General features: G+C 67.3%; 50 protein-coding genes and 2 riboswitches (2 of these 52 only partly in view). Of the genes, 30 read left to right on the top strand and 20 right to left on the bottom strand.

Annotated features, from left to right (window positions below):
• A protein-coding gene (gene glpX / locus ACYVDN_RS07190) for a class II fructose-bisphosphatase (protein ID WP_460572279.1) crosses the window boundary here: on the top strand, window positions 1–187 show its 3' portion. The gene continues 770 nt to the left of window position 1, outside the view; only the last 187 of its 957 coding nucleotides appear in the window; its start codon lies off the left edge, out of view; the stop codon is at window positions 185–187.
• Window positions 188–273: 86 nt separating this feature from the next.
• Here the strand turns inward: glpX and ACYVDN_RS07185 are convergent, their stop codons facing one another.
• Window positions 274–1683 carry a DNA recombination protein RmuC gene (locus ACYVDN_RS07185; RefSeq protein WP_460569855.1) on the bottom strand — a complete coding sequence of 470 codons (1410 nt, stop codon included), beginning with the start codon at window positions 1681–1683 and terminating at the stop codon, window positions 274–276.
• A gap of 94 nt (window positions 1684–1777) precedes the next feature.
• Window positions 1778–2362 carry an exonuclease domain-containing protein gene (locus tag ACYVDN_RS07180; protein WP_460569853.1) on the bottom strand — a complete coding sequence of 195 codons (585 nt, stop codon included), beginning with the start codon at window positions 2360–2362 and terminating at the stop codon, window positions 1778–1780.
• Window positions 2363–2459: 97 nt separating this feature from the next.
• Between ACYVDN_RS07180 and ACYVDN_RS07175 the strand changes: the two genes are divergently transcribed.
• From ACYVDN_RS07175 to ACYVDN_RS07135, 9 genes are all read left to right on the top strand, one after another.
• The gene (locus ACYVDN_RS07175; protein WP_460569851.1) at window positions 2460–3221 is read left to right on the top strand and encodes a class I SAM-dependent methyltransferase; all 762 of its coding nucleotides are present in this window, start codon (window positions 2460–2462) and stop codon (window positions 3219–3221) included.
• A gap of 184 nt (window positions 3222–3405) precedes the next feature.
• The gene (locus tag ACYVDN_RS07170; RefSeq protein WP_460569849.1) at window positions 3406–5139 is read left to right on the top strand and encodes an ABC transporter ATP-binding protein; all 1734 of its coding nucleotides are present in this window, start codon (window positions 3406–3408) and stop codon (window positions 5137–5139) included.
• 92 nt (window positions 5140–5231) lie between these two features.
• Window positions 5232–7259 (top strand): ABC transporter ATP-binding protein, encoded by a 2028-nt coding sequence (locus tag ACYVDN_RS07165; RefSeq protein WP_460572277.1) that lies wholly within the window; start codon window positions 5232–5234, stop codon window positions 7257–7259.
• A 145-nt stretch (window positions 7260–7404) separates the two neighbouring features.
• A complete protein-coding gene (locus ACYVDN_RS07160; RefSeq protein WP_460569847.1) occupies window positions 7405–7761 on the top strand; it encodes a VOC family protein in 357 nt (118 codons plus the stop codon).
• A 93-nt stretch (window positions 7762–7854) separates the two neighbouring features.
• Entirely contained in the window at window positions 7855–8928 is a 1074-nt protein-coding gene (gene ychF, locus ACYVDN_RS07155; RefSeq protein WP_460569845.1) for a redox-regulated ATPase YchF, read from the top strand.
• A 29-nt stretch (window positions 8929–8957) separates the two neighbouring features.
• Window positions 8958–9707, top strand: a complete 750-nt coding sequence (locus ACYVDN_RS07150) for a class I SAM-dependent DNA methyltransferase (RefSeq protein ID WP_460569843.1) — start codon at window positions 8958–8960, stop codon at window positions 9705–9707.
• Between the two features lie 191 nt (window positions 9708–9898).
• Window positions 9899–10756, top strand: coding sequence for an Fpg/Nei family DNA glycosylase (locus ACYVDN_RS07145; protein ID WP_460569841.1), 858 nt, complete (start codon window positions 9899–9901; stop codon window positions 10754–10756).
• On the top strand, window positions 10753–11256 hold the full coding sequence (locus ACYVDN_RS07140) for a hypothetical protein (protein WP_460569839.1): 504 nt from the start codon (window positions 10753–10755) through the stop codon (window positions 11254–11256). Before ACYVDN_RS07145 ends, ACYVDN_RS07140 begins: the two co-directional genes overlap by 4 nt.
• Before the next feature lie 58 nt (window positions 11257–11314).
• Window positions 11315–12037 (top strand): class I SAM-dependent methyltransferase, encoded by a 723-nt coding sequence (locus tag ACYVDN_RS07135; protein WP_460569837.1) that lies wholly within the window; start codon window positions 11315–11317, stop codon window positions 12035–12037.
• Between the two features lie 60 nt (window positions 12038–12097).
• Here the strand turns inward: ACYVDN_RS07135 and ACYVDN_RS07130 are convergent, their stop codons facing one another.
• The 6 genes from ACYVDN_RS07130 to ACYVDN_RS07105 all read right to left on the bottom strand — a co-directional run bounded on the left by ACYVDN_RS07130 (window position 12098) and on the right by ACYVDN_RS07105 (window position 18408).
• Window positions 12098–12496, bottom strand: a complete 399-nt coding sequence (locus ACYVDN_RS07130) for a PPOX class F420-dependent oxidoreductase (protein ID WP_460569835.1) — start codon at window positions 12494–12496, stop codon at window positions 12098–12100.
• Window positions 12497–12552: 56 nt separating this feature from the next.
• The gene (locus tag ACYVDN_RS07125) at window positions 12553–13746 is read right to left on the bottom strand and encodes a cysteine desulfurase family protein (protein WP_460572275.1); all 1194 of its coding nucleotides are present in this window, start codon (window positions 13744–13746) and stop codon (window positions 12553–12555) included.
• Between the two features lie 11 nt (window positions 13747–13757).
• Complete coding sequence (gene nadC / locus ACYVDN_RS07120; protein WP_460569833.1) at window positions 13758–14609, bottom strand: nicotinate-nucleotide diphosphorylase; 852 nt, start codon at window positions 14607–14609, stop codon at window positions 13758–13760.
• Window positions 14603–16225 carry an L-aspartate oxidase gene (locus tag ACYVDN_RS07115; protein ID WP_460569831.1) on the bottom strand — a complete coding sequence of 541 codons (1623 nt, stop codon included), beginning with the start codon at window positions 16223–16225 and terminating at the stop codon, window positions 14603–14605. Before ACYVDN_RS07115 ends, nadC begins: the two co-directional genes overlap by 7 nt.
• A 34-nt stretch (window positions 16226–16259) precedes the next feature.
• Window positions 16260–17573, bottom strand: a complete 1314-nt coding sequence (gene nadA / locus ACYVDN_RS07110; protein WP_460569829.1) for a quinolinate synthase NadA — start codon at window positions 17571–17573, stop codon at window positions 16260–16262.
• Window positions 17574–17667: 94 nt separating this feature from the next.
• Window positions 17668–18408, bottom strand: coding sequence for an NUDIX hydrolase (locus ACYVDN_RS07105; RefSeq protein WP_460569827.1), 741 nt, complete (start codon window positions 18406–18408; stop codon window positions 17668–17670).
• 137 nt (window positions 18409–18545) lie between these two features.
• A riboswitch (glycine riboswitch) is annotated at window positions 18546–18643 on the top strand.
• Between the two features lies 1 nt (window position 18644).
• A riboswitch (glycine riboswitch) is annotated at window positions 18645–18748 on the top strand.
• Window positions 18749–18840: 92 nt separating this feature from the next.
• Between ACYVDN_RS07105 and gcvT the strand changes: the two genes are divergently transcribed.
• The 3 genes from gcvT (at window position 18841) to gcvP (ending at window position 23352) form a co-directional block, all read left to right on the top strand.
• The gene (gene gcvT / locus ACYVDN_RS07100) at window positions 18841–20001 is read left to right on the top strand and encodes a glycine cleavage system aminomethyltransferase GcvT (RefSeq protein ID WP_460569825.1); all 1161 of its coding nucleotides are present in this window, start codon (window positions 18841–18843) and stop codon (window positions 19999–20001) included.
• A 1-nt stretch (window position 20002) separates the two neighbouring features.
• On the top strand, window positions 20003–20389 hold the full coding sequence (gene gcvH / locus ACYVDN_RS07095) for a glycine cleavage system protein H (RefSeq protein ID WP_460569823.1): 387 nt from the start codon (window positions 20003–20005) through the stop codon (window positions 20387–20389).
• 146 nt (window positions 20390–20535) lie between these two features.
• On the top strand, window positions 20536–23352 hold the full coding sequence (gene gcvP / locus ACYVDN_RS07090; RefSeq protein ID WP_460572273.1) for an aminomethyl-transferring glycine dehydrogenase: 2817 nt from the start codon (window positions 20536–20538) through the stop codon (window positions 23350–23352).
• A 94-nt stretch (window positions 23353–23446) separates the two neighbouring features.
• Here the strand turns inward: gcvP and ACYVDN_RS07085 are convergent, their stop codons facing one another.
• Window positions 23447–24277 carry a CPBP family intramembrane glutamic endopeptidase gene (locus ACYVDN_RS07085; protein WP_460569820.1) on the bottom strand — a complete coding sequence of 277 codons (831 nt, stop codon included), beginning with the start codon at window positions 24275–24277 and terminating at the stop codon, window positions 23447–23449.
• A gap of 311 nt (window positions 24278–24588) precedes the next feature.
• Between ACYVDN_RS07085 and ACYVDN_RS07080 the strand changes: the two genes are divergently transcribed.
• The 3 genes from ACYVDN_RS07080 (at window position 24589) to ACYVDN_RS07070 (ending at window position 29203) form a co-directional block, all read left to right on the top strand.
• A complete protein-coding gene (locus ACYVDN_RS07080; protein WP_460569818.1) occupies window positions 24589–26355 on the top strand; it encodes an ABC transporter family substrate-binding protein in 1767 nt (588 codons plus the stop codon).
• Window positions 26356–26532: 177 nt separating this feature from the next.
• Window positions 26533–28065: an ABC transporter permease gene (locus ACYVDN_RS07075; RefSeq protein WP_460569816.1), complete on the top strand. Its 1533-nt coding sequence runs from the start codon at window positions 26533–26535 to the stop codon at window positions 28063–28065.
• A 43-nt stretch (window positions 28066–28108) separates the two neighbouring features.
• Window positions 28109–29203, top strand: a complete 1095-nt coding sequence (locus ACYVDN_RS07070; protein WP_460569814.1) for an ABC transporter permease — start codon at window positions 28109–28111, stop codon at window positions 29201–29203.
• 27 nt (window positions 29204–29230) lie between these two features.
• Here ACYVDN_RS07070 and ACYVDN_RS07065 read toward each other — a convergent pair whose 3' ends face one another.
• Window positions 29231–29860, bottom strand: coding sequence for a PH domain-containing protein (locus ACYVDN_RS07065; protein WP_460569812.1), 630 nt, complete (start codon window positions 29858–29860; stop codon window positions 29231–29233).
• 83 nt (window positions 29861–29943) lie between these two features.
• On the opposite strand from ACYVDN_RS07065, the gene ACYVDN_RS07060 reads away from it, so the two are divergent.
• The 3 genes from ACYVDN_RS07060 to ACYVDN_RS07050 all read left to right on the top strand — a co-directional run bounded on the left by ACYVDN_RS07060 (window position 29944) and on the right by ACYVDN_RS07050 (window position 34580).
• Window positions 29944–31857, top strand: a complete 1914-nt coding sequence (locus ACYVDN_RS07060; RefSeq protein ID WP_460569810.1) for an ABC transporter ATP-binding protein — start codon at window positions 29944–29946, stop codon at window positions 31855–31857.
• A gap of 175 nt (window positions 31858–32032) precedes the next feature.
• A complete protein-coding gene (typA, locus tag ACYVDN_RS07055) occupies window positions 32033–33955 on the top strand; it encodes a GTP-binding protein TypA/BipA (RefSeq protein ID WP_460572271.1) in 1923 nt (640 codons plus the stop codon).
• Window positions 33956–34136: 181 nt separating this feature from the next.
• Window positions 34137–34580, top strand: coding sequence for a hypothetical protein (locus ACYVDN_RS07050; protein ID WP_460569808.1), 444 nt, complete (start codon window positions 34137–34139; stop codon window positions 34578–34580).
• Between the two features lie 5 nt (window positions 34581–34585).
• Here the strand turns inward: ACYVDN_RS07050 and efeB are convergent, their stop codons facing one another.
• Genes efeB through efeU form a run of 3 tightly spaced genes read right to left on the bottom strand, consistent with a single transcriptional unit; the run spans window position 34586 to window position 38686 of the window.
• Window positions 34586–35869: a Dyp-type peroxidase gene (gene efeB / locus ACYVDN_RS07045; protein ID WP_460569806.1), complete on the bottom strand. Its 1284-nt coding sequence runs from the start codon at window positions 35867–35869 to the stop codon at window positions 34586–34588.
• Window positions 35866–37089 carry an EfeM/EfeO family lipoprotein gene (efeO, locus tag ACYVDN_RS07040; protein WP_460569804.1) on the bottom strand — a complete coding sequence of 408 codons (1224 nt, stop codon included), beginning with the start codon at window positions 37087–37089 and terminating at the stop codon, window positions 35866–35868. Before efeO ends, efeB begins: the two co-directional genes overlap by 4 nt.
• The gene (gene efeU / locus ACYVDN_RS07035) at window positions 37076–38686 is read right to left on the bottom strand and encodes an iron uptake transporter permease EfeU (protein ID WP_460569802.1); all 1611 of its coding nucleotides are present in this window, start codon (window positions 38684–38686) and stop codon (window positions 37076–37078) included. Before efeU ends, efeO begins: the two co-directional genes overlap by 14 nt.
• 145 nt (window positions 38687–38831) lie before the next feature.
• Here efeU and ACYVDN_RS07030 point away from each other — a divergent pair, with 145 nt between their 5' ends.
• The 4 genes from ACYVDN_RS07030 to ACYVDN_RS07015 all read left to right on the top strand — a co-directional run bounded on the left by ACYVDN_RS07030 (window position 38832) and on the right by ACYVDN_RS07015 (window position 42107).
• A complete protein-coding gene (locus tag ACYVDN_RS07030; protein ID WP_460569800.1) occupies window positions 38832–39188 on the top strand; it encodes a hypothetical protein in 357 nt (118 codons plus the stop codon).
• Between the two features lie 38 nt (window positions 39189–39226).
• Window positions 39227–39547: an indolepyruvate ferredoxin oxidoreductase subunit alpha gene (fdxA, locus tag ACYVDN_RS07025; protein WP_460569798.1), complete on the top strand. Its 321-nt coding sequence runs from the start codon at window positions 39227–39229 to the stop codon at window positions 39545–39547.
• Window positions 39548–39557: 10 nt separating this feature from the next.
• A complete protein-coding gene (gene dapC, locus ACYVDN_RS07020) occupies window positions 39558–40664 on the top strand; it encodes a pyridoxal phosphate-dependent aminotransferase (RefSeq protein WP_460569796.1) in 1107 nt (368 codons plus the stop codon).
• A gap of 117 nt (window positions 40665–40781) precedes the next feature.
• Window positions 40782–42107: a citrate synthase gene (locus ACYVDN_RS07015; RefSeq protein ID WP_460569794.1), complete on the top strand. Its 1326-nt coding sequence runs from the start codon at window positions 40782–40784 to the stop codon at window positions 42105–42107.
• 59 nt (window positions 42108–42166) lie between these two features.
• Here ACYVDN_RS07015 and ACYVDN_RS07010 read toward each other — a convergent pair whose 3' ends face one another.
• Together ACYVDN_RS07010 and dapD are read right to left on the bottom strand one after the other, a co-directional pair.
• Window positions 42167–44737, bottom strand: a complete 2571-nt coding sequence (locus ACYVDN_RS07010; protein ID WP_460569792.1) for a penicillin acylase family protein — start codon at window positions 44735–44737, stop codon at window positions 42167–42169.
• A gap of 81 nt (window positions 44738–44818) precedes the next feature.
• Window positions 44819–45802 carry a 2,3,4,5-tetrahydropyridine-2,6-dicarboxylate N-succinyltransferase gene (gene dapD, locus ACYVDN_RS07005; protein WP_460569790.1) on the bottom strand — a complete coding sequence of 328 codons (984 nt, stop codon included), beginning with the start codon at window positions 45800–45802 and terminating at the stop codon, window positions 44819–44821.
• 17 nt (window positions 45803–45819) lie between these two features.
• Here dapD and dapE point away from each other — a divergent pair, with 17 nt between their 5' ends.
• From dapE to ACYVDN_RS06990, 3 genes are all read left to right on the top strand, one after another.
• The gene (gene dapE, locus ACYVDN_RS07000; protein ID WP_460569788.1) at window positions 45820–46893 is read left to right on the top strand and encodes a succinyl-diaminopimelate desuccinylase; all 1074 of its coding nucleotides are present in this window, start codon (window positions 45820–45822) and stop codon (window positions 46891–46893) included.
• Window positions 46875–48170: a hypothetical protein gene (locus tag ACYVDN_RS06995; protein ID WP_460569786.1), complete on the top strand. Its 1296-nt coding sequence runs from the start codon at window positions 46875–46877 to the stop codon at window positions 48168–48170. Before dapE ends, ACYVDN_RS06995 begins: the two co-directional genes overlap by 19 nt.
• A 94-nt stretch (window positions 48171–48264) precedes the next feature.
• The gene (locus ACYVDN_RS06990; protein ID WP_460569784.1) at window positions 48265–48438 is read left to right on the top strand and encodes a DUF3117 domain-containing protein; all 174 of its coding nucleotides are present in this window, start codon (window positions 48265–48267) and stop codon (window positions 48436–48438) included.
• A 79-nt stretch (window positions 48439–48517) separates the two neighbouring features.
• Here ACYVDN_RS06990 and ACYVDN_RS06985 read toward each other — a convergent pair whose 3' ends face one another.
• Window positions 48518–49150 carry an O-methyltransferase gene (locus ACYVDN_RS06985; RefSeq protein WP_460569782.1) on the bottom strand — a complete coding sequence of 211 codons (633 nt, stop codon included), beginning with the start codon at window positions 49148–49150 and terminating at the stop codon, window positions 48518–48520.
• A 75-nt stretch (window positions 49151–49225) separates the two neighbouring features.
• Here ACYVDN_RS06985 and ACYVDN_RS06980 point away from each other — a divergent pair, with 75 nt between their 5' ends.
• Genes ACYVDN_RS06980 through ACYVDN_RS06970 form a run of 3 tightly spaced genes read left to right on the top strand, consistent with a single transcriptional unit; the run spans window position 49226 to window position 52456 of the window.
• Entirely contained in the window at window positions 49226–49564 is a 339-nt protein-coding gene (locus ACYVDN_RS06980; RefSeq protein ID WP_460569780.1) for a Sec-independent protein translocase family protein, read from the top strand.
• A 47-nt stretch (window positions 49565–49611) separates the two neighbouring features.
• Window positions 49612–50976, top strand: coding sequence for an MFS transporter (locus tag ACYVDN_RS06975; RefSeq protein ID WP_460569778.1), 1365 nt, complete (start codon window positions 49612–49614; stop codon window positions 50974–50976).
• Window positions 50969–52456 carry a pyridoxal phosphate-dependent decarboxylase family protein gene (locus ACYVDN_RS06970; RefSeq protein ID WP_460569776.1) on the top strand — a complete coding sequence of 496 codons (1488 nt, stop codon included), beginning with the start codon at window positions 50969–50971 and terminating at the stop codon, window positions 52454–52456. Before ACYVDN_RS06975 ends, ACYVDN_RS06970 begins: the two co-directional genes overlap by 8 nt.
• A gap of 93 nt (window positions 52457–52549) precedes the next feature.
• Here the strand turns inward: ACYVDN_RS06970 and ACYVDN_RS06965 are convergent, their stop codons facing one another.
• From ACYVDN_RS06965 to ACYVDN_RS06955, 3 genes are read right to left on the bottom strand one after another with little or no spacing between them, the layout of a single operon-like run.
• Window positions 52550–53731, bottom strand: a complete 1182-nt coding sequence (locus ACYVDN_RS06965; RefSeq protein WP_460569774.1) for an Mrp/NBP35 family ATP-binding protein — start codon at window positions 53729–53731, stop codon at window positions 52550–52552.
• Window positions 53724–54266 carry a DUF1003 domain-containing protein gene (locus ACYVDN_RS06960; RefSeq protein WP_460569772.1) on the bottom strand — a complete coding sequence of 181 codons (543 nt, stop codon included), beginning with the start codon at window positions 54264–54266 and terminating at the stop codon, window positions 53724–53726. Before ACYVDN_RS06960 ends, ACYVDN_RS06965 begins: the two co-directional genes overlap by 8 nt.
• On the bottom strand, window positions 54253–55575 hold the full coding sequence (locus tag ACYVDN_RS06955; protein WP_460569771.1) for a magnesium transporter: 1323 nt from the start codon (window positions 55573–55575) through the stop codon (window positions 54253–54255). Before ACYVDN_RS06955 ends, ACYVDN_RS06960 begins: the two co-directional genes overlap by 14 nt.
• A gap of 98 nt (window positions 55576–55673) precedes the next feature.
• Between ACYVDN_RS06955 and ACYVDN_RS06950 the strand changes: the two genes are divergently transcribed.
• On the top strand, window positions 55674–56399 hold the full coding sequence (locus ACYVDN_RS06950) for a YflT domain-containing protein (protein ID WP_460569769.1): 726 nt from the start codon (window positions 55674–55676) through the stop codon (window positions 56397–56399).
• Between the two features lie 27 nt (window positions 56400–56426).
• Here ACYVDN_RS06950 and ACYVDN_RS06945 read toward each other — a convergent pair whose 3' ends face one another.
• Window positions 56427–57671, bottom strand: partial view of an aminopeptidase P family protein gene (locus ACYVDN_RS06945; RefSeq protein ID WP_460569767.1) — the 3' portion only. 306 nt of this gene lie beyond the right edge of the window; the window shows 1245 of its 1551 coding nt (coding positions 307–1551); its start codon lies off the right edge, out of view; it ends in the stop codon at window positions 56427–56429.

Below are 57671 nucleotides of genomic sequence, written 5' to 3'. Positions count from 1 at the left end.
CGAGCTCGACGATCTCGTGGCAGGGGACAACACGCTGTTCGTCGCCACGGGTGTCACCGACGGCGGACTCGTCGACGGTGTGCGCCGTGACGGCCCGATCATCCGCACCAGCAGCATCGTGCTGAGGTCGAAGTCGGGCACGGTCCGTCGCCTGTCGGCCGAGCACTTGGTGTCTAAGTGGTGGTGAGTCTGCCACCGCGCACCGGAGCGGAGACCGGCACGTTGCGGTAGACCGGGGCCTGCGTCACGTTGCATGGACCGGTCCGGCGCAGGTCAGGCGGAGAGCTCGGCGTGGGTCTTCTCGACGGCGAGCAACGTGCCGGACTCGAGTTCGAGCGCGGTGAGCTTGCGCGGGCTGGTGTGGATGGGCTCGGGCTCCGCAATGATCTTCGTCTCGTCGATTCCGGGGAACTGACGTGCGGTGACGAGCACGCGCGATTCCAGCGATGCCGCGAACTTGTTATAACTGTCGACCGTGCGTTCGATCGCGCGGCGCAGGCTTTCGGCGTGCCCGGCGAGAGCTCCGAGTCGCTGATACAGCGTGTTGCCCAGATCGAAGAGGTGCTTCGCCTCATCGCTGACGGCCTGCTGCTGCCAGGTGAAGGCGACCGTCTTGAGCACCGCCCAGAGGTTCACCGGTGAGGCGAGGGCGACGTGCTTGCCGAACGAGTAGTCGAGAATCGCGGGATCGGCCTCTAGCGCTGCCGACAGCAGCGACTCGCTCGGCACGAACGCCACCACGAATTCGGGGCTCGCGTCGAGGCCTTCCCAGTAGGTCTTCTTCGCGAGTGCGTCGATGTGCCCCCGCATCGCCTTGACGTGACGGTCAAGCAGCTGCTTGCGCCGCGCTCCCTCTTCGCCGACGGCGGTCACCGGGATCTGGCTGGCCTCGAGGTATGCGTCGAACGGCACCTTCGCGTCGACGGCGATGGACTTGGAACCGGGAAGCTGGATCACCATGTCGGGCCGGCCGGCGCCGGCGTCCGATGAGATGCTCTTCTGGGTCTCGAAGTCCACGTGCTGGGTGAGCCCGGCCGCCTCGACGACGCGGCGCAGCTGCGTCTCACCCCAAACCCCTCGCACGTTGTTGGAACGCAGAGCGCTGGCAAGCGACTCGGTGGTCGCGCGGAGCGCCTCGTCGGAGAGCTGAGCCTGCTTGAGCTGCTCGGAGAGCGAACCGTACTGCAGGCCGCGCTGCTGTTCGATCTCGGTCACCTTGCGCTGCATGGAATCGAGGGTCTCCCGCACCGGAGCGAGCGCCTGAAGCACCTGCTGCTCGCGCCTCTCTCGCTCAGCGCGCTCGGCCTGGTCGATGCGCTGCTGCTCCGCGGTCGCGCGCTGATGCGCCTGCAGCGCATCGATGCGGTCGCGGTACTGCGCGTCGATGGCGGCGGCCTGTTCGCGCAGGCTCGTCACAGTGGCGCTGGAGGCCGCGAGCTCTGCCTGCGCGCGCCAGAGCTCCGCAGCACCCTCCGCTCGCACTCGCTCGATCTCCGCCGTGCCTTCCGCACGCAGACGCTCGATCTCCAAGGCGTGTCGTGCTGCCGCGACCTCCAGAGACTCCACGACCTCGTCAGACGTCGTGGGATCCTCCGCGGCACGCCTGCGTGCCAGGGCGAGACCGCCCAGCACGCCAGCGACGGCGCCGACCACGAGACCGATGATGAGGAGCAGAACATCCATGGCTTCATGCTCGCAGCGGCCACCGACATCGGGCGGATGCCTCGCCAGCGTCATCCCAGACCGCCGCGAAAGCGGTCTGCCCACGCAGGGTCGGTCAGGCCGCGCGCGCCACGTCTCCGAGGTGCCCGAGCCGCACGGGGACCGCAGCCGCGAGCTCCGCGATGGAGCCGGCGCCGTGCCGCTTCGCCGCGTGCACCACGATCGCCGCACACGCCTCGGCGTCAGCCAGCGCCTCGTGGTGATTGAAACCCTCGAAACCGGCAGCCATGGCCGCGACCGGCAGACGATAGGAGTCGAGCGTGTACGTCTTGCGCGCCACTTGCAGGCTGCACAGATAGTCGTAGGAAGGGCAGCGGATACCCGTCGCAGCACACGCCCCGCGGATGACACCCATGTCGAATCCCGCGTTGTGAGCGACCAGCGCGTCGTCGCCGGCGAAGTCCACGAGGTCGCCGATCTGCTCCACCCACCCTGCGGCGCCGACGACATCGCGTGCGCGGATGCCGTGGATGCGGATGTTCCATTCCAGGAACTCGTCGTGCCCGTGCGGCGGCCTGATCAGCCATCCCGCTGTGTCGACGACGCGCCCGTTTCGCACCTTCACCAGGCCGACCGAGCACGCCGACGCACTGCTGGAGTTCGCGGTCTCGAAGTCGATTGCGGTGAAGTCCAGTGGCACGTGGCTCATGGTGGCACGCACCGACGACGCCGCAGGGAGGTGCTCCGGCGTGGCTCAGAGGTCGCCTGTCAGCCCGTCGATCTCCTAACGTTGAGACATGCAGTCTCGCAGTGAGAAGCTCGACCACGCGCTCTCGTTCGGCGGCGTCGCCGACGTGTACGAGGCATCCCGCCCCGGCTATCCGATGGATGCCGTCGCCTGGTTGGTGCGACAGGAGGAGTCGCGCGTGATCGACGTGGGAGCCGGAACCGGCAAGCTCACGCGAGCGCTGACATCCGCCGGTCATGAGGTGATCGCAGTCGACCCTTCTCCCGAGATGCTGGAGGTGCTGCGCAACACCGTGCCGGGAGTCGAGACGCTGGTGGGCACGGGCGAGCGCATGCCACTGCCCGACGAGTCGGCGGACGCGGTCACCTTCGCCCAGGCCTGGCACTGGGTCGACGCGCCGATCGCCTCCGCGGAGGTCGCCCGGGTACTCAAGCCGGGCGGACACCTCGGACTGATCTGGAACTTCCGCGACGATCGCGTCGACTGGGTGCGCGAGCTCAGCGTCGCCATGCACGCCGATGGCGACCAGTACACGGACGGCATGGATGACCCGCACGTGCACACCCCGTTCGGCGAGCCGCCGTTCGAGGAGCCCGAGCGGGCGCAGTTCGAGTGGTCGCAGCCTTACACGCTGGAAGGCATGCTCGACCTGGTGAGATCGCGCAGCTACTACGCCGTGATGAATGCGGAGCAGAAGCGCGAGACGCTCGACTCGGTACGCATACTTCTCGAGAAGCAGCAGCAGGAGTCGGGAGACGAGACGATCTCGCTGCCGTACGTCACGATGGCGTTCCGCTACCGCAAGCCCTGACCGTCGTCGCCCACCCTCGAAAGGTGCTCAGGCGAGCACGCTCCATGAGGGGTCTTGCTCATCGCGCAGACGCGATATATCGTGATACGGCCGAAGCGTTCATCCCGTTGCCACAGCTCTGTCGGTGGTGCGCGCAAGAATGCTCACCATCCCACCGGCACCTCACACTCAACCGGAGTTTCCCGTGCTGCTCAAACTGCTCATCCGCTATCTCAAGCCATACGGCTGGCTGCTGACCGGAGTCCTTGTCTTCCAGTTCGCGTCCGCCCTGGCCAGTCTCTTCCTGCCCAGCCTCAACGCCGACATCATCGACAACGGCGTCTCAAAGGGAGACACCGCATACATCTGGCAGACCGGCGCCATCATGCTGCTGATCTCATTCGGACAGATCGTCGCGTCGATCATCGCGACCTACTTCGCCGCGAAAGCGGCGATGCAGCTCGGTCGCGACATCCGTGACGACGTCTTCGAGCGCGTGTCCGGGTTCTCCGAGCGTGAGGTCACCTCGTTCGGGGCGGGATCACTGATCACCCGCAACACCAACGACGTGCAGCAGGTGCAGATGCTCGCCATGATGGCGGCGACCTTCTTGGTCTCGGCGCCGTTGCTGGCGATCGGTGGCGTCATCCTCGCCGTCCGTCAGGCCCCGAGCCTGTCCTGGCTGATCGCCGTCTCCGTCCCTGTGCTTCTCATCGTCGCCGCGCTCATCATCGGGCGCATGGTGCCGCTGTTCCGCACCTTCCAGCAGAAGCTCGACGGAGTGAACCGGGTGATGCGGGAGCAGCTCACGGGCATCCGCGTGATCCGCGCCTTCGTGCGGGAGCCCATCGAAGAAGAGCGATTCCGCGACGCGAACACCGGCATCATGGTCATCGGCCGACGCGTCGGCTCGCTCTTCGTTCTGCTGTTCCCGATCGTCATGCTCATCCTGAATGTGACGGTCATCGGTGTCATCTGGTTCGGCGGTCAGCAGATCAACTCGGGCGACGTGCAGATCGGCACGCTGTTCGCCTTCATGCAGTACGTCATGATCATCCTCTCCGGCGTCTTGATGGCCAGCTTCATGACGATGATGATCCCAAGGGCATCCGTCTCGGCGGAGCGCATCGGCGAGGTGCTCGCGGCTGAGGCCTCGCTGACGCGCGCCGACGAGCCCGTGACCGGATTCGGCTCGAAGGGCACCGTCGAGTTCTCGAACGCCACGTTCACCTACCCGGGTGCAGAGCACCCGGTACTCTCCGGCATCAGCTTCTCTGCAGCTGCGGGCGAGACCGTCGCGATCGTCGGCTCGACCGGCGCTGGCAAGACCACCCTGGTCTCGCTCATCCCACGCCTCTTCGACGTCACGGGAGGCTCCGTGCGTGTCGGCGGTGTCGATGTTCGCGAGGCGGATCTCGAGGCGCTCTGGCGCACGATCGGCCTGGTGCCGCAGCGGCCCTTCCTCTTCACCGGAACCGTCGCGTCCAACCTGCGGTTCGGGCGTGAAGATGCCACCGACGCCGAGCTGTGGAAAGCGCTCGAGATCGCACAGGGCAGCGACTTCGTCGCGCAGATGGATGGCGGCCTCGACGCGCGCATCGCGCAGGGCGGCACCAACGTGTCGGGCGGGCAGCGCCAGCGGCTCGCGATCGCGAGGGCGATTGTGCACCGGCCTCAGGTTCTCGTCTTCGACGACTCCTTCTCGGCGCTCGACCTTTCGACGGATGCCCGGCTCAGACAGGCGCTGTGGCGCGAGCTTCCCGAGGTGACGAAGATCGTGGTCGCACAGCGAGTGTCGACCATCACCGATGCCGACCGCATCGTGGTGCTCGACGACGGCAAAGTCGTCGGCCTCGGCAGGCACGAGGAGCTGCTGGAGTCGAACGAGACCTACCGCGAGATCGTTGAATCACAGCTCGGAGTGGAGGCGGCCCGATGAGCGGCGAGAAGGCCCGCGGCGAGAAGACCCGCGGCAGGAAGCGCGCGATCACGAGCGTCGAGCTCAGCGCGGAGGAGAAGCTCGAGGCCGAGATGGCCGAGCAGGCGAGGCTCTCCGCCGACGACTGGAGCGGTGGCGTCGCGCCGGGCAAGGCGGCGAACTTCGGCCCGTCGTTCCGGAGGCTGATCGGGCTGCTCAAGCCGAACGCGCTGTCGTTCGTGTTCGTCTCGATCCTCGGCGCCATCGGTGTCGTGCTCGCGGTCATCGCGCCGAAGGTGCTCGGTGAGGCGACGAACATCCTGTTCGAGGGCGTGGTGTCGAAGGCAGTTCCCGCCGGCATGACGCAGCAGCAGGTGGTCGACCAGCTGAACAAGAGCGGTCAGCACGACCAGGCGAACATCATCTCGGCGATGCACGATTTCGTTCCCGGGCAGGGCATCGACTTCACCGCGCTAGGAGGGGTGCTGCTGATCGTGCTCGCCCTCTACGTCGGATCGTCGGTGCTCACGTGGATCCAGGGCTACGTCATCAACGTGATCATGGTCCGCACCATGTGGCGTCTTCGTGAGCAGGTGGAGGCGAAGATCAACCGTCTACCGCTCAGCTACTTCGATCGGGTTCAGCGGGGCGAGCTCATCTCGCGGGTGACGAACGACATCGACAACATCACGCAGATGATGCAGCAGTCCCTGTCACAGGCGCTGGCGAGCGTGCTCACCGTGGTCGGCGTGCTGATCATGATGCTGTCGATCTCGTGGCAGCTCACGCTCGTCGCCCTCGTCACCCTGCCGCTGATGGCCGTCGTCTTCGGCGTCATCGGACCGCGGTCGCAGAAGGCGTTCGGCATCCAGTGGCGCAAGGTCGGGCGCCTCAACGCCCGAGTCGAGGAGTCGTTCTCAGGCCACGCACTGGTGAAGGTCTTCGGTCGCGAGAAGAGTTCGCGCGAAGCGTTCCGCGAGGAGAATCAGGAGCTTTACCAGGCGTCCTTCAAGGCGCAGTTCCTCTCCAACACGATGATGCCGGCGATGATGTTCATCGGAAATCTCGCCTATGTCGGCATCGCCGTGCTCGGCGGGCTCATGGTGGCGAGCGGCCAGCTGCGACTTGGTGACGTTCAGGCGTTCATCCAGTACTCGCAGCAGTTCACGCAACCGCTGTCGCAGCTCGGTGGGATGGCAGCGGTCGTCCAGTCCGGAACCGCCTCGGCCGAGCGTGTCTTCGAGTTGCTCGATCAGGACGAGCAGGAACCGGATGCGATCGACTCGCCGGCGCCCGTGGACGGCGATGGCACGATCGAGTTCGAGCACGTGTCGTTCTCGTACACGCCGGACCGTCCGCTCATCACCGACCTGTCGTTCCGCGTCGAGCCCGGCCAGACCGTGGCCATCGTCGGACCGACCGGCGCGGGCAAGACGACACTGGTCAACCTGATCATGAGGTTCTACGAGCTGAACGGCGGGCGCATCCTGCTGAACGGCCAGAACATCGCCGATCTCACCCGCCGTGACGTCCGGGCGAAGACCGGAATGGTGTTGCAGGACCCATGGCTGTTCGCGGGCACCATCCGCGAGAACATCAGGTACGGCAACGCGGATGCCTCAGACGAGCAGATCCTCGAAGCGGCGAAGGCCACGTACGTCGATCGGTTCGTTCACTCGCTTCCCGACGGATACGACACCGTGCTCGACGAGGACGCCTCGAACATCTCTGCCGGCGAGAAGCAGCTCATCACCATCGCAAGGGCATTCGTCGCGAGGCCGTCGGTGCTCATCCTCGACGAGGCGACCAGCTCGGTCGACACCCGCACCGAGCTCCTCCTTCAGCACGCCATGGCCGCGCTTCGAGAGGGGCGCACCTCGTTCGTCATCGCCCACCGGCTCTCGACGATTCGCGACGCGCACCTCATTCTCGTGATGGAGCACGGCGACATCGTGGAGAAGGGAACGCACGACGAGCTCATCGCCGCCAAGGGTGCGTACTTCCGGCTGTACAACGCGCAGTTCGAGCAGGCGGCAACCGATCTCGATGAGGAGTTCGCCGCGGTGCGCGACGACGAGCTCGCCAGAGAGGCCGAAGCGATCGCGGAGAGCGACGAGCCCGACGCCGCAGTGGTCGACTGATCTGTTGCGAGGTGGCGGGGTGCGGGCTCATGCCCGCGCTCCGCCACCCTTGCGATGTCGGTGCTCGCTGTCCCGGGAACCGGCCTTGCCAGCGTCTTGGGGGAGGGTGACACTAGAAGCGTTCCGTCCCACAAGGAGGCGCATCATGGCGCACGGAGACATCACCCACGTCGAGATCCCGGTCACGGACTTCCCGCGAGCGACCGAGTTCTACTCGAAGCTTTTCGGATGGCAGATCGCCGAATCGCCGGGATACGAGGGGTATCCGATGTGGCGGGCACCCAACCAGATCTCTGGGGGCGCGCTCACCGGACGCGAGGGCGACTTCACGCAACCCCGTTCGTATGTCGAGGTCGACTCGATCGATGACACCGTCGCAGCTGTGGCTGATGTGGGCGGCGCTGTGGTCGTCGGAAAGACCGAGATCACGCCGACGAGCTGGTGGGCGCTGGTCACGGATCCCGACGGCAACGCGATCGGCCTCTACGAAGGCTCGATGTAGCGGTGAGCTTCTGTCCTGGTCTTCTTGACCGGGGCGCGGCAGGAGGCTGATCCGCTTCGATAGCCTCGCTGTCGCCGGATACGATGGATGCCCGTGGCTCTCACTATCGGAATCGTCGGCCTGCCCAACGTCGGCAAGTCCACCCTTTTCAACGCCCTGACCAAGAACCAGGTGCTCGCGGCGAACTATCCGTTCGCGACGATCGAGCCCAACGTCGGTGTGGTGAACCTGCCGGATCCGCGACTCAGCACGCTCTCCGACCTGTTCCACTCGGAGCGCATCGTTCCCGCCACCGTGAGCTTCGTGGACATCGCTGGCATCGTGCGCGGCGCATCAACGGGTGAGGGGCTCGGTAACCAGTTCCTGGCGAACATCCGTGAGGCGGATGCCATCGCCCAGGTCGTGCGTGGGTTCGCCGACTCCGACGTCGTACACGTCGAGGGCGAGGTCAACCCCGCGAACGACCTCGAGACGATCGGCGCCGAACTGATGCTCGCCGACCTTCAGACGCTCGAGAAGGCGATCACGCGCTACGAGAAGGAGGTGCGCGGGCGCAAGCTCGACGGTGCCGTGCTCGAGGCTGCGAACGCCGCGAAGGAGTCACTGGAGCGGGGTGTGCTGTTGTCGGCATCCGGCGTCGACCTCGAGCCGATCAAGGAGCTCGGCCTGCTGACCGCCAAGCCGTTCATCTTCGTGTTCAACGTCGACGAGTCCGTGCTGACGGATGCCGCACGCAAAGCCGAACTCGCCGCGTTGGTCGCGCCCGCCCAGGCCGTCTTCCTCGACGCCAAGATCGAGTCGGAGCTGATCGACCTCGACCCCGAGGACGCCGCGGAGCTTCTCGCCTCGACCGGCCAGGACGAGAGCGGGCTCGACCAGCTCGCTCGAATCGGATTCGACACGCTCGGCCTGCAGACGTTCCTCACCGCGGGTCCGAAGGAATCTCGCGCGTGGACCATCCACAAGGGCTGGAAGGCGCCGCAGGCCGCCGGCGTGATCCACACCGACTTCGAGAAGGGCTTCATCAAGGCGGAGGTCATCTCGTTCGACGACCTCGTCGAGCTCGGCTCGGTGCACGAGGCGCGCGCACACGGCAAGGCGCGTCTCGAGGGCAAGGACTACGCCATGCAGGACGGCGACGTTGTGGAGTTCCGCTTCAACAACTGAGCCTGTCCACGGCGGGCTAGAGTGCTCGGATGACCGACGACGGTGTTCCCAGCGACCTGTGGACCGATGTGCAGGCGGAGCACTACGACGACGCTTCCGATGATCCGTTCGCGGCGGAGACTCTTGAGGCGACGAGCGCATTCCTCGCCGACCTGGCAGGCTCCGGGCCCGCCCTGGAATTCGCCATCGGCACGGGGCGGGTCGCGATCCCGTTGCACGCCCTCGGTGTCGAAGTGCGCGGCATCGAGTACTCCGAGGCGATGGCCGGGCGGCTGATGCGCAAGACCCGGGACATCCCCGTCGTCATCGGCGACATGGCGACGACCCGCATCGACGGCGAGTTCTCGCTCGTCTACCTCGTCTTCAACACCATCGGCAACCTGTACACGCAGGATGCCCAGGTCGAGTGCTTCCGCAACGCGGCACGTCACCTCGCTCCTGGGGGGCGATTCGTGGTCGAGGTCGGGGTGCCGTCATTGCGATCCCTTCCGCCAGGACAGATCGCGGTGCCGTTCGACGTGGGCGAGAGTCACGTCGGCTTCGACACCTTCGATCTGGTGAGCCAGCGGGCCATCTCCCACCACTACACACGCAGGGAGGACGGCTCTTTCGACTACGTGCCGCACAACTACCGCTACGTGTGGCCGGCCGAGCTCGACCTGATGGCGCGGCTCGCGGGACTCGAGTTCGAAGCGCGATACGCCGACTGGGACAGGTCTCCGTTCACCGCGGAGAGCACCTCGCACGTCTCGGTGTGGAGGATGCCCAGCGCGGCCTGACCATGCCAGAGCGGCCCGAGGCACGAACGATGTTTCCGAAGGTCGATGGGGATCTGGATCCCGCCACATCGCGGCGGTGACCGCCCTTCAGCACGAGTACATCGCTCCCTCGCATACGTCCTCATCGCATCGGCATGGATGCACCGCGTGCAGCCTCGCACCATGTCGGCCGCGCATGCCATGATCGCTTCATGCCCGAATCTCCCGAGGTGCAGGCGCTTGTCGAGTTCGTCGGCGAGCGCGTGGTCGGCGATGGCATCAGCAGCTTCGAGATTCTCGACTACCCGGAGTACAAGACGCGAGCCGTCGCGCCCTCGACCGTCCTTGGCCTGCCCGTCGCCGCGGTCCGCAGGTTCGGCAAGTACGTCGACCTCGACGTCGGCGACCACCATCTGGTGATCAGCTTCGGCCGTGGCGGCTGGTTCGTGTGGCGGGATGACAACGATGCGGGCCATGCAACGGGCGATGACCAGGTTCCCGACGACGGCGTGGCGGTCGAGGTGCCAACTGTCGCACGGCTGAGCTTCGCGGACGGCAAGGGCTTCGACGTGATCAACGCCGGCGGCTATCGCAGCGGCGGAATCTGGATCGTGGATGCCCCGACCGAGGTTCCCGCGATCGCGAAGCTCGGCCCCGATCCTGTCGACCCGTCGTTCTCACGCGAGTTGTTCGACCGGCCGATCGTCGGCCGCCGCAAGCAGCTGAAGGCGATCCTGCAGGAGCAGACCTCGTTCGCGGGCATCGGGAACGCCTACTCCGACGAGATCCTCTTCGTCGCGCGGCTCTCACCCGTCATCCACGCGTCCGAGCTGTCGACCGACGACCTGGACCGCCTCTACGACGCGATCCGCACCGTGCTTCGCGACGCGATCGATGCACGACGAGGCATCCCTTTGGACGGACTCAAGCAGGCGAAGGTCGACGCCATGCTGGTGCACGGCCGCGGCGGCGAGCCCTGCCCGGGAGGCGGAACTGTGCGTGACTTCATGTTCGGGGGGACATCCGCCCAGTACTGCCCGGAGTGCCAGACCGACGGCGCGATCCTGTGAAGCAGTGGGACCGGGCGTCCAACATGCGTCGGGTCGCCCTGTCTGAGGAGGCGATCTATGGGCTCATCCTCGTCACGGGCATGATCGTTGTGAGCAACTCGCTGACCGGATCATCCGCCGATGCTCTCATCACGGTCGTGGTGACTGTCGTGGTGTTCTTCGCAGCCCACGTCTACGCCGGAACGATCGCGCACCTCGGAACGACCCACGGCCACGGCGACTTCCGCATCAGCATCCTGTCCGCCATGCAGCACTCGCTCGGCATGCTCGCCGCATCGGTCATCCCCATCGTGATCCTGCTGCTCGGCGTCGTTCACCTGCTGAACGATCAGGTTGCGATCTGGGCGGCGCTCCTCGTTGACACACTGCTGCTCGGAATCCTCGGTTGGTTCGCGGTGTCCAGGTGGTCGCCGAGCTTCTGGGTGCGACTCGCTAGCGCGCTGACCACCGCGGCCTTCGGTGGCGTGCTCTCGTTGCTGAAGGCCGTCATCCACCACTGAGCCGCGCGTCCGAACGCCTGCCGTTGCGGGTCCATGCAGGCCCTGCCACGCTTGACGGGTGCCCGACGCGCTGTTCGACGACCCACGCTTCGCCAGGCTCTACGACCCGCTCGATCCGGATCGCAGCGACCTGGATGCCTACCTCGCCATCGCCGCGGAGTTCGGCGCGCACACGGTGCTCGATGTCGGATGCGGCACCGGTGCGTTCGCCTGCCTCCTCGCCGAACACGGTTACTCGGTGACGGGGGTGGACCCCGCCGGGGCGTCCCTGGACGTTGCGCGCGGCAAGCCCCACGCCGAGAAGGTGAGATGGCTGGGCGGCGATGCGACGACCTTGCCCGCGCTCGCCGCTGACATCGCATTCATGACGGGGAACGTCGCCCAGGTCTTTCTCACCGACGAGGACTGGGCGGCGACACTCGCGGGCATCCGCAATGCGCTTCGAGATGGCGGTCGGTTCGTCTTCGAGACGCGTGACCAGCAGAAGGAGGCGTGGCGCGACTGGGGAAGGGACTCGACCTACGTCGACACGGAGATCGACGGCGTCGGCCGGGTGCGCACATGGACCGATGTCACCGAGGTCGCGCCGCCCTTCGTCACGTTCGAGAACACGCTGATCCTGCCGGACGGGGACATCCTGTACTCGACCTCGACGCTGCGGTTCCGCAACCGCGAGGAGGTCGAGGCGTCACTGGCTCGAACCGGATTCGTGGTCGACGACGTACGCGACGCCCCTGACCGGCCTGGCAAGGAGTTCGTGTTCGTCGCTCGCAAGGCGTGATGGTGGGGTCTCGATACGCGGGCCGCTACGCGGCGCGCTACTCGACCAGCGGGGGCGGGGCTAGTTCGTGCCGGCGTGCTCCACGCTCATCACGAGGATGACCCGGTCTGCCTTGTCCGCCGGCACCTGCACGTCGGCGTCGCCGTACCGCCTGCCCAGTCGCACGTAGAACTCGCCCTCCGGGTCAGGGATGACGTCGACCAGACGACCACGCAGCTCGAGGTAGCGGTAGAAGTCGGCATCGCGCACCACAGCGAGGCTCATCGCGGGGTTGCGCTGCAGGTTGCGGAACTTCTGCCGCTTCGTGGTGTGCGTGAATCGAATGTTCTCGCCGTCGAACTCGAACCACATCGGGTTCACCTGCACCGTGTCATCCGGGCGGACCGTGCCGAGAAAGCCGAAGTTCGGCTCGGTCAGCATGGGAAGGAGGTGGGCGGGGATGATCTCGGATGCCGTCATCCCACCATCCTGCCGGAGTGACGCCGGGCCCGCGTTCCGACCTCTAGGGCTCGGGCTCAGAGCGAGCGCACGACGGCGACGGACTCGGCCAACGCCTCCGCGGCGCGTTCGAGATCGGATGCCGAAGCATCGGTCCAGCTGAACCGGACGGCTGTGGTCGCGAGCTCGTCGGGCAGCCCGATCGCGGTGAGAACGTGGGACGGGTCGCTCCGGCCGGCCGCGCACGCCGACCCGCTCGAGGCGATCACGCCGCGTCTCTCCAGCTCGAGCAGCACGGTCTCGCCGTTCACGCCGTCGATCACGAATGACGCGTGGCCGGGAATGCGCTCGGTCGGATGCCCGGTGAACCGCGCACCAGGCACCGTGGTCAGCACCCGAGACGCGAACCCGTCGCGCACCTGGTCTGCTGGTACACCGGTGTGAGGTGTTGCCCCGGTATCCCCATCGCAGGCATCCCCATCGGCGGCATTCCCGTCGGCTGCCGTCGCGGAGGCGTATGCAGCGCCCAGCGCGCTCGCCAGCGCAACCGCGAACGCGACGTTCTCGGTGCCGGAGCGCCGGCCGCGCTCCTGGCCGCCGCCGCTCAGCAGTGGCTCGACGGGCATCCCGCCGCGCAGGAAGAGGGCGCCGGATCCCTTCGGTGCTCCCACCTTGTGACCCGAGAACGACAGCGCGTCGACCCCGAGCTCCCGCACGTTCAGCGAGAGCCGGCCGGCGGCCTGCACAGCATCGGAGTGGAACCGCGCGCCGACGTCGTGAGCAGCCGATGCCAGCGCGGCGACGGGCTGCACCGTGCCGATCTCGTTGTTCGCGTACGCGATGCTGACCAGTGTGGTGTCCGGCCGCAGCACAGAGCGCAACGCGTCGACGGTGACCCGTCCGAACTCGTCGAGGGGCACGAGGCTCACGTCGAACCCGTGCACCCGTCGAAGGTGATCGACGGATTCGAGCACCGCCTCATGTTCTGTCGCAGCGGTCACAATGTGCCTGCCACGAGGCGCCCCGAGCGCGATGCCCTTGATCGCGAGGTTGTCGCCCTCGGTCCCGCCCGACGTGAACACGACCTCGGAGGCGCGACAGCTCAGTACCCGCGCGACCTCGGCACGGGCATCAGTCAACGCGACGGCGGCCCGTCGTCCGAGCTCGTGCGTGCTCGACGGGTTGCCGAAATCGCCGGAGAGATACGGCCACGCCGCCTCCAGCGCTTCGCGACGCACCGGCGTGGTGGCCGCAGCGTCGAGGTAGAGCACGGGATTCGTGGTCATCCGATCGTGACGTCGAGCCCGATGTCGAGGGAGCGCACGCTGTGCGTGATCGCGCCGACCGAGATGACATCGACTCCCGTACCGGCGATCGCCGCGACCGTGTCGAGGTTGACGTTTCCGCTCGCCTCGATGATCGCGCGCCCGGCGACCAGGGCGACGCCTTCGCGCAGCTCGTCGATCGTGAAGTTGTCGAGCATGATCGTGTCGACTCCGCCAGCCAGCACGGGCTCGATCTGGTCGATGCGGTCGACCTCGACCTCGATGTGGGTGGTGTGGCCGAGCCTGCCGCGTACGGAGCGGATCGCGTCGGTCAGCGACATACCGCCTGCGGTGAGCACCGCGAGGTGGTTGTCCTTCGCCATCACCGCGTCGGAGAGGGAGTTGCGGTGGTTGCGACCGCCTCCGCAGACCACGGCGTGACGTTCGAGAGCGCGCAGGCCCGGCGTGGTCTTGCGGGTGTCGACGATGCGGGCATCCGTTCCGGTGGTCAAGGCCACGTACTTCGACGTCAGCGTCGCGATGCCGCTCATGCGCTGCACGAGGTTGAGGGCGACCCGTTCGGCGCGCAGGATGCCCCGTGCCGACCCCTTCACGCGTCCGAGGGTCTGTCCCTTCTCAAACGCATCCCCGTCCGCCACGAGCAGCTCCACGACGAGCGAAGAATCGACCGCGTGCATGGTGCGCTCCACCACTTGGCCGCCGGCGAACACTCCGGGCTCGCGAGCGACGAGCTCGGCCGACGCCGTCGCCTCGGCTGGGATGAACAGCTCGCTCGTGACGTCGCCCCACGGCGCGTCCTCGTCGAGTGCGGTCTGCACGACGCGGTCGATGATCTGTGTGGTCAGCACGCGGCGACCGCCTTTCCGGCAATGCCCTCCCGGGCGAAGATGAGCTCATCGGCGTCGCCGATGATGACGGTGTCGCGGATGACGAGGCTGTGTTCTGCGACCTCGGCGGTGTCGGGGAAATCGCTACGGTAGTGGGCACCGCGCGACTCCTCGCGGGCGAGAGCCGCACGCGCGATCAGCGTGCCGAGCGTCAGCAGGTTGCGGTCCTCGTGCTGCGGCACAGTGAGCGGGGCGGATGACCGTGCTGCAAGCTCCTCGAGTCGCTCGACCGCTGCCTCGAGTCCCTCGCCGTCGCGCTCGACGCCGACGTTGTGCCACATGACGTCTCGCACCTGGTCCCCGAGGCTCCTGTCGGCACGATGTCCGGCGGCCGACTGCTCGGAACCGCCGAACCGGCTCGCGACGCCAGGGACCCGCTCCGTCGTCTGCTCAGTGCGGGACAGTGGAAGGTCGTCCGCCCCGATGGCGTCCACCGCACGTGCGGCGAAGACGAGGCCTTCGAGAAGGGAGTTGGACGCCAGTCGGTTCGCACCCTGCGCACCCGTGCACGCGACCTCCCCGACGGCGAAAAGTCCGGGCAGGCTCGTGCGCGCCCAGGCATCCGTCTTCACGCCGCCCATCCAGTAGTGCGCCGCAGGCGTGACGGGGATCGGCTCGTGCGCCCAGTCGAACCCGGCCGCACGAGTCGCAGCCTGGATCGTCGGGAACCGCGTGGCAAGGAAGTCGCGGCCGAGGGCCGTCGCGTCCAGCAGCACGGGCACCCCGCCCTGCGCGGTCATCGTCGCAGCGATGGCCCTTGCGACGACGTCGCGCGGTGCCAGCTCGGCGTCGGGATGCACCCGCGTCATGAACCGTTCGCCACGGGCATCCAGCAGCACGGCACCCTCGCCTCGCACGGCCTCGGAGACCAACGTTCCACCGGGGATCGCCAGCGCCGTCGGGTGGAACTGGTAGAACTCCAGGTCGGCGAGCTCGGCACCCGCCCGCCACGCGGCAGCGATGCCATCGCCGGTCGCTACCGCGGGATTGGTGGTGTGCGCATAGAGCCTGCCAGCGCCGCCGGTCGCCAGGATGACCGCCTCGGCGGGCAGCGTCGTGGTTACTCGGCCGTCGAAGGTTCGCACCCCCGTCACCCGACCGCCGTCGAGCACGAGGTCGGTGAGCACGGCGTTCTCCACCACGCGCACGCCGGATGCCGCCAGCAGCGCGAACAGCGACAGCTCGATCGCCCGGCCTGTCGCGTCTCCGCCCGCGTGCAGCACCCGTGCCCGCGAGTGCGCCGCCTCCAGCCCACGTGCAAGGGCATCGCCGTCGCGGTCGAACGGCACACCGAAGCGGATCAGCTCGCGCACGAGCCCTGGGCCCTCCGTGCAGAGGATGCGCACGGCATCCTCATCGTTCAGGCCCGCTCCGGCGCGCAACGTGTCTGCGATGTGCAGCTCGGCGCTGTCGTCGTCGAAAAGTGCAGCGGCGATGCCGCCCTGGGCATAGAGCGTGTTGCTCTCCGTCGCCGCAGACTTGGTGACGACAGTCACCTCAGCGAAGGCGCTCGCGCGCAGTGCCGCGGTGAGCCCGGCGATGCCGCTGCCCGCCACGATCACGCGAGGTCGGTTCATACGGGTCGCACTGCTTACTATCCCCCCGGCCACGTCATGCCGCCATCGTCGTGTCGGGGCGCGCGGCGAGCATCCGCTCGAGCGCGACCCTGGCGTCGGCCGCAACCTCGGCCGAGACGCTCACCTGGTTGACGACCTCGCCGGCCACGAGCGACTCGAGCACCCACGCGACGTAACCGGGGTGGATGCGGTACATCGTCGAGCACGGGCACACCACCGAGTCGAGGCAGAAGATCGTGTGCTGCGGATATTCGGCGGCCAAGCGCTGCACCAGGTTGATCTCGGTGCCGATCGCGAACGTCGAGCCCGCGGGCGCTGCCTGGATGGCTTTCACGATGTAATCCGTCGAGCCGTACTCGTCGGCCGCGTCGACGACCTCCATCGAGCACTCGGGGTGCACGATCACGCGCACGCCGGGGTGATCAGCCCTCGCCTGCTCGATCTGCGACACCGAGAACCTCTTGTGCACGGAGCAGAAGCCCTGCCAGAGGATGACCTTCGCCGCGTTCAGCGACTCGACATCGTTGCCGCCGAGGCTCTTGCGCGGGTTCCACATCGGCATCAGCTCCACGGGGATGCCCATGGCCTTCGCGGTGTTGCGGCCCAGGTGCTGGTCGGGGAAGAAGAGCACGCGCTTGCCGCGCTCGAACGCCCACCGCAGCACGGTCGAGGCGTTCGACGAGGTGCACACGATGCCGCCGTGGCGGCCGCAGAATGCCTTGAGCGCGGCGGACGAGTTCATGTAGGTGACGGGAATGACGGATGCCGTTCCCTCGGCATCCATCTCGCCGCCGCTCTGCTCGTCGGCATACACCTCCATCAGCTGCTCCCACGCCTCCTCGACGGAGTCGATGTCGGCCATGTCGGCCATCGAGCACCCGGCCGCCAGGTTCGGCAGGATCACGCTCTGCTCTGCCGACGTGAGGATGTCGGCCGTCTCGGCCATGAAGTGCACGCCGCAGAAGACGATCGCCTCTGCCTCGGGGTGGGCCTTGGCGGCGTTCGCGAGCTGGAAGGAGTCGCCGACGAAGTCCGCGTACTGCACCACCTCGTCGCGCTGGTAGAAGTGGCCGAGAACCATCACGCGGTCGCCGAGCCGCTCCTTGGCCACGCGGATGCGATCCGCCAGCTCGGCGGCCGAGGCGTCGCGGTAGAGCTGCGGCAGTTCGCCTTGTCGCGGGCTGTCGGCGGGGATGGGGTCGTCCATGGATGCGCCGGGCCCATACCCGGGCATCCCGAGGTCGAAGGTCCATGGTGCTTCGACAAGATCGGGCGTGCAGGTCTCACCGGACTCCTCACCCGTCTCGATGAGACGGATGGTGCGGTCGACCGAAGCGACGAGCGTCATGTTCGATGCCTTCTTTCGTGTGGTTCGGGGGAGCTCGGATGCCCGAGCGGAGTGAGTGGTTCCGCTCCCTGAGCGAGTGGAGCGAGTCGAAGGGTCATGGGTGCGGCAGCGGTCCGTTGTCGGCGAGGTCGACCGATGCGTCGTAGCGGTAGAGCTTCGGAGGACGATGCCGTGCGCCCGTCACGCGCTCGCCGGTGTCGACGAGGGCGTCGGAGGTCTCCATCGCCCTGCGGAAGTTCGCCGGGTCGAGGCGCTTGCCGAGCACGGCCTCGTGCACCTCGCGCAGCTGTGAGAGCGTGAACGTCTCGCCGAGCAGGGCGTGGGCAATGCGCGAGTACTCCATCTTCGTGCGCAGCCGCCAGAGGGCGTAGTCCACGATGAGATTGTGGTCGAATGCCAGCGTCGGCAGCTCGTCGGCGGCGAACCACCGCACGTTCTGGCCCACCGTGGCGCGGGCGGCCTCGTCCGATCCGACGAGCGCCCAGTACACGACGGAGACCACCCGAGCGGCGGGGGAGCGGTCTACGTCCCCGAACGCGTACAGCTGCTCGAGGTAGCGCGGCGCGAGGCCGGTTGTCTCGCCGAGCGTGCGACGAGCGGAATCCGCGAGACCCTCGCCCGCAGCCAGCGGCCCGCCAGGAAGCGCCCACTTGCCGTCGAACGGATCACGGATGCGCCGCACGAGAGGGAGCCAGAGTGTCGGGCGTGCGCCCTGAGCGCCGAACCGGTCATCGGTTCGAAGCGTGAAGATGACCGTCGAGACGGCGAGACTGATCGCTGCGGCGCTCGTCGAGCCGTCGCGTTGTGAGTCGCTGAGTGCTGTGTCGTCTGCCATCAGAGTAAAGGTTTGTTTGACCTGAACTCATAATACACCTTTGTGTCGCATCGACCAGAACCGAGACCTTCACAGCGGGACTCGGTTCTGTGCGAAGAGTGCCGATAGGCTGAGCGCACAACCGAAGATCGGGCCACACGGTCGATGCGGGAGAGTCTGCGCGAAGCATCAGCGCAGACACCGAAGGAGCAATCCTCCCCGACAATCTCTCAGGTATCCCTACCGCGTCGAACTGGCCACTCTGGAGAGCAGATCGCGGCATCCCGCCACGGTCTCGCCCAAGGTGAAAGCGCGGGCGCCCGCCCGCGCGAATCTCTCAGGCCTTCATGACAGAGGGGGAGTTCCCACGCACACCGACGTGTGCGGCCTCTCGACCGGCCTGTGGTCTCCTCCGGGAGTCCCGAGGGCTGCGAAGCAGATCGGAGAACTCCCATGGCTCAGCTCTCGCCGCTGAACGACGCACACGTTGCGGCAGGCGCAAGCTTTACCGACTTCGCCGGCTGGCAGATGCCGGTTCGGTACTCGAGCGATCTCGCCGAGCACCATGCCGTTCGCACCGCCGCCGGACTCTTCGACCTCTCCCACATGGGCGAGATCGTCGTGCTCGGGCCGCAGGCCGCCGACGCCCTGGACCGTGCGCTCGCCGGCCGCCTCTCGGCTCTCGAGCAGGGACAGGCGAAGTACACGCTTCTTCTGAACGAGGCGGGCGGCATCCTCGACGACCTCGTGGTGTACCGCACCGGCGCGGATCGATTCGTCGTCGTGGCGAACGCTGCGAACCGGCAGACGGTCGCCGACGAGATCACGCGGCGTGCGGCATCCTTCGACGCCGGCGTCTACGACGAGTCGGGCGACATCGCCCTGATCGCGATCCAGGGCCCGCGCGCGCTCGAGATACTGCAGAACGTCGAGGAGCTCGGGCTCGAAGCGGGCGACGACCGACCGGAGGATCGTGAGGATCCCGACATCGAGAGCGCCCTGGCGGCACTGAAGTACTACCGGTCGCTGTCCGGCACATTCCAGGACCATCCCGTGCTCATCGCCCGCACGGGCTACACCGGCGAGGACGGCTTCGAGCTCTACGTCGCACCCGACAACGCGCCGGCGCTGTGGGATGCGCTGCTGGAGACGGGGGCGGGAGCCGGCCTCGTTCCCGCCGGGCTCGCCAGCCGCGACACGTTGCGACTCGAAGCAGGCATGCCGCTGTACGGGCACGAGCTCACCGACCGCACTCAACCCTCGCAAGCCGGACTGGGGCGGGTCGTCGCTCTCGACAAGCCCGGCGACTTCGTCGGGCGAGCTGCGATCGAGGAGGGCGCCCCTGAGGATGCCCGGGTGCTCGTCGGCCTCGCCGGCTCAGGAAAGCGCGCGGCCCGTGCCGACTACCTCGTCTTCGCCCGTGGGGGCGACGGCGAACCCGTCGGCCGAGTGACCTCCGGCGCATTATCGCCGACGCTCGGTCATCCGATCGCGATGGCCTATGTCGATTCCGAGCACAGCGCCCCCGGAACCGATCTCGACGTCGACGTGCGCGGAACCCGCGTCTTGTTCACCGTGACCGATCTCCCGTTCTACCGCAGAAAGAAGAACTGACATGGCACTGCCAGCAGACCGCCGCTACACGGCAGAGCACGAGTGGGTGCTCGTCGATGGCGACATCGCGACCGTCGGCATCACGGAGTACGCGGCCGACAAACTGGGCGACGTCGTGTTCGTCGACCTTCCCGCGGCCGGAAGCGACGCCGCCGAAGGCGCAGTCGTCGGCGAGATCGAGTCCACCAAGTCGGTCGGCGAGCTGTTCGCCCCGGTCAGCGGCGAGGTCGTCGCGATCAACGACGCCGTCGTCGACGCGCCCGAGCTGGTCAACTCCGACCCGTTCGGCGAAGGCTGGCTCGTGAAGGTGCGCGTCGCCGATGTCGCCCGCATCGAAGACCTGCTGGATGCCGCAGCCTACGCGGCCCTCACCGGCGCCGAAGCGTGAGCGCGGCATCGGATGAGCAGGGTGGCGTGACCGGCGAAGTAAGCGTCGAACCTGGCGGAGTCGAGAGCGGCGACCTCGTCGTCGGAGCCCTCCGCGGCTCGTTCGTCGACCGGCACATCGGTCCGGACGACGACGCGACGACGCGCATGCTGGCGACCCTCGGCTTCGACTCCGTCGACGAGCTCGTGCGCGTGGCCGTGCCAGAGGGCATCCAACTGCCCGCCGATGTCGATCTTCCCGGGCGCACGCTTCCCCGAGAGGGAGTGAGCGAACGTGAGGCGCTGCGCGAACTGCGGCGGCTGGCATCCAGGAACACGGTCAACACGTCTTTCCTGGGACAGGGCTACTACGGCACCATCACGCCGGCGGTCATCCAGCGGAACGTGCTCGAGAACCCGAGCTGGTACACGGCGTACACGCCCTATCAGCCGGAGATCTCGCAGGGGCGTCTCGAGGCCCTGATCAACTTCCAGCAGATGGTGTGCGACCTCACCGGGCTCGACATCGCGAACGCGTCGATGCTCGACGAGGGAACGGCCGTCGCGGAAGGGATGCTCCTCGCACGTCGGGCGTCCCGTGCGAAGTCCAACGTCTTCCTCGTCGACACGGACGCTTTTCCGCAGACGCTCGCGATCCTCCGCGGCCGCGCGGCCGCGGTCGGAATCGAGCTGGTCGAGCTCGACCTCGCCTCGGCCGATCCTGCCGAGCTGCCCGAGGCGTTCGGCGCGTTCGTGCAGTACCCGGCGGCGTCGGGACGGGTGTGGGACCCGACCGGGGTCATCACCGCCGTGCACAGCGCGGGAGGTCTCGCGGTCGTCGCGGCCGACTTGCTGGCGCTCGCCCTGCTCAAGGAGCCGGGTGCGCTCGGCGCCGACATCGCCGTCGGCACGACCCAGCGTTTCGGCGTGCCGATGGGATTCGGCGGACCGCACGCCGGCTATATGGCGGTGCGAAGCGGACTGGAGCGGCAGCTTCCCGGTCGTCTCGTCGGCGTCAGCCAGGATGCTGCCGGCAAGCCCGCCTACCGCCTCACCCTGCAGACGCGCGAGCAGCATATCCGCCGCGAGAAGGCCACCAGCAACATCTGCACTGCACAGGTGCTGCTGGCCGTGATGGCGTCGATGTACGCGGTCTATCACGGACCACGGGGCATCCGCGCGATCGCGCAGAGCGTTCACAACACGGCGTCGGCAGCGGCGCATCGGCTGACGCAAGCGGGCGTCGAACTCGTCCACGACGCCTTCTTCGACACCATCGCCGTGCGGGTCGCCGGTCGTGCCGGCGAGCTGGCGGCCGCCGCTCATGATGCCGGGCTCCTCGTCGCTGCCGCGGATGCTGACACCGTGACGGTGGCATTCGACGAGGTGACCGCATCGGACGGCGCCGAGGTCGAGCGGCTCCTCGTGCGGGTGTTCGGCCTGGAAGCCGCAGACGTCACGGCCGCAGGAGCGCCATCGGTCATCCCCGGGACGCTGGTGCGCACGAGCGACTACCTCGCGCATCCCGTCTTCGCGTCGTACCACTCGGAGACGGCGATGATGCGGTACCTCAAGCTGCTCGCCGACCGAGACTACGCGCTCGATCGAGGCATGATCCCGCTCGGCTCGTGCACCATGAAGCTCAACGCGGCGACCGAGATGGCGGCCGTGACCTGGCCCGAATTCGCGCAGCTGCACCCGTTCGCGCCGTCGTCCGACTCCGCCGGCTACCTCGATCTGATCGCCGAGCTGGAGACCTGGCTCGCCGAGCTCACCGGTTACGACACCGTCTCGCTGCAGCCGAACGCAGGCAGCCAGGGCGAGTTGGCCGGATTGCTCGCCATCCGCGGCTATCACAACGCGAACGGCGACACCCACCGCACGGTCTGCCTCATTCCGCAGTCCGCACACGGCACCAACGCCGCCTCTGCTGTGCTCGCCGGCATGCGCGTGGTCGTGGTCGCGACGGATGCCTCGGGCAACGTCGATCTCGACGACCTGCGCGCCAAGGTGGCCGAGCACGCAGTCGAGCTGGCCGCGCTGATGATCACCTACCCGTCGACGCACGGCGTCTACGAGCACGACGTCGTCGACGTGATCAAGGCCGTGCACGCCGCAGGCGGACAGGTCTACATCGACGGTGCCAATCTCAACGCACTGCTCGGCTACGCCCGCTTCGGCGACTTCGGCGGCGACGTCTCGCACCTGAACCTGCACAAGACTTTCTGCATCCCGCACGGCGGTGGTGGTCCAGGGGTGGGCCCTGTGGCGGCGAAGGCGCACCTGGCACCGTACCTGCCAGGGCATCCGCTCATGCAGTCGAACGACCACGTCGGCTACGCCCACGACGGTGCGCCCGTCTCTGCCGCGCCGTACGGAAGCCCGAGCATCCTGCCGATCTCATGGTCCTACGTGCGGATGATGGGCGCTGACGGCCTCGCACGCGCCACGGGCGCCGCCGTCGTCTCCGCCAACTACGTCGCCTCCCGCCTCAGGGAGCACTTCCCTGTGCTGTACGCGGGGGAGCGGGGGTTGGTGGCGCACGAGTGCATCCTCGACATCCGGCCCCTCACCGATGCCACGGGAGTCACCGTCGACGATGTCGCCAAGCGCCTCATCGACTACGGCTTCCACGCCCCGACGATGAGCTTCCCCGTGGCCGGCACGCTCATGGTGGAGCCGACCGAGAGCGAGGACCTCGCAGAGCTCGACCGATTCGTCGAGGCGATGATCTCGATCAAAGCCGAGGCGGATGCCGTCGGGTCTGGCACCTTCCCCGTCGACGACAACCCGCTGCGGGGAGCCCCGCACACCGCGGAGTCGATCGTGGGGGAGTGGACGCACCCCTACTCCCGCGAGCAGGCCGTCTACCCGGTTCCCACCCTGGTGCGCACCAAGTATTGGCCGCCGGTGCGTCGCATCGACCAGGCATGGGGCGACCGCAACCTGTTCTGCGCCTGCCCGCCGCCTGAGGCGTTCGCCTAGCCCCACCTCAGCCCGAGACTGCATCCTCGCGCCAAGGCGGAAGGTGAAGCCCGCTTGGATGGCGCGGAGATGCAGTCTCGCGGGACGCCGCTGGTCAGCCCTTCGGGGCAGGCCCGAAGACGCCCGGGAAGAGGGCAGCCGCGAGCGGGTAGCCGACGAAGGAGACGATGTCGAGCAGACTGTGCGCGACGACGAGCGGCGCCGTGCGGCCCCAGCGGCGGTAGCACCAGCCGAACACGACGCCCATGATCGCGTTGCCGAAGAACGGGCCGATGCCCTGGTAGAGGTGGTAGCTGCCCCGCACGAGCGCCGAGGCGATGATGATCCACCACGAGTTCCACCCGAGCTGTCGCAACCGTGTGAAGAGGTAGCCGACCATGATCACCTCCTCCTGCAGAGCCGCGCGCACTGCGGAGAGCACGAGCACCGGCACCGTCCACCAGTAGGTATCGATCGGGGATGCCTGCACGTCGACCGTGATGCCGATCGCACGACCCACCGCGTACAACGCGATTCCCGGAATGCCGATCACGAGGAACAGAACCACCCCGCCGCCGAGATCGCGCCACGGCCGGGTCCAGTCGAGGCCGATGCGACGGAAGCCGCTGCGCGTCGGCTGCCAGAGCAGGTAGATGACGAGCGCGACGGCCATCAGCGAGAACGCAATGTCGAGCAGCTGATACGTGAGATCGAGCCACGGCGTCGGCGACTGCGACGGATTGAGCTGTGTGCTCTGGTTCTTCAGCGGCGTCGGCGCAGCGAGCCGCTGGATGATCGTCAGAATCGAGTAGACGGCCGATTGTCCGAGCGAGAGCCCGAGTACGATCGCGACTTCCCACCACAGCCGCGGCCGCTCGCTTCGGGTTACCGGCACCTCGGCGAGAAAGGATGACCGAGCCCGCGCCGACTCCGCGTCTGACGTCATGCGGCCATCCTTCCATCCGTTGCGGACGCCACCTCGGTCGGCACGGTCTCCCGGGCTTCGGATCCCCGACGTCGGGTGTGCACGACACGATTGCCGCCCGGCAGCGCCTCTGCTCAAATGTTGCAAATGGCGCTTGTTTCAAGCACCGCCTGTGCATGTCGCGCACGATTTCGTCGCGATGGTTACTAGCACGTAACGGTTTGTACCGCCATTTTGCTCGTCCTCAACCCCGTGAATTATCTTCATTGCTATCTCGTGTACACCACGGCCCTCTGGTTCGTCGTGTGCCAAAAATGCATTCAGGAGGAAAATTGAAGATCACGCGAAAGCGTCTGCGCCCATTGCTGGGTGCCGTCGCGGTCGCCGCCGCCGCGGGCATTGCGCTCGCCGGCTGCACGACGAGCACGCCCTCCAGCGAGGCGTCGTCGGGCGGTAAGACCATCACCGTGGCTGAGGTCAACGAGGCGACGTCGTTCAACTACAACACTCCCCAGGGAAACCTGGACACGAACGGCTTCATCTGGCAGATGACGCAGCCGCAGTTCTTCACCCTGCAGGGTGACGACTACAAGGTCGTTCCCAACACCGACCTCGGCACCTACAAGAAGCTCAGCGACAGCCCGCTCAAGGTCGAGTACACGCTGAACAGCAAGGCCAAGTGGTCCGACGGCGTCCCGATGACCGCCGACGACCTGGTGCTCGGTTGGGCACAGAGCGTCTGCTACTACGACTCGGCGAAGTTCGACGCCACCGGCAAGGTGACCAGCGGCACGCAGTACTTCGTGACCGCTGCCGGCTGCCCGTTCGCCACGAACCTTCCGACGGTGAGCAACAACAACCGCACGATCACCTTCACCTACGACCAGCCCTACGTGGACTGGAACCTGGTGAACCCGATCCAGTTCCCGGCGCACGCGGTGGCCAAGGAAATCGGCGTGAGCACCAAGGACCTCACGAACGCCTTCCTGACCACTCCGAAGGGCGACCCGAACAACCCGGCCGCGCCGAACCAGACCATCGAGAAGGCCGCCAAGCTCATCAACACGGGCTATGACGCGACCGCGCTGCCGAAGGACAAGAACCTTCTGATCTCCGGCGGCCCGCTGCAGGTGTCCGCGTGGACGCCGAAGCAGTCGATGACCTTCGTGCCGAACAAGGAGTACGTGGGCAGCCACGCCGTGAAGTTCGGCAAGCTGGTCATGCGCTTCATCCCCGACGCGAACGCTCAGGTGACGGCTCTTCAGAACGGCGAGGTCGACGCGATCCAGCCGCAGGCGACAGCCGACACGGTGAAGGCACTCAAGGCGATCTCGAACGTGAAGATCGTCCAGGGCGACCAGGCCGCGTACGACCACCTCGACCTGAACTTCAAGTCGCCGACCTTCAGCGACCCGACGGTTCGACAGGCCTTCCTGCTGACGATCCCGCGTGAGGACATCCTCAAGGCCATCGTCACGCCGATCAACCCCAAGGCCGAGGTTCTGAACTCGCAGGTCTTCCTGCCTGGTCAGGACGGCTACGACGCCAGCGTGCAGGCCAACGGCTCGTCCGCTTACAACGCGGTGAACATCGCCAAGGCGAAGCAGCTCCTCGCGGGCAAGACGCCGACCGTCAAGATCCTGTACAACACCGAGAACCCGAACCGCGTTGACTCGTTCCAGGCCATTCAGGCCTCGGCGGCCAAGGCCGGATTCAACGTGGTGGACGGCGGATCGCCGCAGTGGAGCTCGCTCCTCTCTGGTGGCGACTACGACGCGTCGATCTTCGGCTGGGTGAACCCAGGCGCGGGCAACGCGCAGCTGCCGCAGCTGTTCCAGATCGGCAACCCCGGTAACTACAACAACTTCAACGACCAGCAGGCCAACGACCTCGCTGTGCAGTCGCAGACGACGCTGGACCCGTCGAAGTTGCTGGACATCAAGAAGCAGATCGACGCGAGGACGTTCGCCACGGCGTACGGTCTCCCGCTGTTCCAGCTTCCGGGTCTGTTCGCCTACACGAGCGGTGGTGTCAAGGGCATCCAGTTCTTCGGTGGACAGAACGGCATCTTCTGGAACTTCTGGACCTGGACCAAGTAGTCCGGCGTTCGAACTGATCCACTAAGATCGCTCAATCGCGCGGGGCGTCGAACCGACATGGTTCGACGCCCCGTCGCTGGGCATTGCCCTTCACGGGCGTAGTATCTGGTGACGCACACCGGCAATGACGCCGATCGACGTGGTCGCGCCTCCAGCTAACAGAGGTTCTTCTTCCATATGGTGAGTTACATTGCGAGACGCATCGGCGTCTCGATCCTGATCCTGATCGCCGCGTCGTACATCATGTACGTTCTGACGGCACACTCGGGTGATCCGCTCCAAGACCTGGAGGGGAGCAACAACCCGAACAAGCAAGCGCTGATCGACGCTCGCACTCAAGCGCAACACCTGAATCTGCCGGCGACCCTACGCTGGCTGCTCTGGCTCGGCGGCGTCGCACGCTGCATCGTCCCTGTGGGCGGTGGATGCGACCTCGGTTCCACCTTCCAGAACCAAGAAGTGGCACAGCTGCTGCCACAGGCCATGCTGTCGACGCTCCAGCTCGTCACCCTGGCCTTCGTGCTGGCCGTCGTGCTCGGCGTCGCGCTCGGCATGATCACGGCGCTCCGCGCCTACAGCGGATTCGACTACTCGATCACGCTGGTCAGCTTCTTCCTGTTCTCACTGCCGTCGTTCCTGATCGCGGTGCTCCTGAAGAGCTTCATCGCCCTGGACTACAACAACTTCCTCGCCGACCCTCACCTGTCGCCTCTCGCTCTGGCGATCTGGGGGATCATCGTCGGGTTGATCGTTCAGCTGATCGTCGGCGGAAACTTCCGCAAGCGGGCACTGACCTTCCTGATCTCCGGTGCCGCGACCGTGCTGGTGCTCTGGTACATGTCGGCGACGAACTGGTTCGTCGAGCCCTCGCTGGGCCCGGTCGTCGTCATCGTGTTCTGCGCGGTCATCGGATTCGGCTTCGTCGCACTGCTCGCCGGCCTGCACAACCGCAAGGCGTGGATCACGGCAGGCATCAACGTGGCGATCGCGATCGTCGCCTACTTCGGCCTGCAGGGACTGCTCAACGTCTCGAGCATCGGAACCCTGCTCATCCTCGGAATCGTCGCGATCGCGGTCGGCCTGCTCGTCGGGTTCTTCGTCGGTGGCTACGACCGCGGGCTGATGATGCGGATCGGTGCTTTCACGGCGTTCTTCACCTCCGGTGTGATCGTGCTCGACCGCTTCATGCGATCGTGGCCCGCCTACATGGACGTCACGAATCACCGTCCGCTGGCTACGGTCGGATCGGCCACACCCGGTCTTGAGGGCGACGTCTGGATCACCGGTCTCGACACCTTCAGCCACTTCCTGCTTCCGACCCTGAGCCTTCTCGCGATCAGCTTCGCGAGCTACACGCGGTACGCCCGCTCCGGAATGCTCGAGGTGCTCGGTCAGGACTACGTGCGCACGGCGCGCGCGAAGGGCCTGCCGGAGCGCACCGTCATCGTGCGGCACGCGTTCCGCAACATGCTCATCCCGATCACCACCCTGGTGGCCACCGACATCGGCGCCATCTTGGGTGGTGCCGTCATCACGGAGTACGTGTTCGGCATCAGCGGCATGGGCCAGCTGTTCATCGCCGGCCTGTTCCGAACAGACGTCAATCCGGTGATGGGCTACTTCCTCGTCGTGGCGATCACGGCCATCACGTTCAACTTCCTGGCGGACCTGACCTACTCGGTCCTCGACCCCAGAGTGCGTGTGCGATGAGCGGCGAGACGAACGACACGCAGACCGCAGCGGAGGTGGCGGCATGAGCACGATCCAGGGCAACATTCCCGAGCCCGGCCTGAACGACGGCAAGGTCGACCTCCCCGACCTCGAGGGCGGCAAGAAGGGCGAGAGCCAGGGGCGGCTCATCTTCCGGCGGTTCATGAGGAACCGGCTGGCTGTCGTCGCCTTCATCCTGTACGTGGCGATCCTGGTGTTCGCCATCTCGGCGATCGGTCTCGGCCCGATCCCGGGTTGGTGGCATTACACCTACAGCGAGCTCAACAATCTGGTGAACCAGGGTGCGCCGACCTTGAAGCTGTGGCCGTTCAGCCTCGGTGAGCATCCCTTCGGCCAGGACCGCATCGGCAAGGACTACTTCGCGCTCACCATGCGCGGCATCGAGAACTCCGTGCTGGTGATGCTGGTGATCGGCATCTTCGCGACGGTGCTCGGTGTGATCGTCGGCGCCATCGCGGGGTACTACCGCGGCTGGGTCGACGCGGTGCTGATGCGCATCACCGACATCTTCATCGTGATCCCTGCGCTCGTCGTCGGCGCCATCGTCGGCCGCACGGCCAACGGCCTCGGAGCGTTCGGGCTCGCGGCCTTGCTCGCGCTCGTCTCGTGGATGGTGATCGCGAGGCTCGTGCGCGCGGAATTCCTCGCGCTGAGAGAGCGGGAGTTCGTCGAGGCGGCACGTGTCGCCGGAGCGTCGGACACCCGAATCATCTTCCGGCACATCTTGCCCAACGCCATCGGCGTGATCATCGTCTCCTCGACGCTGCTCATCGCCTCTGCCATCCTGCTCGAGACGGCGATCAGCTACCTCGGCTTCGGCATCAAGGCGCCGGACTCATCGCTCGGCCTGCTGATCAGCCAGAACCAGAGCGCGTTCAGCACGCGCCCGTGGCTGTTCTGGTGGCCAGCCCTCTTCATCGTGCTGCTCGCGCTGTGCGTCAACTTCGTGGGAGACGGACTCCGCGAGGCGTTCGACCCGCGGCAGCAGCGGTTCAGCCTGCGTCGCACCCAGGAGCCTGAGCCCACCGAAGACCAGGGCGCTGCAGCCGTCGCGACGGCGATCGCGACGGAAGACGGCACGGATGACGGACCGTCCGGCGGCAAGGCGGAGAGCTAAGTGAACGCCACCGCACAGCGGCTGCGACTACAGCGCGAACACCAGAACGGTGCCGGCGAGCAGCACGAGCAGCGCGCCGTTCAGCCACCAGTGCACACGGATGCCGACGGGCGTCTGGTCGGCGATGCCCGCCTCGATGCGGCCGGACTCACGCAGCCGCGCCCATCGCTCGCGAATCAGGTAGGCCACCTGGCCCGACTCGCTGGCGACCAGGTCGCCGGGACGGATCGTGCCGTCGCTGCCGATCGGGGCCATCGCCACCTCGCCATGCCGCTGCTTGCGCTGCGCGATGGCGGCACCGGTGCGACCTGGCGCGGGAGCGGCCCACGCGCTGTAGCGGTGACCTGGCGTGAAGAGCGTCAGGGCGAACCGGGTGTCCACATTGATGAGCGCGGGCCACGGAACCGTGATGGTGCGGAACACGTTGCGCACCTCGATGGTGTCGTCGTCGATGCTGACACGCGGGCGCCACAGCGCGACCCACGCGGCAAGAGCGACGAAGACGACCGGAACGATCACGAACGGGTCGCGCAGTTCGCCGTGCGACCAGATGTAAGCGACAAGGGCCCCGGCAGCCAGCGCCCACGCAACGACCGCGAGCACGCGGTTGAATCTCGAAACGAAAACATCACGGTCGACGGCCGCGGAATCCTGCATGACTCCATCGTGTCAGCTTCCGCGCTCCGTGCCGTGCACGCACGACTCGCGGCTCGTACGAGCCGAGAAGGGGCCGCCGTCTGATGGCACCGGAGAACAACACCCCAGTACTGCAGGTGGCAGACCTCAGCGTCGACTTCGCCGTCGACAACGTCTGGGTTCCCGCCGTGAAGAAGCTCAACTACTCGATCAAGCGCGGCGAGGTGATGGCGCTCGTCGGCGAGTCGGGCTCCGGCAAGTCGGTGAGCTCCATGTCGGTGCTCGACCTGCTGCCCCGCAACAGCAGGGTCAGCGGCTCGATCAAGCTGAACGGGCGCGAGCTGCGCGGACTGAACCCCGCGCAGATGCACGCGATCCGCGGCAAGGACATCGCCGTGATCTTCCAGGAGCCCATGACGGCCCTGAACCCCGTGCTCACGGTCGGCTTCCAGATCATCGAGACACTGCGCATCCACTTCGGCATATCACCGCACGAGGCGAAGGACCGCGCCATCGAGCTGCTTCGACTCGTCGAGCTGCCCGACCCGGTGAAGGCGTTCAACTCGTACCCGCACCAGCTCTCAGGTGGCCAACGGCAGCGTGCCATGATCGCGCAGTCGATCTCGTGCGACCCCGGCCTGCTGATCGCCGACGAGCCGACGACCGCGCTGGATGTCACGGTGCAGGCCGAGATCCTCGATCTGATCCGCAACCTGAGCGACAAGCTCGACTCCGCTGTGCTGCTGATCACCCACGACATGGGCGTCGTCGCCGACCTCGCAGACCACGTCGCGGTCATGCGTCAGGGCGAGGTTGTCGAGGCAGGGCCGACGCTGCAGATCTTCCGCGAGCCGCAGCATCCCTACACCAAGGCGTTGCTCGACGCCGTGCCGCACCTCGGCCAGGGCTCCGAAGGCGGCGACATCGACATCACCGTCGCCCTCGCAGCCGTCGCGCTCGACGAGTCGGAGACGTCGACAGCTCTTCTTCAGCAGATCGAGGTCAACGAGCGCGCACTGGAAGAGGCGCAGCACGTCGCCGAAGAGCTCGATCAGCGTCAGACGGTGCTCGACTTCAAGGACACGATCATCGAGTACCCGGGCCACGGTCGCGTGAAGGCGTTCCGCGCCATCGACGGCGTCGACCTCACGGTGCACCAGGGCGAGGTGATGGGTCTGGTCGGCGAGTCCGGTTCGGGCAAGACGACCCTGGGCCGCGCGGCGATCGGTCTGCTGCCGATCACGTCGGGGAGCCTGAACGTCACGGGCGTCGACCTCTCGCAGTGGAACCGCAAGCGGGTGCGCCAGGTGCACAAGAACGCGGGAATCGTCTTCCAGGACCCTGCGTCCTCGCTCAACCCGCGCATGACGATCGGCCAGTCGATCGGCGAGCCGCTGCTGCTGGCGAACGGCGTCAAAGGCCGTGCGCTCGACCGCGAGGTCAGCGCCCTGCTGGAGAGCGTCGAGCTGCCGAAGTCGTACATGACCCGGTATCCGCACGAGCTCTCCGGCGGTCAGAAGCAGCGCGTCGGCATCGCGCGTGCGCTCTCGCTGCACCCCGACCTGCTCATCGCCGACGAGCCGACCTCGGCGCTCGACGTCTCCGTGCAAGCGACGGTGCTCGAGCTGATCAAGAACCTGCAGCGCGAGTTCCAGTTCGCCTGCCTCTTCATCACCCACGACCTCGCAGTCATCGACGTGCTCGCCGACCGCATCGCCGTCATGCACCTCGGCCGCCTCGCCGAGGTGGGCACGCGCGACGAGATCCTGCGCAACCCGCAGGACCCGTACACGCAGCGCCTCATCGCCGCCGTGCCGCTGCCCGACCCGGAGGTGCAGCGCGAGCGGCGCGAGCTGCGTGCGCGCATTCTCGCTGCCGGCAGCGACGAGTACAACGACCCGTCGCTGCATCCCGGGCCGGGGGAGTACGCGGAGCCCGCGCACTACGCGGCCTCGGAGGGCTATGACGACGGTCGGGACGACCCGTCGCGCGACAAGGACGGGCGTCCGACCGACTGAGTCGATGCCTCGGTCTCCGCTGGCGCGGGGCCGAGGCATCCTCCGGTAAACTCGACGAGGCGGGTTTTCGTCTCGCCATTCGCCGTGCCCGCAAACCGCCTCAGGCTTGTCGAGCGCTTCCATCGCCCGCGCCGCAGCGGGCGGACACCCCTTCTTCCAGTTCGAGGACTCCGCCATGGCCATCCGCTCCCGCACCGATCTGCGCAACGTCGCGATCGTCGCCCACGTCGACCACGGCAAGACGACGCTCGTCGACGCCATGCTCAACCAGACGCACTCGTTCGCCGAGCACGCTCACGTCGAAGAGCGTGCGATGGACTCCAACGAGCTGGAGCGTGAGAAGGGCATCACGATCCTCGCCAAGAACACGGCGATCTCATACAACGGAAAGCACGCCGCGGAGCACGGCAAGGGCAACCCGGTCACGATCAACGTGATCGACACCCCCGGGCACGCCGACTTCGGCGGCGAGGTGGAGCGCGGCCTGTCCATGGTCGACGGCGTGGTTCTGCTGGTGGATGCCAGCGAGGGCCCGCTACCGCAGACCAGGTTCGTGCTGCGCAAGGCGCTCGAGGCGAAGCTGCCGGTCATCCTCGCCGTGAACAAGACGGACCGACCGGATGCCCGCATCGAGGAGGTCGTGCACGAGAGCCAGGACCTGCTCCTCGGCCTCGCCTCCGACCTCTCGGACGACGTGCCCGACCTCGACCTCGACGCGATCCTCGACGTTCCCGTCGTCTACGCGTCAGGCAAGGCCGGCCGTGCCTCCTCGAACCAGCCGGGGAACGGCGAGCTGCCGGACAGCCCGGACCTCGAGCCCCTGTTCGACGCGATCCTGACGCACATCCCCGCACCGACCTACGACGACGAAGCGCCCCTCCAAGCCCACGTCACGAACCTCGACGCGTCGCCGTTCCTCGGCCGGCTCGCGCTGCTGCGCGTGTTCAACGGCACCATCAAGAAGGGCGAGACCGTCGCCTGGGTGCGGCACGACGGCGACGTGCACAACGTGCGCGTCACCGAACTGCTCATGACGAAGGCCCTGGACAGGTACCCGGCGGAGAGCGCCGGCCCCGGCGACATCGTCGCGGTCGCGGGCTTCGCAGACATCATGATCGGTGACACGCTCGCCGACCCGGAAGACGTTCGACCGCTTCCGGCCATCCACGTCGACGACCCGGCGATCTCGATGACGATCGGCACGAACACCTCGCCGCTGGTCGGCAAGGTGAAGGGCCACAAGCTCACGGCCCGCATGGTGAAAGACCGCTTGGACCGCGAGCTGGTCGGCAACGTCTCCCTGCGCGTGCTCGACATCGGACGCCCGGACGCCTGGGAAGTGCAGGGGCGCGGAGAGCTCGCGCTCGCCATCCTCGTCGAGCAGATGCGCCGTGAGGGCTACGAGCTCACGGTGGGCAAGCCGCAGGTGGTCACCAAGCGGGTCGACGGAAAGGTGCACGAACCGTACGAGCACCTCACCGTGGACGCACCTGAGGAGTACCTCGGCGCGATCACCCAGCTGCTGGCCGCGCGCAAGGGCCGCATGGAGAACATGTCGAATCACGGCACGGGCTGGGTGCGCATGGAGTTCATCGTGCCGTCCCGCGGTCTCATCGGCTTCCGTACCGAGTTCCTCACGATCACCCGCGGTACGGGCATCTCGAACGGCATCTCCCACGGCTACGGCGAATGGGCGGGCCCGATCGTCACGCGCAGCAACGGCTCCATCGTGGCCGACCGTGCTGGCGTGGTCACGCCGTTCGCGATCATCGCGCTCCAGGAGCGCATGACGTTCTTCGTGAACCCGACCGAAGAGGTCTACGAAGGCATGGTGGTCGGTGAGAACTCACGTGCCGACGACATGGACGTGAACATCACCAAGGAGAAGAAGCTCACCAACATGCGGCAGTCGACCGCCGACAACTTCGAGTCGATGACGCCCTCGCGCCAGCTGACTCTCGAGGAGTGCCTCGAATTCGCTCGCGAAGACGAGTGCGTCGAGGTGACGCCCGAGATGGTGCGCATTCGCAAGGTGATCCTCGACCAGCAGACCCGCGGTCGTCAGACGGCCAGGCTGAAGCGCGAGACGCAGAGCTGAGCCGGCGCGGCCGAAAGGCACTCGTCACACCGTGTCGCTCGTGACGCGTGACGCGCTTGTCTGAGAAAGACTTGGGAACACCTAGCAATCTCTGATGACAAGCGCCGTCGAAGGCGTTACCTTACGGATGTCGACCTGTCGACGCCGTCCGGGTCGGTCCCTCGAACGTCGGGAGCTCATCATGTCCAGAGTGCGTCGCGCGGCGGTCGCCCTTCCACTGGCTTTCGCCCTCGCTTTCGGCTCAGCGGCGGCTCTCTCCGGCTGCAGCGTGCAGGGGATCGTCAAGAACGTGACGCACGGCCACGTCGATCTCGGCGGAAAGTCCGTGCCGGCGGACTTCCCCACGGCGGTACCGCTCGCGAAGGGCGAGGTGCTGTACGGGGCGTCGGTCGGGTCATCCGACGGCAAGATCTGGAACGTGACCATCAAGGTGAGCGGCGCCGACGCCATCGACCCCATCAGCAACCAGCTCACGTCCGCCGGCTTCACGGAGGGGATGAACAGCAAGACAGACACCGGGGCGACGGCGACGTTCACCAAGGACCCCTACACCGTGCTCGTCGTCGTCGCCAAGGACAACCACAAGGGCTGGGTCGCGAACTACACGGTCACCGAGAAGAAGTAGCGAGGCTAGGCGAACAGCTTCTCGGCGATGTAGTGGCCGGTCTCCGGGGCAGGGGGAACGGCGAAGACCGCCGATCCGATGTGCGAGATGTACTCGTTCAGTCGGTCGTAGGAGCCCAGCTTCGTCTGCAGCGTCACGAAGTGCTCGGGGTCGTTCATGTACGCGATGAACAGCAGCCCGGCATCCAGTTGTCCGTACTGGTTGATGCCGTCGGTGTAGTTGTACGAGCGCCGAAGGATCTTGACGCCCTTGTTGTTCTCGTGGGCGGCGAGCGCGATGTGCGCGTTCTGCGGGATGACGGTCTCGCCGTGCGCCGTCTTGTGGAAGTCCGGGGTGTCGAACTCCTTGGTCCCGCTCAGCGGCGCGCCCTCGGTCTTGCTGCGCCCGAACACGTTCTGCTGGTCGCCTATGCGGTCGGAATCCCAGATCTCCACGTTCATCTGGATCTTGCGCGCCACCTGATACGTGCCACCCGACATCCAGTCGGCGTTGTCGCCCAGCCAGACGAAGTCGCGGAACTCCTCGTCTGAGCGGATGTTGCGCGTGCCGTCCTTGAAGCCCATCAGGTTGCGAGGCGTGGTCTGGTTCGCGCCCGCCGATGCGCGGCCGAAGCCCATCACGGTCCACCGCGTGCTCACAGTGCCTCGGCCGATCCGGGCCAGGTCGCGGATGGCGTGGTATGCCACCTGCGGGTCCTCCGCGCAGGCCTGAAGACTCAGGTCGCCGCCCGTGAGGCCGTCCTGGAGGTTGTCGCTCGGCAGTGCTGGAAGGTGCTTCAACAGCGCGGGCTTCTTCGAGGCGAGGCCGAACCGGTCGTCGAAGACGCCTGGACCGAGTCCCAGGGTGACGGTGAGCGCGTTCGGTCCCAGGTCGACGGCCTCGCCGGTGTCCTGTCCGACGGCGTCGGGTCTGCTCGGCTGCACCTGGCCGACCGGCTTGCCCTGCATCAGCTGGGCGATTCCCGCAGACCAGAGCGCGAACAACGACTGCAACGCGGTCTGCGTGGTGCCCGGGTCGATGTCGAAGGTCATGTACACGCAGTGCCGTTGCGGCTCGGTGCGGATGCCCGACTGGTTGCCCGAGCCGTAGAAGGGGTAGCTCAGTGCGGCATCGACCGAGTCGCCTTGTTCATCGTGAGTCAGCGCCTGTGCTGCAAGGGTGCCGCCGACGCCGGCGAGGGCGCCGACGGCCAGGCCGCCGGCACCCATCGCGAAAAGGCCGCGTCTGCTCAGGTGCTCGCGCTGCGAGCCATCCTTCGCGTCTTCGTGCCGTGGTGAATCGGTCGTCATTGAGCGGTGGCGATCTTCTCGGCGAGGCGGGACAGCGGGTCCTGCAACGCCTGCACTGCCTGGCTCAACGTGTTGGCGTCGCTCGCCTTGAGTGCGGGCGTGTAGGTGACGTAACCGCCGATCGCCGACGGGTCTCGATAGGTATCGAGCAGGGCGTTCACCTTGTCGAACTGCGTGCTGATCTGCTTGGTGAGCGACGAGTCGATCTTGGTGAGTCCGGGCTTGAGGTACTCGAAGGCCTGCTGCGAGCCCTCGACGTTGGCCGCGAAATCGACGAGGTCGATGTGGCTGAAGGCCTCTTCTTCGCCCTTGATCTTCTCGGACTGCACCTCTTCGAGAAGGCCAGCAGCCCCGTTCGCGAGATCCTCCGGCTTGTAGCTCAGCTTCTGGGCGAGGCCCGCCAGGGTCGTCACGTTCTTCTGCAGCTCCGTCGCCAGCTGCTTCGTGCCATCCGTGATGGCGCCCGCCTGGAACAGGTCGCGTTCGACGGCGTGGAACCCGTGCCAACCGACCGCCGGGTCCAGGTTCGATGCGCGCATGTCGATCAGGTAGTCGAGATTTCCGGCATTGTCGTTCGCCTTGGTGCCCGGCAGAACGAATCCGTCGACGTCGGACTCGATGCGCTCGTAGAAGGGGCGGGCCTGGCCGTATGCCTTCTGGGCCGCCGCGACATCACCGGAGTCGATCGCAGCCTTCAAGGCTCCGACGCTCGTGACCATCCCGGCGATCTGGTCGTCCACGTATCCCGCGTACTCGGTCGAGCCCTGCTTGAGGAGGGTCTGCACCGTTCCGGTCTTGGGCGCCGCCGCCTTTCCCGTGACGGTGAAGGTCTGATTCTCCTTGTTCGCCCCAGGGCAGTACACGGTGTACTTGCCGCCGCCGAGCGTGAGAGTGAAGCTCACCGGCTTGAGGCCCGGTGCCAGGTTCTCCTTCTCGCCGATGATGCGCTGGTCGCTCTGGAGCTCGACCTCGGTGATGCCGGTTGCGCTCTTGTTCTGGACCGTGAACGTGATGGGCCCGGCCGCAGCCGAGGTGTGGTCGATAGAGCAGACGTCGTTCGAGCCGTTGTTCGTCATGGTGATCTTCACCTGCGCGGCGCCGGAGGTGGATTTCTGCGCTGCACCTGAATCGCTGGCGCATCCGGCGAGGAGGAGGGCGACGCTGAGGATGGTCGCGGCGGTCGAGACGCCGGTGAGGCGTCTGCGGCTACTTGGCTGCATAGGGAGTGCTCCTGGTGGGGGTCGAAGACGCTGCGGTGTCGGCGTCTGCTTGTGCCGGGGCGGGCGGTGCTACGACCGGTTGTCCGGTCGAAGTCGGAGTGGTGATCGCGCGACGGATGCGCAGTCCGCGCATGGCCACGATGGCGGCGGCGATGGCGAAGACGAGCGGGAGCCAGAGCTTCCACAGCATCGCCTCGTTCACGGATGCCTTCTCGGTCGCGATCGCTGCGCTCACGTCGGCGACGTGGCCGGACTTCACGGACCACGCTGCGCCGCCGTCGGGCACGGCGAATGCACGAGGTCCTGACAGGCCGCCACCGGAGACGGTGACGACCGTGCGAACCTGGCTCGAGGCATCCACCAGACCTGCGCCGAAGCTGTACACGGTGACGCGGGACGTGCTGGTCCACGATGTCCTGTAAGGGCCAGGTGCGTGCGTCGGGTCGATTCCGACCGGGATGCGGCCGCCCGTGAGGTCGACGAGCTCATCGAGTGTGAGCGCGGCCGGACGGTCGGAGGGGCGCGCAGAGACGGTGGTGCTCCAGACGCGGTCGGCGCCGTCGTGGGCGGTGCTCGATGATCCGCCGAATCGGTACGACGCGTCGGCGTTGCCTGTGACGGAGAGGTTCGCCGAGGTTCCCTCTATAGCGAAGGTGGCGGTTCCGCCGTTGCTCAGCGGCGCGGACGCCGGCGCGGTGTACCCAGATCCTGCCGGGACGGCGAGGGCGAGCACGATGGCTGCGACGGCGAGGACACCCGCCGACCAGAACATCGCCTTCGGCACAGCGGCGCCGGTGGGCCGGAATCGCTTCGGCCACACCATGAACGCGAGCAGCGGAATGACGTAGAGCAGCCAACCGAGCACCTCGATCACTCGCGGGTCGGCGGGGATGCCGAGCACCCCGGTGATCAGAGCGGCCTGCACCGAGCCGATCGGAGCGAGCCACGAGAGGTCGACCGTTGGCGCCTGTCCGATGGAGATCCATCCGGCTTCGTGGGCCGTTCGCAGCATGGTGACCACGAGTCCGCCTGCGACGAAGATGAGGAAGTAGCCGGTGATCGTGAAGAACTTGGAGAGGTTGAGCTTGACCCCTCCCGTGTAGAGGCCGATGCCGATGGCGATCGCGATTCCGATTCCGATCACGGCGCCGAGGGCGGCGGCAGCAGCGCTGGTCGACGCCTGGAAGGTGGCCAGCAGGAAGACCGACGTCTCGAAGCCCTCCTTCAGCACGGCCAGGAAGGCCATTCCGGCGAGGGCCCAGGTCGTCCCCGTGCCGAGGGCGGCGGCGGCTTCTCGTTCGAGCTCGGTCTTCAGGCCGCGCGAGTTCTTCTTCATCCAGAGGATCATCGTGGTGACGAAGACGACGGCGATCGCACCGATGACCGACTCCATCGCCTCCTGCGCCGCCTGCGGGAGACCGGCCTCGATGGCCTGCAGGATGAACCCGATCGCGACGCTGAGCGCGACGGCGACTCCGACCCCCACCCACATCGGCTTGAGGGAAGCGCCGTTGCGCTTCAGGAACGCCGCGATGATGCCGACGATGAGCGCGGCCTCGAGTCCTTCGCGAAGACCGATGACGAGGGTTGCGAGCACAGTGGGGCCTTCGGGGGTCGGGTGAATTTCGGTAAGGCTTACCTTACCTAGATCGGCGGCGATCGCCAACCGGCGATGGCGATCTCGTCGGAGACCCCCAGGCACAGAGCGAATCGGCACCGTGTGGCGCGCCTAGGATGAGCGCATGCTGGTCAGAGTGCTCGTCGCCGTGCTGCTGCTCGTCGCAGGCATCGTGTTCGGCACGCTCGGCACGCTGGTGCACAGCGCGACAATCGGCACGACCGCAGTGCCGTGGGGCGTCGTCGTCGCACTGCTGGCGCTCGCGTGCCTGCTGGCGGGCATCCGTCTGATGTCCGATGGACGCCTGTATGCGGCGTGCGCCGGCCTCGGTGCGCTCGTGGCGATCGGGATTCTCTCGCAGAAGAGCTTCGGCGGCTCAGTGCTGGTCACCGACAGCACGGTCGGCTGGGTGTGGCTGGGTGGCGCGGTGGTCATCGCGCTGCTGGTCGTCGGCTGGCCTCTGCGCCGGGCCGTAGACTGACAGCGCGCTTTCGCGAGCTGAGAAGGAGCCAGTCGACCGTGACCTACGTCATCGCTTTGCCGTGTGTGGATGTCAAGGACAGGGCCTGCGTCGATGAATGCCCGGTCGACTGCATCTACGAGGGCGAGCGGTCGCTGTACATCCACCCCGACGAGTGCGTGGACTGCGGAGCCTGCGAGCCGGTCTGCCCCGTCGAGGCCATCTACTACGAAGACGACCTGCCAGAGGTGTGGAGCGACTACTACCGGGCGAACGTCGAGTTCTTCGACGACCTCGGTTCCCCGGGAGGCGCCGCGAAGATCGGCGTGATCCCGAAGGACCACCCGCTGATCTCGGCGCTTCCCCCGCAGAACCACTAGGCCGGCCGACGTGACGCGCCCCGACCTTCCCGACTACCCCTGGGATCTCGTCGCACCGTACGCAGAACGAGCTCGGCGGCATCCCGACGGCATCGTCGACCTCTCCATCGGATCGCCCGTCGACCCGACGCCAGAAGCCGTCCGCGCGGCGCTCGCCGAGGCGACGGATGCCCACGCCTACCCGCAGACAGCGGGCACGCCCCAACTGCGCGAGGCGATCGTCGACTGGTACGCGCGTCGTCGCGGAGTACAGGGGCTCAAGACCTCGGCCGTGCTGCCGACCATCGGGTCGAAGGAGCTCGTCGCGCTGCTTCCCGTGCTGCTCGGCCTCGGGCACGGCGACGTCGTCGTGCATCCTCGCGCCGCCTACCCGACGTACGCGATCGGCGCGGCCATCGTGCAGGCGCGTTCCGTGGCATCGGACGACCCGGATGACTGGCCGGACGACACCAGACTGATCTGGTTGAACTCGCCGGGCAACCCCGACGGCCGCGTGCTCGACGAGGCGTTCCTGCGCCGCGCCGTCGAGCGGGCACGGCAGCTGGGGGCCGTGATCGCGAACGACGAATGCTATGCCGAGCTCGGTTGGGAAGGTCGGTGGGTCAGCGAGCCCGTTCCGAGCATCCTGCACCCCGGCGTCGTGGGGGACGACCACACCGGCGTGCTCTCCGTGTACTCGCTGAGCAAGCAGTCGAACATGGCGGGCTACCGCGCCGCGTTCCTCGCCGGCGGCCCCGCCCTGATCGCGAAGCTGCTCACGGTGCGAAAGCATGCAGGACTGATGCTGCCCGGTCCGCTGCAGCAGGCCATGGTGGTCGCTCTCGGCGACGACGCTGCGGTCGCCGAACAGGTCGCGAGGTACCGTGCACGACGTGCGGTGCTCAAGCCCGCGCTGGAGGCTGCAGGGTTCCGCATCGACCACAGCGAGGCCGGTCTCTACCTCTGGGCGACAGAGGGAAGGGACGCGTGGACCACGCTAGGCAGGCTCGCCGATCTCGGCATCCTGGCCGGCCCAGGCGTGTTCTACGGCGACTTCCATCCGAACCATGTGCGGCTGTCGCTCACGGCCACCGACGAGCGGATTGCCGCGGCGGCGGATCGTCTCGCGTCGTTCTGACGCGATCTTGTGCGGATCAGCACACCGTTGCTGTCGTCTGTTGGCGGGAACGACAGTGGACCGGCTTTGCCCGTAGGCTGTAAAAGCACGAACGCGGTAACAGCACGAAATGGGCGCATGCTCGAAGGAGGCGCAGTGAACGCAGGTCACGACGGAGGGGACGGCGACATGCGAGCCACTCTGACGTATCCGGGCGGTACGGCGGAGTTCCCGATCCTTCCCGGCACGGCAGGCGCCTCCAGCATCGACTTCTCAACGCTGACCAAGCAGACCGGGCTGACGACGCTCGACTACGGCTTCGTCAACACGGCAGCCACCCGTTCGGAGATCACGTACATCGACGGGGAAGCGGGCATTCTGCGCTATCGGGGTTACCCGATCGAGCAGATCGCGGCGAACTCGAGCTTTCTCGAGGTCGCGTGGCTGCTGATCCACGGTGAGCTGCCGACGCCGACCGAGCTCGCCGAGTTCGACGACCGCATCCGCCGTCACACTCTGCTGCACGAAGACCTTCGCCGCTTCTTCAGCGCGCTGCCGCACGACGCACACCCCATGTCGGTGCTCTCCAGCGCCGTGTCAGCGCTCAGCACGTTCTACCAGGACTCGTTGAGCATCCACGACCCTGAGCAGGTTGAGCTCTCCACCATCCGTCTTCTCGCGAAGCTGCCGGTCATCGCCGCCTACGCTCACAAGAAGAGCCTCGGCCAGGCGTTCCTCTACCCGGACAACTCGCTGAGCTTCGTCGACAACTTCCTTCGTCTCAACTTCGGAACGCTCGCCGAGCCGTACGAGGTCAACCCCGTGGTCTCCAAGGCGCTCGAGCGTCTGCTCATGCTGCACGAGGACCACGAGCAGAACGCGTCGACGTCCACCGTGCGTCTCGTCGGCTCGACGCAGGCCAACCTGTTCGCCTCGGTCTCCGCCGGCATCAACGCGCTCTACGGTCCGCTGCACGGTGGCGCGAACGAGGCCGTCCTCGACATGCTCGCCGACATCCGCGACTCGGGGGAGGGCGTTCACCGCTTCGTCGAGCGCGTGAAGAACAAAGAAGACGGCGTGCGCCTGATGGGCTTCGGTCATCGGGTGTACAAGAACTACGACCCGCGGGCCAAGCTCGTCAAGGAGAGCGCGGATGCCGTGCTCGAGGCGCTCGGCGTTCACGACCCGCTTCTCGACATCGCCAAGGAGCTCGAGCAGATCGCGCTTGATGACGACTACTTCGTGCAGCGCAAGCTCTACCCGAACGTCGACTTCTACACGGGCGTCATCTACAAGGCGATGGGATTCCCGACGCGCATGTTCACCGTGCTGTTCGCGATCGGACGCCTGCCGGGCTGGATCGCGCACTGGCGCGAACTCAACGCGGATCCGGCGACCAAGATCGGCCGCCCGCAGCAGCTCTACGTCGGCCGCACCGAGCGCGATTACCCCGCCGAGCGCTGACGCCCCTCGCCCCCTCCGTGGATTGAGGAGCTCGCGGCATGCCGCGCGCATCTCGCGCGCTATGGCGTCAGCGTCAGCGTCTCCTGGGTCGCCTTCGCCACGGCCGCAGCACTGAACGGCCACGGCCGCGTGCGCTGCGTCTGCCAAAGCGGCGTCTGGTCGACGTAATGCGGGTTGAAGGCGTGGCCTGACTCGCCCGTGAGGTTGATCCAGGTGGAGTGGTCGAAGTCCGACAGGTCGACCACCTGCCGCATCGACGGAACCCAGTTGACCTGGTAGCCGACCGAGGCATCCCAGCCCACAGCGTCCACCACCGACGAGCTGCCGCTGAGCTTGTACGGCCCGCGGTTGAAGAGCCACTCGATGGGCGCGATGCCCGACTCACCGAAGCTCTCGTTCGTGATCTCGAGGGTGTGGATGTCGCCCCATCGCCAGTCCGACATCTCGGGTCCCATCAGCTTGACCGCCTCGCGGTACGCCTGATCTGCGGCGTAGGAGAACATGTCATCGCGGTTCTCCAGCCCGAGCTCGGTGTCGGCCCACCAGCTTGAGTTCTGCTGGGTCGCCAAGGAATCGACGACCTGGAACCAGCGATCGCCGCCGACCGGCGCGGTGCCGGCTGGGAGCTTGCGGGCGAACGCGTCGTTCAACAGGTTGCGCCAGAAGATGTTGAAGAACGCGGCCGCCGCGCTGTCGGCGTCGTCGTGACGGTTCCAGTCCTTCAGCAGATCGACGGCTTTGCGAGTGCCGGGGTCGAGAGGAGTATCGAGCAGCACGGGCACCAGCGCCGCGGCGTTCGCGTCGTAGTCGTCGGCGTCGATCTTCGACATGTCCGCCGCGGTGATCTTGTGGCCTGCGGAGATCAGCTTCGCGAGGTCGGAAGTGATGCGATCGGCGCGGTAGCCGGAGTCCCAGTCCTGTGTCAGATTCACGGGATAGTCAGGGCCGACGGCGGCGTTGTTGGCGGTCACGATGTATCCGCTCGGCGGGTCGTACACGCTCGGCAGCTGGTCGAACGGAATGTAGCCGCTCCAGCCGAACTGGCTCGTCCACCCGGGCGTGATCGTCGTGCCGTTGCCCTGTTTGCGGATCGGGATGCTGCCAGGGGCCTGGTAGCCGATGTTGCCCTTGGTGTCGGCGTAGACGAGATTCTGCGCAGGCACGTCGAACAGCTTCGCCGCGCCGCGGAAGCCCTGCCAGTCGGTCGCGCGATCGAGGGCGAAGATCGCTTCTGCCGTGTGGCCCGGGGTGAGCGCGGTCCACTGCAGCGAAAGGGCATACCGGCCGCCGGGAAGGCCGCCAGAAGCCTTTCGATGGCTGTCGGTGATCGTGTCGTAGGCGCCGCCGGAGACGATCGGGCCGTGCTTCGTGGAGCGCACCGTGATGGTCACCGGCTTTCCCCCGGCCACCGCGATCGTCTCCGTGCGCGTCGTGAACGGCACGACCTTTCCGTCGTACTCGTATCCCTTGTCGGTGACCTTCTCGAGATAGAGGTCGGTGACGTCGGGGCCGAGATTGGTGAAGCCCCACGCGATGCTCTGGTTGTGCCCGATGATGACGCCAGGGAGCCCGGAGAAGCTGTAGCCGGCGACATCGAAGGGGCAGGACACCGTCACCTTCGAGCAGTGCAGGCCGACCTGGTACCAGATGCTCGGCGCAGCAGGACCGAGATGCGGGTCGTTCGAGAGCAACGGCTTGCCTGTTGCTGTGTGCGATCCCGCGACCACCCACGAGTTCGAGCCGATGTCGTCGCTGTTGACCCCGAGGAGCGGTGGCACGGAGTCGAAGGCTGCCCGCAGCTGCGTGGCGAGTTCCGAGGCGTCATCGACGGCACCTTGACCGCTCTGCGCGATGTTGGCCGCGGGGGCTGCGTCGGAGCGCGTCGTGCTCGCGGAGGTCGACCCGCCGCCTGCATCCGTGATCGTGGGATGCTCACCGTACGGATACTGCGGGTGCAGAACCGCGATCTGATCCGGTGTGAGCTTGGTCGCCAGCAAGGCTCTGTCGGTCTCGTCGTCGAGGTTGGAGCGCAGATCCCATGCCATCGCCTTCAGCCATGACACGGAGTCGACGGGCGTCCACTTCTCGGGGGTGTAGCCGGGATTCTGCAGGCCGAGGACCGCATACTCCAGCGACGCGTCCGCGCCCTTGTGGCCGGCGAGGTAGGCGTTCACGCCATCGGCGTAGGCCTGGTAGTAGGACAGAGTGGTGGCATCCATCTGCTTCACCTCCTGCTCGGCGACGCGCCGCCAGCCGAGGGTGCGGATGAATTCGTCTGTGCCGAGCTGGCTCGCGCCGAACAGCTCGCTGAGGCGGCCTGCCGTGACGTGCCTGCGGAAGTCCATCTCCCAGAAGCGGTCCTGGGCGTGCACGTAGCCCTCTGCGAGGAAGAGGTCGTGCGCGCTCGATGCCGTGATCTGCGGGATGCCTGCGTCATCGCGCTGTACCTCGACCTTCGCCTTCAACCCCGGGATGGCGATCGTGCCGCTGGTCTGCGGAAAGGAGCGGGTCACGGTCCAGAATCCGAGCACCGCCGCGACGACTGCCAGCGTCGCGACGATGGCGATCAAGATGCCCAGGAACCGCCAGAACGGATGCCTCCCGGTGAGGCGCGGCGCATCGGTGCCCACTTCACTCCTTCGCGTCGGCACTCCCTCGTGACGACTCCTCGGGGAGGCATGCTATCGGGCGCCAGGCGAGTGAGAGTTCGCTCAGGCGTGCAGGATGGCGTTGAGCGTCACCCCGTGGCCGCTGCGCTGCAGAACCTCGACGGCGCCGGTGAGCGAGTTGCGGCGGAACAGCAGGCCGGGCATCCCCGACAGCTCGACGGCCTTGATCGTCTGCGGCGCACCGGACGCGTCGGGAGCGGAGCCCACCAGCACGACTTTCGTACCCGCCGTGACGTAGAGACCGGCCTCCACGACGCAGTCGTCGCCGATCGAGATGCCGATGCCGCTGTTGGCGCCGAGCAGGGAGCGCTCGCCGATCGAGACACGCTGCGTTCCGCCGCCGGAGAGGGTGCCCATGATGGAGGCCCCGCCCCCGATGTCGGAGCCGTCGCCGACGACGACGCCCTGGGAGATGCGTCCCTCCACCATGGAGGAGCCGAGCGTGCCGGCGTTGTAGTTCACGAATCCCTCGTGCATCACCGTCGTGCCTGGCGCGAGATGTGCGCCGAGACGCACCCGCGAAGCATCGGCGATGCGCACCCGATCGGGCACGACGTAGTCGAGCAGGCGAGGGAACTTGTCGATGCCGGAAGCCTGGATGCCTGCGCGCTGCAGCGAAGGCCGCATGCTCGCGTAGTCGTCGGGGTGCATCGGACCGGCGTTGGTCCAGGCCACGATCGGCAGGTGGGCGAAGATGCCGTCGAGGCTGATCGTGTTCGGCTGCACGAGCAGGTGGGAGAGCAGGTGGAGCCTGAGATAGGCGTCCGGCGTGCTCTGCACGGGGGAGGCCAGCTCGATCTCGACGACCTGTGCGTCGATGCGCACGTTGCGGCGGGAATCCTCACCGGTCTGCGATTCGAGCTCGGCGGGCACCAGCCACCTGTCCCTGTCCTGCGGCACCCGGCCGAGGTGTGGTGCACCGAACCAGGCGTCGAGCACCGTGCCGCCTGCGGCCACCGTCACGAGTCCATAGCCCCAAGCGTGGCTCGGCGGAGGCAGGACGGCGTCGGGTTCGGCGGCGGGCATGCATCTAGATTAGTAGGGTGCCTCTCGACCTTACGGCCGGCTCGGTCGAACTCACTCAGGCCCTCTGCGACATCGAGTCGGTCTCCGGCGGCGAGCAGCAGCTGGCGGATGCCATCGAGCACGCCATCCGTCCGTTCGGGCACCTCACGGTGACGCGACTCGGCAACTGCGTGGTCGCCCGCACGAACCGGGGCCGGCCGCAACGGGTCGCCATCGCCGGGCACATCGACACCGTGCCGGTCAACGACAACCTTCCGACGCGATTCGAGACCATCGACGGCATCGACTACCTCTGGGGGCGCGGCACGGTCGACATGAAGTCCGGCGTGGCCGTGCAGCTCGTGCTCGCCGCGGAGCTGGATGACCCGCGCTACGACGTCACCTGGCTCTGGTACGACAACGAAGAGGTCTCCTCCGACCTGAACGGCCTGCGTCGACTGGCGGACGAGCGACCAGACCTGCTCGAAGCCGACTTCGCCGTGCTCGGTGAGCCCACAGGCGCCGACGTGGAAGGCGGCTGCAACGGCACCCTGCGCGTCGACGTTCGCACGACCGGGCTGCGAGCCCACGCCGCTCGTCCCTGGGTCGGCGAGAACGCCATCCACAAAGCAGCCCCGATCCTCCAGAAGCTCGCGTCGTACCAGCCGCGCGAGGTCGAAGTCGAAGGGCTCACCTACCGCGAGGCGCTCAACGCCGTGCTGATCAGCGGAGGAGTGGCCACCAACGTCATCCCCGACGAGTGCGTCGTGCACGTCAACTACCGGTTCGCTCCGAGCCGCAGCGGCGACGAGGCGATCGAGCACCTGCAGGAGCTGTTCGGGGAAGACCTGGTGACCGTCGCCGACCTCGCGGAGGGCGCACGTCCAGGACTCGACACCCCGTTCGCGACGGACTTCCTCGATGCCGTCGGTGCGACGGCCAAGCCCAAATACGGGTGGACGGATGTCGCGCGGTTCGCCGCCCTCGGCATCCCGGCCGTCAACTACGGCCCGGGCGATGCACTCAAGGCGCACGCGGACGACGAGCGCGTCGCGCTTTCCGAGATCGCGGCCTGCGAGACAGGGCTGCGCCGTTGGCTGACCGCGCGGTGACCGAGACCGGGGTGGGCGCCGAGACGGCGCTGCATCGCACAGCGACGCGCCGGTCGCGGCGGTCGCGGCGGATGCCTGCCGGGCTGCGCATCCGGTATCGCCTCACTCCGTGGTGGGTGAAGGTGATCGTCGTCTACCTCCTCGCGCGAGTGGTCACGACCGTGATGATGCTCGTTCTCGCGAGTGTTCAGGGCCCGAATCCCTGGACCGGCGCCCACCCCGACTACTTCGACTTCGCGTCCATCTGGGATGGCCGGTGGTATGACATCGTTGCGGAGTCCGGATACCCGAAGACCCTGCCGGTCGACCAGGACGGGGTTCTGCAGCAGAACGCGTGGGCGTTCCTGCCCGCGTACCCGTTCGTGGTTCGCGCCCTGATGATCGCCACGGCGCTGCCATGGTCCCCCGTCGCGGTCGCAGTCTCGTTCGGCCTCGGCCTCGGTGCGGCGCTGCTCTTCTATCGGCTGATGGCGTTGCGGCTGCCGGGGTCGGTCAGCCTGTTCGCGGTCGTGTTGTTCTGCGTCAGCCCGATCTCACCGCTGTTCCAGGTGGCGTACGCGGAGTCGATGTACCTCTTCTTCCTGATCCTGGCGCTGTATCTCATGCTGCGGCGTCGGTACTGGTGGATGCTCGTGCCCGTCGTCGTCATGGCGTTCACTCGTCCGAGCGGGCTGGCCTTCGCCCTGGCGATGGGCTTCCACGTCATCTATCGCTGGGTGGTGCGCAAGAAGGATCCGTTCCCGGTGCGCGAGCGCGTCGCCTCCGTCGCCGTCACCGTCGTTGCCGGCATCAGCGGAATCGCGTGGCCGATCATCGCCGGGCTGGTCACCCACGTTCCCGACGCCTACACGGCGACGGAGCTGACCTGGCGCTCCGACTACATCGGTGCGAACCACCTCCTGCCGTTCGCGCCGTGGTTCCAAGCGGTCGACTGGTGGTTCGCCGTCTGGCTGAGAGTGCCCGCCTGGCTCGGCTACCTGACCCTTCTGCTGATCATCGCGTTGTTCGCCCTCGCGATGTTCAGCCCGGCGGTACGCCGCCTCGGCGTCGACCTGCGGTTCTGGTCTGTCGCGTACGCGCTGTACCTGCTCGCCGTCTTCTTCCCGCAGTCCAGCACGTTCCGCCTGCTGGCCCCGATGGCGCCGCTGCTCGGTGCGATCGCGCAGCCGAGAAGCAAGACGTATCGGGTCGGCATGGTCATCCTGTTCCTCGTGCTCCAGTGGTGCTGGCTACTGCTCTGCTGGGGCGTCGACGGAGCCGACTGGTCGCCCCCGTGATGCGTCACGACGCGTCACGACCACGCCGCGGCGATTGGCTGCCGTACTCGCGATAGCGGATAATGGAAGAACATCCACGAAAGGGGAGCTAGACATGGCGGCCATGAAGCCGAGAACCGGAGACGGACCCATGGAGGCTGTGAAGGAGGGGCGACTCATCATCGTGCGCGTTCCTCTCGAAGGTGGAGGCCGGCTCGTCGTTTCGGTCAATGACGCCGAAGCCAAGGAGCTCCACGACGTGCTCGCTTCCGTCGTAGACGGCAGCTAACACGCCTGCACTGAGCAGAACGAGAGCGGATGCCGTTGGGCATCCGCTCTCGTTCGCTCTGGGCCTGTTGGCGAGGGGTCTACTCGCCGAGCTTGGTGATCTGCAGAAGCCCGTCGCCGACGGTGCTCAGTGCGCTCACCACGGCGGGAGACGCCGCGATCTCGGTGACGAGGGTGCGGAACCCGGTGGTGATCTCGTCGCGCTGTGCCGGATCGGCGACGCGGCCCTTCCAGAGCGCGTGCGGCACGAGCACGGTTCCGCCGGGGCGCGCCAGTCGCAGTCCGTGCTCGACGTACTCGATGACGCCTGCCGGATCGGCGTCGATCAGCACGACGTCGTATGCGTTCTCGTTCATGCGAGGCAGCACGTCGCGTGCGCGACCGGTGATGAGTCGTACCCTGGCAGGCGGGATGCCCGCCTCGGAGAAGTTCGCTCGGGCGCCCAGCTGGTGATCGGCTTCGACGTCGATCGAGGTGAGCGTCGCCGTGGTGGCGCCGCGCATCAGCCAGAGCCCTGAGACTCCGACGCCCGTGCCCACCTCGAGAACGTTGCGTGCGGCGGTGGCTGCTGTGACCACGGCGGTCTGCGCGCCGATGGCGGGGGAGACGGCGTCGACGCCGAGCTCGAGGGACTGCGCCCGTGCTGCCTGGATGACCTCGGACTCCGAGACGATGTCGGTCGCGAACTTCCAGCTCTGATCGTGGTGTGACACTCGATTCCTTCCTTGCCGATAACAATACGGCCGCCCGCTGGGCGGACGCGCAGGCGCACGCGTTACTCTGTATCCGTGTTCGGTTTGACCATTGAGAAGCTGGTGATCATCGGTGTGATCGCCGTCTTTCTCATCGGCCCCAACCGGCTGCCCAGGTACGCGGCCCAGCTCGGGCAATGGGCGCGCAAGCTGCGCACCCTCGCCGACACCGCGAACGACAAGATGCGCGAGGAGCTGGGACCCGATTTCGAAGACGTCGACTGGCGCAAACTCGACCCGCGTCAGTACGACCCTCGTCGCATCATCCGTGACGCGCTCCTCGATGACGAGCCCGCGCCCACGCTGAGCAGACCGGTGAAGACTCCGAGGCTCGACGCGGGTGCGCTGCCTCCCTACGACAGCGAAGCGACCTAGTCGGCTACGCCCTCCGAAGCTCACCGGGACCCCGGTAGGATTCCCGGATGACCGCAACGCAGCGATCGACGCCGATCCGAACGGCGCTTCCTCGACCGACCGTCGTTCGCTACGCCATCGGCTCCCTCGGAACCGGCGGCTTCAGCACGCTCCCCGGTCTCGTTCTCGTCTTCTACCTCACCGATACCCTCGGGGTCGCGGCGCTCGCCGCTGGCATCCTGGTCACGGGCGCGAAGGTGTGGGACGTCATCATCGACCCGGTGATCGGTGCGCGAAGCGATGCACAGCTCGCCCGCCGCGGCACCCGCAGACCGCTCATGATCGCCGGCGCCATCGGGCTGCCGCTCTTCTTCATCGTCACGTTCGCCGTTCCGGCGGGAACGCCTTCGGCGGCAGCCGGCGTCTGGGTCTTCGTCGCGTTCCTGCTCACCGCGACCGCGTTCAGCCTCTTCCAGGTGCCGTACATCGCTCTGCCCGCCGAGCTGGCGTCCGACTACGACCAGCGCACGAGGCTGTTGACCTGGCGTGTGGTCGTGCTCACGGTCTCGATCCTGTTGTTCGGTGCAGGCGGTCCGGCGCTGCGCGATGCGTTCCCGGGGAACCCCTACCTTGGATACCTGGTGATGGCAGTGGTCGCCGGAGTCGTGATCGCCGGAGGCATGCTGGTCTCCTCGTTCGTCGCGCCGACCGGGGTGACGGCGACCGAACCCCCTCGCAAGGCCTCGATCGCGCAGCACTACGCGGAGGGCATCCGTGCGCTGCGCGGCAGTCAGCCGTTCCGCGCCCTGCTGCTGACGTACCTGCTGCAGGCGATCGCGGTGGGGGAGATGCTCGCCGGCGCGAACTACATCGCGAAGCAGGTGATGCATTCCAGCGCCGCGGTGACGCTTCTGTTCGTCGCGCTCATCGCGCCGGCGTTGCTGGCGACCCCGCTCTGGGGCGTGCTGGCGCGCAAGATCGGCAAGGAGCGCGGATTCCTGTTCGCGAGCATCCTCTTCGGTCTCGCCGCGCTCTCCATGCTGTTCCTGCTCTGGTCGCCGAGTGCCTGGGTGTACCTTCCTGTCGCGCTGTGCGGAGTGGGCTACGCGGCGATGCAGTCCCTGCCGATGGCCATGCTGCCCGACGTCATCTCGCACGACGCGAAACGGAACGGTCCAGGAAGGGCGGGCATCTTCGGCGGCATGTGGACGGCGGGCGAGACCACGGGCATGGCGCTCGGGGCGACGGTGCTGTCGATCGTGCTCGCGGCCACCGGCTACGTCGCCAGCACGGGAACCGAGAACGTGACGCAGTCATCCCTCGCCGTGAGCGGCATCGTGCTGAGCTTCAGCGTGGTCCCTTCCGTGCTGATCGCGGTGAGCCTGATCCCGCTGCTCCGCTACCGGCTTCGCAAGGAGGACATCGATGCCTGACCACGACAGCATCCTGGAGCGGCTGCGCGAGCTGCGTGCCGCTGACGCCCCGACGCACGGCGGCCGCGTTCTCTCCTACGTCTACGACACGGGTCGTGACGACCTCGACGAGCTGGCCGCCGCCGCCGCCCGAGAGGTGCAGCCCGTCAACGGGCTCGACCCGACGACCTTCACCTCGGTGGCGGTGCTCGAACGCGAGGTGGTCGCGTTCGCCCGCGACCTGCTGGGCGGTGGGGGCGACGTGGTCGGCTCGGTCACGTCGGGCGGCACCGAGTCCTGCCTGCTGGCCGTGAAGACCGCGCGCGATCTGTGGCGGGCATCAGGCGGCACGGGTGTTCCGCGGTTGGTCGCACCGACCACCGTGCACGCCGCCTTCCGCAAGGCCGCGAAGCTCTTCGATGTCGAGTTCGACGGCGTTCCCGTCTCGCCGCTGACCGGAACCCTCCAAGCCTCGGCGATCATCGATCGACTCGGGCCGGATGTCGCACTCGTCGTCGTCTCCGCACCGTCGTACCCGTTCGCCGCGCTCGACCCGATCGTCGAGGTGGCTGCCGCGTGCGATGGCACGGGCATCTCGTGTCACGTGGACGCCTGCATCGGCGGCTGGATCCTGCCGTTCTGGAGTCGGGATGACGGATCAGCTCTCGATCCGTGGAACATCGGCGTGCCCGGGGTGACCAGCATCTCCGCCGACCTGCACAAGTACGGCTATGCGCCGAAGGGCGTCAGCGTGCTGCTGCACCGGGGACGCGACCGCCACCGCGCCCAGTACTTCGCGACCACGGACTGGCCGGGATACCCGGTGGTGAACCCGACGCTGCTCGGCTCGAAGTCGGCCGGCGCGCTCGCCGCAGCGTGGGCGATCATCCAGGCGCTCGGGGTCGACGGCTTCGTCGAGCTCGCGGAGTCCTGCAGGACGGCGACGCTGGAGCTGCGCGAGGCCGTTGCCGGCATCGAGGGCCTTCGCGTCGTCGGTGCCCCGGTCGGTCCGCTGCTCGCGGTGGCGACGGATGACTCCGTGCCGGCCGAACGAAGGGTCGACCCGCACCACTGGGCGGATCAGGCACGGGCATCCGGGTGGGTGTTGCAGCAGCAGCCTGGTCTGGTGCAGAGCGACGGCACGAGGTTGCCGCACACGACGCATCTCACTGTCACCCCCGTCACCGAATCACGGCTCGGCGAGCTCGTTCCTGCACTGGTCGAAGCGGCCGATACCGTGCGCGGCGTGCCGGCGATCGACGGCACCCAGCTGCTCGCGCACGTGGGACTGCTCGATGGCGGAGGACCGTTGGCGGCTGCCCAGCCGATCGACTCCGACACGGCAGCATCACTGCTCGGGGCGCTCGGGCTGCTCGGCTCCGGCGACGGATCGCTTCCCGATCGGATGGCCCCGTTCCTCGCGCTGATCGAGGCGCTGCCCCATCAGCTCACCGAGCGCCTGCTCACCGAGCTGTTGGCGCGCGTCGTCGAGCCGAGCTGAGTCATCCCGCCGGTTCCTGGGACCGCGCCGCGGCCCTACGCCCTTCGGCGTGCTCCTCAACCTGCGGTGGGCGCGCGCCTTACGGCGTGCTCCTCATCCAGCGGTGGGGCGTGCCAGCGAGGGGTTGAGCGAACGGCCGGCGAGCCCGCGCGGACGAGCCGCGAGCCGGTCGGCGACGCTGCGGATCGCGACCGAGGCCGGGTCGTCAGGGTGCGACACGACGATCGGGACACCGGCATCGCCGCCCGAGCGCAGGTCGACGCTGAGTGGAACCGAGGCCAGCAGCGACACCGGGGCATCAGCACCCTCCGATAGCCGTTCGGCGGCCTCTGCGCCGCCGCCCGAGCCGAACAGGTCGAGCACGGTGCCGTCCGGCTGCGCCAGACCCGCCATGTTCTCGATGACCCCGAACACGTTCTGACCCGTCTGCCTCGCGACGACACCGCTTCGCACGGCGACGTCCGCGGCAGCGGGCTGCGGCGTCGTCACCACGATCACATCGGCGCCTGGCAAAAGCTGCCCCACCGAGATGGCGACGTCACCGGTGCCGGGCGGCAGGTCGAGGAGCAGCACGTCGAGGTCGCCGAAGTAGACGTCGGTGAGGAACTGGGAGATCGTGCGATGCAGCATCGGCCCACGCCACGCCACGGCGGTGGAGGAGCCCTGGCCACGCGCGGGGTCGAGGAACATCCCGATCGAGATGGTTTTCACGCCGAACGCGACGGGAGGGAGGATCATCTCGTCGACCCTGGTCGGCTGCTGGGTCACCCCGTCGTGCACCAGGCCGAGGATGCCCGGAATGGAGAACCCGTAGACGTCGGCGTCGACCAGCCCGACCCTCAGCCCCTTCTGTGCGAGGGCGACCGCGAGGTTCGCGGTGATCGTCGACTTTCCGACCCCGCCCTTGCCGCTGGTCACCGCGTAGACGCGGGTGAGGGAGTCCGGTGTGAACGGGTTGACCCGTCCGCGGCCACCGCGAAGCCTCTCGGTGAGGGCAGCGCGTTCTGCGGGAGTCATCACCGAGACGTCGAGGTCGAGTGACGTGACGCCGGAGACGGAGCCGACCGCGGCGCGCACGTCGCGCTCGATGGTGTCGGCTGCCGGGCATCCCACGATCGTGAGCTTGATCGAGACGGATGCCCGACCATCGTCATCCACCGAGACGTCACCGACCATGTCGAGGTCGGTGATGGGGCGTCTGATCTCCGGATCGGTCACGCGCGACAGCGCAGCGAGCACGGCGTCGGCCGCCGCGCCCGCGTGACGCTCAGCCACGCGCCGGCTCGTCGCTCACCGCACGGTCGGAATGCTCGCGGTCGCGTTCGTCCAGCTCATCGAGCAGAGCGCGCAGCTCGGCCCTGATGAAGTCCTTCGACGCCATGTCCTTCACCGCGAGTCGGAGCGCAACCACCTCGCGCGCCAGGTACTCGGTGTCGGCGAGATTGCGCTCCGCCCGCTGCCGATCCTGCTCGATCTGCACCCGGTCGCGGTCATCCTGGCGGTTCTGCGCGAGCAGGATCAGGGGTGCGGCGTACGACGCCTGCAGCGAGAGGATGAGCGTCAGCAGCGTGAAATTCGTGACGGCCGGGTCGAACTGCAACGGTCTTGGCGCCCAGATGTTCCAGGTCAGCCAGACCGCGACGAAGATCGTCATGCCGATCAGGAAGCCCGAGGTGCCCATCGCCCGTGCGAAGGCCTCGGAGAACCGGCCGAACCTGTCTCTGTTGCTGCGGGTGCCGCGCCGCAGCACGGGCGTTCGAAGGCCCTTCGGGGCATCCAGCCGTGTGACGGCCTTGTCAGCTCGTGCCATCGCTCACCCTCTTTCCCGTACCGGCCGGTTGCGCTTGTGCGCCCTGCGCATGCGTGTCGTCGAACACGTCGTCGCCTTCGTCGTGACTTCGCCAGTCGTCTGGCAGCAAGAAGTCGAGGATGTCGTCAATGGTCACCACCCCGACGAGCCGGTGGTTGTCGTCCACGACCGGAACCGACACCAGGTTGTAGCTGGCCAGGATTCGTGACACTTCGGCGGCTGAGGCGTTCGCCGTCACGGGTTCGAGTCCTTGGTCGATGATGGTGCCGAGCCGTTCATGCGGCGGGTAGCGCAGCATCCGCTGGAAGTGCACCATGCCGAGGAACCTGCCGGTCGGCGGCTCGTACGGCGGGAGCGTGATGCAGATGGCGGCGCCGAGTGCTGGGGCCAGTTCCTGCCTGCGGATCAGCGCAAGGCCCTCGGCGACGGTCGCGTCGGCGGAGAGGATGACAGGCTCGGTCGTCATCAGCCCTCCGGCGGAGTCCGGCTCGTAGCTGAGCAGCATGCGAACATCTTCAGCCTCTTCTGGCTGCATGAGCTCGAGCAGGTGCTCACCGCGGTCTTCGGGAAGCTGCGCGATCAGGTCGGCCGCGTCATCAGGCTGCATCTGATCGAGCACGTCGGCCGCGCGATCGTCGTCGAGCCCGGCCAGGATCTCGACCTGGTCGCTCTCCGGCATCTCCTCGAGCACGTCGGCAAGGCGTTCGTCGGGCAGCTCTCCCGCGACCTCGAGGCGACGCTGCTCCGGCAGGTCGAGAAGGGTGTTCGCCAGGTCGGCCGGCTTGAGTTCCGAGTAGGTGGCGATCAACTGCTCGGCAGACTGAGCCGCGCCATCCGTCGAGCGCTCGCGCACCTGGTTCCAGGTTGCGAAGACCGTGGCGCCCTTGGCGAACGGCGAGGGGCTGCTCTTGGGGCGGCGCACGAAGAGCTGCGAGATGGACCAGTCGCCAGGCAGAGTCTGCTCGATCGCGACATCCTCGATCGTCGCCGGCCCCGAACCGTCACGGAAGTCGACGGTACGACCAAGGATCTCGGCGATCACTCGCACCTCACCGCCGCGCTGCTCGAACCTGCGCACGTTGATCAGGCCGGTCGTGATGATCTGACCCGCGCTGATGCTCGTCACCCGGCCGATGGAGACGAAGACCCTGCGCTTGCCGGGAATCTCGACGACCAGGCCGACCACGCGAGGCGGGTCGCTCTTGCGGTAGACCACCAGCACGTCGCGCACCTTGCCGACGCGGTCGCCCGCGGGGTCGAAGACCGTGCACCCGGCCAACCGGGCCACGAACACGCGTGCTGCACTCACGTCTAAACCTTAGATCGTGCAGGTGGGAGAAACGGGCTTCAGCGCACCCCACCGGCGGTTCCGACCCCCGCCGGATGCGTGGGTGGGACAATGGCCGGATGAGCAGCCAAGGTCCGCTCGGCGGGCGACAGCGCCAGATCTTCCCTACCATTCCCCGCGGCGAAGTGGTGGCGGCGTTCGAGACCTACCCCGAGGCGCAGGGCGCAGTGGAGATGCTGGTCAAGGGCGATTTTCCTGCAGCTCAGATCTCGATCGTCGGAAGCGACCTCAAGACGGTCGAGCGCGTGACCGGCAGGCTCACTTGGGGACGGGTGGCTGCGGCGGGCGCGGCATCCGGCGTGTGGCTTGGCATCTTCTTCGGCCTGCTCATCGTGATCTTCTCGCCGTCGAGCGGACTCGGCATCCTCATCGCCGCGGTGCTCTTGGGCGCCGGCTTCGGCATGCTCTTCGGTGTCGTGTCCTACGCGATCACACGTCGAAGGCGCGACTACACGTCGATGACCCAGGTGCTGGCGACCAGCTACTCGGTCATCGTCGACCCGGAGTCCGCGAACCGCGCGCGCAACCTGCTCACGGGGATCGGTGGGGTGCAGGATGTCGCACCCGGGTTCCTGCAGCCCGGTCATCCCTCCGATCCGCCGCCCCCTCACGTCGCGCCGCCCCCGCCGCAGCACGACGACAACGGCGAACGGCCCCGATACGGCGAGAATCCTCCGCAGCACGGGGAGCAGCAACCGCGGTACGGGGAGAACCCGCCGCGATACGGGGAGAACCCGCCCCCACCCGCCGATCCGGCGAGGGACGACAAGGACAGCGACGGCTAGGAGTAGCCCGGACGACCGGCCGGTTCGTCAGGCGCGCAGCCTCGCCATCCACTCCTCGACGTCCTCGGCGGTGCGGGGGATCGCGATCGACAGATTCTCGGCGCCGGTGTCCGTGACCAGGATGTCGTCTTCGATGCGCACGCCGATTCCGCGGAACTCCTCGGGCACGGTGAGGTCGTCGGGCTGGAAGTACAGCCCTGGCTCGATCGTGAACGTCATCCCGGCTTCGACCACGCCGTCGAGATAGAACTCGCGCCTCGCCTGCGCGCAGTCATGCACGTCGAGGCCGAGGTGGTGGCTCGTGCCGTGCACCATGTAGCGGCGGTGCTGCTGCTGGTCGGCCTGCAGCGCCTCGTCCGCCGTGACGGGCAGCATTCCCCACTCGGCGGTGCGCCGCGCGATGACCTCCATGGCCGTTGCGTGCACCTCGCGGAACCGGATGCCCGGACGCACGATCGCGAAGGCTGCGTCGGCTGCCTCCCGTACGGTCTCGTACACGAGTCGCTGGGTCGGTGTGAAGGTGCCGTCGACCGGCAGCGTGCGCGTGATGTCTGCGGTGAACAGGCTGTCGACCTCGACGCCCGCGTCGATGAGCACGAGGTCGCCCGGCACGACGGGGCCGTTGTTGCGGGTCCAGTGCAGGATGCACGCGTGCGGACCGGACGCCGCGATGGTGTCGTACCCCACCGCGTTGCCGTCCAGGCGCGCCCGGGCGTTGAAGACACCCTCGATCACCCGCTCGCCTCGTTCGTTGGCGCCGAGCTGGGGCAGCTCGCGCACGATGTCGTCGAATCCTCGTGCCGTCGCCGAGATCGCTGCGCGGAGCTCGCCGATCTCCCAGTCGTTCTTCGTGAGTCGCAGCTCGGAGAGGTCGCGGGCAAGCGTGTCGTCGGCGTCATCCGCGGCGGCGTCCGACACGCGATCGTCGAGCTGCAGAAGGCGCACAGCATCGAGGCGGCCTGTGAGGTCGGGGTCGGCTTCCCGCACGATGAGCGTGCGCTCGTCGACCGCATCGAGCACCGATTCGAGGTCGGCGACGGCGCGGGTGGGCAGTGCGAGGTCGCCGGCCACCTGTGCGAGGGAGGGGCGAGGGCCGATCCAGAACTCGCCGATCTCCGGGTTCGCGTAGAACTCGTCGGAGTCGCGGCTCGCGCGCTCGCGGAAGTAGAGCGTCGCGTCGTGGCCCTCCGCGGTGGGCTCCAGCACGAGCACGCTGCCCGGCTCGGCATCCGACCCCCATCCGGTCAGATGGGTGAAGGCGGAGTGCGCGCG

Source organism: Humibacter soli, from assembly GCF_054779035.1.
This window is presented reverse-complemented; position numbering and strand designations above follow the sequence as displayed.

Bases quoted from the DNA above. Each gene is read 5' to 3' on its own strand.
- ACYVDN_RS07160 (WP_460569847.1), top strand. From the start codon at position 7,405: ATGGCGCACGGAGACATCACCCACGTCGAGATCCCGGTCACGGACTTC.
- ACYVDN_RS07030 (WP_460569800.1), top strand. From the start codon at position 38,832: ATGCTGGTCAGAGTGCTCGTCGCCGTGCTGCTGCTCGTCGCAGGCATC.
- gcvT (WP_460569825.1), top strand. From the start codon at position 18,841: ATGGCTCAGCTCTCGCCGCTGAACGACGCACACGTTGCGGCAGGCGCA.
- ACYVDN_RS06990 (WP_460569784.1), top strand. From the start codon at position 48,265: ATGGCGGCCATGAAGCCGAGAACCGGAGACGGACCCATGGAGGCTGTG.
- ACYVDN_RS07175 (WP_460569851.1), top strand. From the start codon at position 2,460: ATGCAGTCTCGCAGTGAGAAGCTCGACCACGCGCTCTCGTTCGGCGGC.
- ACYVDN_RS06970 (WP_460569776.1), top strand. From the start codon at position 50,969: ATGCCTGACCACGACAGCATCCTGGAGCGGCTGCGCGAGCTGCGTGCC.
- typA (WP_460572271.1), top strand. From the start codon at position 32,033: ATGGCCATCCGCTCCCGCACCGATCTGCGCAACGTCGCGATCGTCGCC.
- nadA (WP_460569829.1), bottom strand. From the start codon at position 17,573: ATGACGCTCGTCGCTTCGGTCGACCGCACCATCCGTCTCATCGAGACG.
- ACYVDN_RS06950 (WP_460569769.1), top strand. From the start codon at position 55,674: ATGAGCAGCCAAGGTCCGCTCGGCGGGCGACAGCGCCAGATCTTCCCT.
- ACYVDN_RS07130 (WP_460569835.1), bottom strand. From the start codon at position 12,496: ATGACGGCATCCGAGATCATCCCCGCCCACCTCCTTCCCATGCTGACC.
- efeB (WP_460569806.1), bottom strand. From the start codon at position 35,869: ATGACGACCGATTCACCACGGCACGAAGACGCGAAGGATGGCTCGCAG.
- ACYVDN_RS07165 (WP_460572277.1), top strand. From the start codon at position 5,232: ATGGCCGAGCAGGCGAGGCTCTCCGCCGACGACTGGAGCGGTGGCGTC.
- gcvH (WP_460569823.1), top strand. From the start codon at position 20,003: ATGGCACTGCCAGCAGACCGCCGCTACACGGCAGAGCACGAGTGGGTG.
- dapD (WP_460569790.1), bottom strand. From the start codon at position 45,802: ATGCCCGCCGCCGAACCCGACGCCGTCCTGCCTCCGCCGAGCCACGCT.
- ACYVDN_RS07145 (WP_460569841.1), top strand. From the start codon at position 9,899: ATGCCCGAATCTCCCGAGGTGCAGGCGCTTGTCGAGTTCGTCGGCGAG.
- ACYVDN_RS07185 (WP_460569855.1), bottom strand. From the start codon at position 1,683: ATGGATGTTCTGCTCCTCATCATCGGTCTCGTGGTCGGCGCCGTCGCT.
- ACYVDN_RS07075 (WP_460569816.1), top strand. From the start codon at position 26,533: ATGGTGAGTTACATTGCGAGACGCATCGGCGTCTCGATCCTGATCCTG.
- ACYVDN_RS07150 (WP_460569843.1), top strand. From the start codon at position 8,958: ATGACCGACGACGGTGTTCCCAGCGACCTGTGGACCGATGTGCAGGCG.
- ACYVDN_RS07015 (WP_460569794.1), top strand. From the start codon at position 40,782: ATGCTCGAAGGAGGCGCAGTGAACGCAGGTCACGACGGAGGGGACGGC.
- ACYVDN_RS07050 (WP_460569808.1), top strand. From the start codon at position 34,137: ATGTCCAGAGTGCGTCGCGCGGCGGTCGCCCTTCCACTGGCTTTCGCC.
- ACYVDN_RS06960 (WP_460569772.1), bottom strand. From the start codon at position 54,266: ATGGCACGAGCTGACAAGGCCGTCACACGGCTGGATGCCCCGAAGGGC.
- ACYVDN_RS07070 (WP_460569814.1), top strand. From the start codon at position 28,109: ATGAGCACGATCCAGGGCAACATTCCCGAGCCCGGCCTGAACGACGGC.
- ACYVDN_RS07115 (WP_460569831.1), bottom strand. From the start codon at position 16,225: ATGAACCGACCTCGCGTGATCGTGGCGGGCAGCGGCATCGCCGGGCTC.
- ACYVDN_RS06975 (WP_460569778.1), top strand. From the start codon at position 49,612: ATGACCGCAACGCAGCGATCGACGCCGATCCGAACGGCGCTTCCTCGA.
- ACYVDN_RS07085 (WP_460569820.1), bottom strand. From the start codon at position 24,277: ATGACGTCAGACGCGGAGTCGGCGCGGGCTCGGTCATCCTTTCTCGCC.
- efeO (WP_460569804.1), bottom strand. From the start codon at position 37,089: ATGCAGCCAAGTAGCCGCAGACGCCTCACCGGCGTCTCGACCGCCGCG.
- ACYVDN_RS07060 (WP_460569810.1), top strand. From the start codon at position 29,944: ATGGCACCGGAGAACAACACCCCAGTACTGCAGGTGGCAGACCTCAGC.
- ACYVDN_RS07065 (WP_460569812.1), bottom strand. From the start codon at position 29,860: ATGCAGGATTCCGCGGCCGTCGACCGTGATGTTTTCGTTTCGAGATTC.
- gcvP (WP_460572273.1), top strand. From the start codon at position 20,536: ATGCTGGCGACCCTCGGCTTCGACTCCGTCGACGAGCTCGTGCGCGTG.
- ACYVDN_RS07105 (WP_460569827.1), bottom strand. From the start codon at position 18,408: ATGGCAGACGACACAGCACTCAGCGACTCACAACGCGACGGCTCGACG.